This window comes from Micromonospora sp. S-DT3-3-22 (assembly GCF_015354745.1).
GTDB classification, from domain to species: Bacteria; Actinomycetota; Actinomycetes; order Mycobacteriales; family Micromonosporaceae; genus Micromonospora; species Micromonospora wenchangensis.
Window position 1 is genome coordinate 1 of sequence record NZ_JACGMO010000030.1, and the last position, 55,739, is coordinate 55,739.

The 55,739-nt window shown below is 73.5% G+C and carries 53 protein-coding genes and 1 pseudogene (1 of these 54 running past the window's edge); 28 read left to right on the forward strand and 26 right to left on the reverse strand.

From position 1 onward, the window contains the following. Together H1A17_RS11515 and H1A17_RS11520 are read left to right on the forward strand one after the other, a co-directional pair. Positions 1 to 371, forward strand: a pseudogene (locus H1A17_RS11515) (DUF3071 domain-containing protein); the annotation flags it as partial. 60 nt (positions 372 to 431) lie between these two features. Next, a complete protein-coding gene (locus tag H1A17_RS11520) occupies positions 432 to 1,418 on the forward strand; it encodes an aldo/keto reductase (protein ID WP_194821842.1) in 987 nt (328 codons plus the stop codon). A gap of 169 nt (positions 1,419 to 1,587) precedes the next feature. Here H1A17_RS11520 and thpR read toward each other — a convergent pair whose 3' ends face one another. From thpR to H1A17_RS11545, 5 genes are all read right to left on the reverse strand, one after another. Next, complete coding sequence (gene thpR, locus H1A17_RS11525; RefSeq protein WP_145917619.1) at positions 1,588 to 2,160, reverse strand: RNA 2',3'-cyclic phosphodiesterase; 573 nt, start codon at positions 2,158 to 2,160, stop codon at positions 1,588 to 1,590. Continuing rightward, positions 2,157 to 2,672 (reverse strand): hypothetical protein, encoded by a 516-nt coding sequence (locus tag H1A17_RS11530; RefSeq protein ID WP_375372809.1) that lies wholly within the window; start codon positions 2,670 to 2,672, stop codon positions 2,157 to 2,159. The genes thpR and H1A17_RS11530 overlap by 4 nt, the downstream gene beginning before the upstream one ends. A gap of 92 nt (positions 2,673 to 2,764) precedes the next feature. Beyond that, positions 2,765 to 4,069, reverse strand: a complete 1,305-nt coding sequence (locus H1A17_RS11535) for an MFS transporter (protein WP_194821843.1) — start codon at positions 4,067 to 4,069, stop codon at positions 2,765 to 2,767. Positions 4,070 to 4,135: 66 nt separating this feature from the next. Beyond that, positions 4,136 to 4,585: a MarR family winged helix-turn-helix transcriptional regulator gene (locus H1A17_RS11540; protein WP_194821844.1), complete on the reverse strand. Its 450-nt coding sequence runs from the start codon at positions 4,583 to 4,585 to the stop codon at positions 4,136 to 4,138. Positions 4,586 to 4,711: 126 nt separating this feature from the next. Continuing rightward, complete coding sequence (locus tag H1A17_RS11545) at positions 4,712 to 6,190, reverse strand: NCS2 family permease (RefSeq protein WP_145917617.1); 1,479 nt, start codon at positions 6,188 to 6,190, stop codon at positions 4,712 to 4,714. Positions 6,191 to 6,279: 89 nt separating this feature from the next. On the opposite strand from H1A17_RS11545, the gene H1A17_RS11550 reads away from it, so the two are divergent. Beyond that, complete coding sequence (locus H1A17_RS11550) at positions 6,280 to 6,537, forward strand: DUF2530 domain-containing protein (RefSeq protein WP_145917616.1); 258 nt, start codon at positions 6,280 to 6,282, stop codon at positions 6,535 to 6,537. Positions 6,538 to 6,548: 11 nt separating this feature from the next. On the opposite strand, the gene H1A17_RS11555 is transcribed toward H1A17_RS11550, so the two are convergent. Continuing rightward, a complete protein-coding gene (locus H1A17_RS11555) occupies positions 6,549 to 7,382 on the reverse strand; it encodes a DUF3027 domain-containing protein (protein ID WP_194821845.1) in 834 nt (277 codons plus the stop codon). A gap of 86 nt (positions 7,383 to 7,468) precedes the next feature. Here H1A17_RS11555 and H1A17_RS11560 point away from each other — a divergent pair, with 86 nt between their 5' ends. Together H1A17_RS11560 and H1A17_RS11565 are read left to right on the forward strand one after the other, a co-directional pair. Beyond that, entirely contained in the window at positions 7,469 to 9,157 is a 1,689-nt protein-coding gene (locus tag H1A17_RS11560) for an MFS transporter (protein WP_194821846.1), read from the forward strand. Next, positions 9,154 to 9,804 carry a futalosine hydrolase gene (locus H1A17_RS11565; RefSeq protein ID WP_194821847.1) on the forward strand — a complete coding sequence of 217 codons (651 nt, stop codon included), beginning with the start codon at positions 9,154 to 9,156 and terminating at the stop codon, positions 9,802 to 9,804. The genes H1A17_RS11560 and H1A17_RS11565 overlap by 4 nt, the downstream gene beginning before the upstream one ends. Positions 9,805 to 9,907: 103 nt before the next feature. Here the strand turns inward: H1A17_RS11565 and H1A17_RS11570 are convergent, their stop codons facing one another. Further along, the gene (locus H1A17_RS11570; protein WP_194821848.1) at positions 9,908 to 10,822 is read right to left on the reverse strand and encodes a GNAT family N-acetyltransferase; all 915 of its coding nucleotides are present in this window, start codon (positions 10,820 to 10,822) and stop codon (positions 9,908 to 9,910) included. A gap of 807 nt (positions 10,823 to 11,629) precedes the next feature. Here H1A17_RS11570 and H1A17_RS11575 point away from each other — a divergent pair. After that, positions 11,630 to 12,466, forward strand: a complete 837-nt coding sequence (locus H1A17_RS11575) for a 1,4-dihydroxy-6-naphthoate synthase (protein ID WP_194821849.1) — start codon at positions 11,630 to 11,632, stop codon at positions 12,464 to 12,466. Here H1A17_RS11575 and H1A17_RS11580 read toward each other — a convergent pair. Beyond that, on the reverse strand, positions 12,427 to 12,813 hold the full coding sequence (locus tag H1A17_RS11580; protein WP_088643517.1) for a cold-shock protein: 387 nt from the start codon (positions 12,811 to 12,813) through the stop codon (positions 12,427 to 12,429). The genes H1A17_RS11575 and H1A17_RS11580 overlap by 40 nt on opposite strands. A gap of 32 nt (positions 12,814 to 12,845) precedes the next feature. Then, entirely contained in the window at positions 12,846 to 13,466 is a 621-nt protein-coding gene (locus H1A17_RS11585; RefSeq protein ID WP_194821850.1) for an HAD family hydrolase, read from the reverse strand. An 83-nt stretch (positions 13,467 to 13,549) separates the two neighbouring features. On the opposite strand from H1A17_RS11585, the gene H1A17_RS11590 reads away from it, so the two are divergent. Further along, on the forward strand, positions 13,550 to 16,015 hold the full coding sequence (locus H1A17_RS11590; protein ID WP_194821851.1) for a helicase-associated domain-containing protein: 2,466 nt from the start codon (positions 13,550 to 13,552) through the stop codon (positions 16,013 to 16,015). Positions 16,016 to 16,056: 41 nt separating this feature from the next. On the opposite strand, the gene H1A17_RS11595 is transcribed toward H1A17_RS11590, so the two are convergent. Continuing rightward, entirely contained in the window at positions 16,057 to 16,308 is a 252-nt protein-coding gene (locus H1A17_RS11595; RefSeq protein WP_145917608.1) for a hypothetical protein, read from the reverse strand. Between the two features lie 142 nt (positions 16,309 to 16,450). Further along, a complete protein-coding gene (locus H1A17_RS11600) occupies positions 16,451 to 17,338 on the reverse strand; it encodes a L,D-transpeptidase family protein (RefSeq protein WP_194821852.1) in 888 nt (295 codons plus the stop codon). Positions 17,339 to 17,509: 171 nt separating this feature from the next. Between H1A17_RS11600 and H1A17_RS11605 the strand changes: the two genes are divergently transcribed. Together H1A17_RS11605 and H1A17_RS11610 are read left to right on the forward strand one after the other, a co-directional pair. Continuing rightward, positions 17,510 to 19,189 (forward strand): DNA repair helicase XPB, encoded by a 1,680-nt coding sequence (locus tag H1A17_RS11605; protein WP_145917606.1) that lies wholly within the window; start codon positions 17,510 to 17,512, stop codon positions 19,187 to 19,189. A gap of 339 nt (positions 19,190 to 19,528) precedes the next feature. Beyond that, complete coding sequence (locus tag H1A17_RS11610; RefSeq protein WP_145917605.1) at positions 19,529 to 19,825, forward strand: hypothetical protein; 297 nt, start codon at positions 19,529 to 19,531, stop codon at positions 19,823 to 19,825. A 254-nt stretch (positions 19,826 to 20,079) separates the two neighbouring features. Here H1A17_RS11610 and H1A17_RS11615 read toward each other — a convergent pair whose 3' ends face one another. Next, positions 20,080 to 20,835, reverse strand: coding sequence for a TIGR03089 family protein (locus H1A17_RS11615; RefSeq protein ID WP_194821853.1), 756 nt, complete (start codon positions 20,833 to 20,835; stop codon positions 20,080 to 20,082). A gap of 100 nt (positions 20,836 to 20,935) precedes the next feature. Here H1A17_RS11615 and H1A17_RS11620 point away from each other — a divergent pair, with 100 nt between their 5' ends. Both H1A17_RS11620 and H1A17_RS11625 read left to right on the forward strand, forming a co-directional pair. After that, on the forward strand, positions 20,936 to 21,217 hold the full coding sequence (locus H1A17_RS11620; protein WP_194821854.1) for an SCO0607 family lipoprotein: 282 nt from the start codon (positions 20,936 to 20,938) through the stop codon (positions 21,215 to 21,217). A gap of 168 nt (positions 21,218 to 21,385) precedes the next feature. Continuing rightward, positions 21,386 to 23,767 (forward strand): esterase-like activity of phytase family protein, encoded by a 2,382-nt coding sequence (locus H1A17_RS11625; RefSeq protein ID WP_309236757.1) that lies wholly within the window; start codon positions 21,386 to 21,388, stop codon positions 23,765 to 23,767. Between the two features lie 55 nt (positions 23,768 to 23,822). Here H1A17_RS11625 and ligD (H1A17_RS11630) read toward each other — a convergent pair whose 3' ends face one another. After that, positions 23,823 to 24,731 carry a non-homologous end-joining DNA ligase gene (ligD, locus tag H1A17_RS11630; RefSeq protein WP_145917602.1) on the reverse strand — a complete coding sequence of 303 codons (909 nt, stop codon included), beginning with the start codon at positions 24,729 to 24,731 and terminating at the stop codon, positions 23,823 to 23,825. Further along, positions 24,724 to 25,662 carry a non-homologous end-joining DNA ligase gene (ligD, locus tag H1A17_RS11635; RefSeq protein WP_194821855.1) on the reverse strand — a complete coding sequence of 313 codons (939 nt, stop codon included), beginning with the start codon at positions 25,660 to 25,662 and terminating at the stop codon, positions 24,724 to 24,726. The genes ligD (H1A17_RS11630) and ligD (H1A17_RS11635) overlap by 8 nt, the downstream gene beginning before the upstream one ends. Positions 25,663 to 25,748: 86 nt before the next feature. Between ligD (H1A17_RS11635) and H1A17_RS11640 the strand changes: the two genes are divergently transcribed. Further along, positions 25,749 to 26,789 carry a Ku protein gene (locus H1A17_RS11640; RefSeq protein ID WP_145917600.1) on the forward strand — a complete coding sequence of 347 codons (1,041 nt, stop codon included), beginning with the start codon at positions 25,749 to 25,751 and terminating at the stop codon, positions 26,787 to 26,789. Between the two features lie 62 nt (positions 26,790 to 26,851). On the opposite strand, the gene H1A17_RS11645 is transcribed toward H1A17_RS11640, so the two are convergent. After that, positions 26,852 to 27,244 carry a PPOX class F420-dependent oxidoreductase gene (locus H1A17_RS11645; protein WP_145917599.1) on the reverse strand — a complete coding sequence of 131 codons (393 nt, stop codon included), beginning with the start codon at positions 27,242 to 27,244 and terminating at the stop codon, positions 26,852 to 26,854. Between the two features lie 189 nt (positions 27,245 to 27,433). Between H1A17_RS11645 and H1A17_RS11650 the strand changes: the two genes are divergently transcribed. The 7 genes from H1A17_RS11650 to H1A17_RS11680 all read left to right on the forward strand — a co-directional run bounded on the left by H1A17_RS11650 (position 27,434) and on the right by H1A17_RS11680 (position 39,292). After that, positions 27,434 to 28,081: an FKBP-type peptidyl-prolyl cis-trans isomerase gene (locus tag H1A17_RS11650; protein WP_145917598.1), complete on the forward strand. Its 648-nt coding sequence runs from the start codon at positions 27,434 to 27,436 to the stop codon at positions 28,079 to 28,081. 140 nt (positions 28,082 to 28,221) lie between these two features. Next, on the forward strand, positions 28,222 to 29,046 hold the full coding sequence (locus H1A17_RS11655; protein WP_145922532.1) for a hypothetical protein: 825 nt from the start codon (positions 28,222 to 28,224) through the stop codon (positions 29,044 to 29,046). Positions 29,047 to 29,358: 312 nt separating this feature from the next. Further along, entirely contained in the window at positions 29,359 to 31,146 is a 1,788-nt protein-coding gene (locus H1A17_RS11660; RefSeq protein ID WP_194821856.1) for a hypothetical protein, read from the forward strand. Further along, on the forward strand, positions 31,143 to 34,619 hold the full coding sequence (locus H1A17_RS11665; RefSeq protein ID WP_194821857.1) for an AMP-binding protein: 3,477 nt from the start codon (positions 31,143 to 31,145) through the stop codon (positions 34,617 to 34,619). Before H1A17_RS11660 ends, H1A17_RS11665 begins: the two co-directional genes overlap by 4 nt. Beyond that, complete coding sequence (locus H1A17_RS11670; RefSeq protein ID WP_145917595.1) at positions 34,616 to 35,590, forward strand: sulfotransferase family protein; 975 nt, start codon at positions 34,616 to 34,618, stop codon at positions 35,588 to 35,590. The genes H1A17_RS11665 and H1A17_RS11670 overlap by 4 nt, the downstream gene beginning before the upstream one ends. 5 nt (positions 35,591 to 35,595) lie before the next feature. Beyond that, positions 35,596 to 37,500, forward strand: coding sequence for an ABC transporter ATP-binding protein (locus H1A17_RS11675; RefSeq protein WP_194821858.1), 1,905 nt, complete (start codon positions 35,596 to 35,598; stop codon positions 37,498 to 37,500). A 4-nt stretch (positions 37,501 to 37,504) separates the two neighbouring features. After that, positions 37,505 to 39,292 (forward strand): ABC transporter ATP-binding protein, encoded by a 1,788-nt coding sequence (locus H1A17_RS11680; RefSeq protein WP_194821859.1) that lies wholly within the window; start codon positions 37,505 to 37,507, stop codon positions 39,290 to 39,292. A 2-nt stretch (positions 39,293 to 39,294) separates the two neighbouring features. Here the strand turns inward: H1A17_RS11680 and H1A17_RS11685 are convergent, their stop codons facing one another. Then, positions 39,295 to 39,567, reverse strand: a complete 273-nt coding sequence (locus tag H1A17_RS11685; protein ID WP_194821860.1) for a hypothetical protein — start codon at positions 39,565 to 39,567, stop codon at positions 39,295 to 39,297. A 421-nt stretch (positions 39,568 to 39,988) separates the two neighbouring features. Between H1A17_RS11685 and H1A17_RS11690 the strand changes: the two genes are divergently transcribed. Then, entirely contained in the window at positions 39,989 to 40,180 is a 192-nt protein-coding gene (locus tag H1A17_RS11690; RefSeq protein WP_145917591.1) for a hypothetical protein, read from the forward strand. Between the two features lie 71 nt (positions 40,181 to 40,251). Here the strand turns inward: H1A17_RS11690 and H1A17_RS11695 are convergent, their stop codons facing one another. Continuing rightward, a complete protein-coding gene (locus H1A17_RS11695) occupies positions 40,252 to 40,422 on the reverse strand; it encodes a hypothetical protein (RefSeq protein WP_194821861.1) in 171 nt (56 codons plus the stop codon). A gap of 174 nt (positions 40,423 to 40,596) precedes the next feature. On the opposite strand from H1A17_RS11695, the gene H1A17_RS11700 reads away from it, so the two are divergent. The 4 genes from H1A17_RS11700 to H1A17_RS11715 all read left to right on the forward strand — a co-directional run bounded on the left by H1A17_RS11700 (position 40,597) and on the right by H1A17_RS11715 (position 43,741). Continuing rightward, positions 40,597 to 40,815: an AlpA family transcriptional regulator gene (locus tag H1A17_RS11700; protein WP_228543353.1), complete on the forward strand. Its 219-nt coding sequence runs from the start codon at positions 40,597 to 40,599 to the stop codon at positions 40,813 to 40,815. Between the two features lie 68 nt (positions 40,816 to 40,883). Then, positions 40,884 to 41,540, forward strand: coding sequence for an HAD family phosphatase (locus H1A17_RS11705; protein WP_194821862.1), 657 nt, complete (start codon positions 40,884 to 40,886; stop codon positions 41,538 to 41,540). A gap of 41 nt (positions 41,541 to 41,581) precedes the next feature. Next, positions 41,582 to 42,718 (forward strand): glutathione-independent formaldehyde dehydrogenase, encoded by a 1,137-nt coding sequence (locus H1A17_RS11710; RefSeq protein WP_145917588.1) that lies wholly within the window; start codon positions 41,582 to 41,584, stop codon positions 42,716 to 42,718. Between the two features lie 9 nt (positions 42,719 to 42,727). Next, positions 42,728 to 43,741 (forward strand): NADPH:quinone reductase, encoded by a 1,014-nt coding sequence (locus H1A17_RS11715; protein ID WP_194821863.1) that lies wholly within the window; start codon positions 42,728 to 42,730, stop codon positions 43,739 to 43,741. Between the two features lie 180 nt (positions 43,742 to 43,921). Here the strand turns inward: H1A17_RS11715 and H1A17_RS11720 are convergent, their stop codons facing one another. Further along, a complete protein-coding gene (locus H1A17_RS11720; RefSeq protein ID WP_194821875.1) occupies positions 43,922 to 45,556 on the reverse strand; it encodes a fatty acid--CoA ligase in 1,635 nt (544 codons plus the stop codon). A 99-nt stretch (positions 45,557 to 45,655) separates the two neighbouring features. Between H1A17_RS11720 and H1A17_RS11725 the strand changes: the two genes are divergently transcribed. After that, the gene (locus H1A17_RS11725) at positions 45,656 to 46,147 is read left to right on the forward strand and encodes an NUDIX domain-containing protein (RefSeq protein WP_145917586.1); all 492 of its coding nucleotides are present in this window, start codon (positions 45,656 to 45,658) and stop codon (positions 46,145 to 46,147) included. A gap of 230 nt (positions 46,148 to 46,377) precedes the next feature. On the opposite strand, the gene H1A17_RS11730 is transcribed toward H1A17_RS11725, so the two are convergent. Next, a complete protein-coding gene (locus H1A17_RS11730) occupies positions 46,378 to 48,051 on the reverse strand; it encodes an MDR family MFS transporter (RefSeq protein WP_194821864.1) in 1,674 nt (557 codons plus the stop codon). A 122-nt stretch (positions 48,052 to 48,173) separates the two neighbouring features. Further along, entirely contained in the window at positions 48,174 to 48,722 is a 549-nt protein-coding gene (locus tag H1A17_RS11735; protein WP_145917584.1) for a type 1 glutamine amidotransferase domain-containing protein, read from the reverse strand. Positions 48,723 to 48,846: 124 nt separating this feature from the next. Between H1A17_RS11735 and rfaE2 the strand changes: the two genes are divergently transcribed. Together rfaE2 and H1A17_RS11745 are read left to right on the forward strand one after the other, a co-directional pair. Continuing rightward, complete coding sequence (gene rfaE2, locus H1A17_RS11740) at positions 48,847 to 50,730, forward strand: D-glycero-beta-D-manno-heptose 1-phosphate adenylyltransferase (protein WP_194821865.1); 1,884 nt, start codon at positions 48,847 to 48,849, stop codon at positions 50,728 to 50,730. After that, positions 50,727 to 51,599 (forward strand): glycosyltransferase family 2 protein, encoded by an 873-nt coding sequence (locus H1A17_RS11745; RefSeq protein ID WP_194821866.1) that lies wholly within the window; start codon positions 50,727 to 50,729, stop codon positions 51,597 to 51,599. Before rfaE2 ends, H1A17_RS11745 begins: the two co-directional genes overlap by 4 nt. Positions 51,600 to 51,715: 116 nt before the next feature. On the opposite strand, the gene H1A17_RS11750 is transcribed toward H1A17_RS11745, so the two are convergent. The 3 genes from H1A17_RS11750 to H1A17_RS11760 are packed head-to-tail and all read right to left on the reverse strand — an operon-like array spanning position 51,716 to position 53,894. Continuing rightward, positions 51,716 to 52,843 carry a glycosyltransferase family 9 protein gene (locus H1A17_RS11750; protein WP_194821867.1) on the reverse strand — a complete coding sequence of 376 codons (1,128 nt, stop codon included), beginning with the start codon at positions 52,841 to 52,843 and terminating at the stop codon, positions 51,716 to 51,718. Between the two features lie 8 nt (positions 52,844 to 52,851). Then, on the reverse strand, positions 52,852 to 53,337 hold the full coding sequence (locus H1A17_RS11755; RefSeq protein WP_194821876.1) for an Hsp20/alpha crystallin family protein: 486 nt from the start codon (positions 53,335 to 53,337) through the stop codon (positions 52,852 to 52,854). Between the two features lie 50 nt (positions 53,338 to 53,387). Continuing rightward, entirely contained in the window at positions 53,388 to 53,894 is a 507-nt protein-coding gene (locus H1A17_RS11760) for a DUF2231 domain-containing protein (RefSeq protein ID WP_194821868.1), read from the reverse strand. 149 nt (positions 53,895 to 54,043) lie between these two features. Here H1A17_RS11760 and H1A17_RS11765 point away from each other — a divergent pair, with 149 nt between their 5' ends. Beyond that, positions 54,044 to 54,664 (forward strand): pyridoxamine 5'-phosphate oxidase family protein, encoded by a 621-nt coding sequence (locus H1A17_RS11765; RefSeq protein ID WP_145917580.1) that lies wholly within the window; start codon positions 54,044 to 54,046, stop codon positions 54,662 to 54,664. A 22-nt stretch (positions 54,665 to 54,686) separates the two neighbouring features. Here the strand turns inward: H1A17_RS11765 and H1A17_RS11770 are convergent, their stop codons facing one another. The 3 genes from H1A17_RS11770 to H1A17_RS11780 form a co-directional block, all read right to left on the reverse strand. Next, positions 54,687 to 55,274 carry an HAD family phosphatase gene (locus H1A17_RS11770; protein WP_309236758.1) on the reverse strand — a complete coding sequence of 196 codons (588 nt, stop codon included), beginning with the start codon at positions 55,272 to 55,274 and terminating at the stop codon, positions 54,687 to 54,689. Between the two features lie 73 nt (positions 55,275 to 55,347). Further along, positions 55,348 to 55,500, reverse strand: a complete 153-nt coding sequence (locus tag H1A17_RS11775; protein ID WP_168222372.1) for a hypothetical protein — start codon at positions 55,498 to 55,500, stop codon at positions 55,348 to 55,350. A 125-nt stretch (positions 55,501 to 55,625) separates the two neighbouring features. Continuing rightward, a protein-coding gene (locus tag H1A17_RS11780; RefSeq protein WP_194821869.1) for a TetR/AcrR family transcriptional regulator crosses the window boundary here: on the reverse strand, positions 55,626 to 55,739 show its final stretch. 531 nt of this gene lie beyond the right edge of the window; the window shows 114 of its 645 coding nt (coding positions 532–645); its start codon lies beyond the right edge, outside the window; its stop codon occupies positions 55,626 to 55,628.

Here is a 55,739-nt window from a genome sequence, read left to right on the forward strand (position 1 = left end):
CGATCCGGGCCGGTCGGGACGCCCTGCTCGCCTCGCTGGACCGGCCGCTCGGCGGCACCTCGGGGCGGGGTCTCGACCCGCGTTCCCCGGCTGCCCTGGCCGGCTCCGACGCCCCCCGTCAGCGGGCCGTGGGCGGTGGGGCCGCCGCGCTGCTCGGCGGTGGGCAGGGTTCCGCCTTCGACGACGACTCGGACGCGCCGAAGGAGGTCCCGGCCGTACCGTCGCTGGCGGTGCTCCGGCCGCGTCGCACCGGCGCGGCGGCGGCTGCCGCCGGCGAGTCGACGGACGCCTCGGGCAAGCCGCGTAAGCGCCTCCCAAGCTGGGACGACGTCCTGTTCGGCAGTGGCCCGGCGGCCCGCGAGTCCTCCTGACCCGGGGCTCCACCCGGGCAGTGCACGGCGGCGTTCCGCCGCGCGTGTCAGGGTGGGGTCATGGAGTACACGAATCTGGGACGCACCGGCCTGTCGGTGAGCCGGCTCTGCCTCGGCACGATGAATTTCGGGCCGCAGACCTCCGAGCCGGACAGCTTCGCCATCATGGACCGGGCGCTCGAACACGGCATCAACTTCTTCGACACCGCCAACGTGTACGGCTGGCAGACCGGTGAGGGGATCACCGAGCAGATCATCGGCCGCTGGTTCGCCCAGGGCGGGGGCCGGCGGGACAAGGTCGTCCTGGCCACCAAGGTCTACGGCAAGATGGGCGAGTGGCCCAACGACCAGGGCCTCAGTGCCCGGCACATCGTCCGGGCCTGCGAGGACTCGCTGCGTCGGCTCCAGACCGACGTGATCGACCTCTACCAGATGCACCACGTCTCCCGGAGCACCCCGTGGGAGGAGATCTGGCAGGCGATGGAGACCCTGGTCGCGCAGGGCAAGGTGATCTACGTCGGGTCGTCCAACTTCGCCGGTTGGCACATCGCCCAGGCCCAGGCCGCCGCCGGGAAACGCAACTTCCTCGGCCTGGTCGCCGAGCAGTCCATCTACAACCTGCTCACCCGGCACGTCGAGTTGGAGGTGATCCCCGCCGCGCAGCACTACGGGCTGGGGGTCATCCCGTGGTCGCCGCTGCACGGCGGGCTGCTCTCCGGGGTGCTGCGCAAGATGGCCGAGGGCGGTGCCGCGCGGGGTACCGCCGGTCGCGCCGCCGACGGGCTCGCCGCGCACCGGCCGGCCATCGAGGCGTACGAGAAGTTCTGCGCGGAGCTGGGTCGGGACCCGGCCGACGTGGCGTTGGCGTGGCTGCTCTCCCGGCCCGGGGTGACCGCCCCGATCATCGGCCCGCGTACGGTGGCGCAACTCGACAACACCCTGGGTGCGCTCTCGGTGGAGATCGACGAGGCGACGGAGCAGCGGCTCGACGAGTTGTTCCCGCCGGTCGGCAACGGCGGCCCCGGCCCGGAGGCCTGGGCCTGGTGACCCGGACGCCGCCCTGACCGGGCTGTTCGATCGCGCCGGGCCGACGCTCCCGCCGGGTGCCCCCGGCTCGTGATGATCAACTCAACGGGGGCGATGTGGCGGTGTCCGAGCGCCAGGTCACCGCTATGTCGCCCCCGTCGCGCCGGGGCAGCGCGTCCAGGCGGCGCGGTCACAGGGGCCAGGTGGTCAGGTGGGTGTGGTGGGGGCCGGGGCGGCTGTGGACCAGCACCAGGCCGGTGGCCGGCCACGGGGGGCCGAGGTAATCGTCGAGGGCGAGCCGGTCCGCCTCCACCTCGGACGGGGCGAGCCGGTCACCGGGGCGGGCCACCGTCAGGTGCGGGCGAAACGGCTTCCCGTCGTACGGCAGGCCGGCCCGGTCCAGCTCGGCGCGGATCAGCCGGGCCAGGGTACGCAGCGCCGGCACCTCCCCCAGCACGTCCACCCAGAGCACCGTGGAGCGTCCCTGCCCGAAGCAGCCCCCGCCGCCCAGCCGCAGCCGGGGCGGACCGGTCCACCCGGCGCGGGCGGTCCCGGCCGCCGCCGCGAGGGCACCCTGGACCTCGGGCAGTCGACCGGGTGCCACCTCGCCGAGGAAGGCCAGCGTGACGTGCAGGTGCGCCGGCTGCGCCAGGCGTACGTCGAGGCCGGCGGCGGTGGCCGCACCCACCCGCAGCCGGGACACCCGGGCGGTGAGGTCGGCGACGGCGGACGGTGGCGGGTAGACCGCGACGAAGAGTCTCACGCCCGCCGGTCACGGGGGCGGCGGTCGGCGCGGGTGGCCGGCAGCACGAGCCCCGCCCGGGCGAGCAGGCCCTCGACCCGGACCCGTTCGATCTCCCGGTCGACCCCGGTCAGCTCGGCCAGGTGCTCGGGGATCCCCAGCGCCCGGCAGGCCGCGCGGAGCCGGTCGTCGTACGCCTCGATCACCGAACTGTGCCAGACCACCGAACGGCCGCCGGCGGCGAGCCGGTGCCGGCCGAGTCGGCGCAGGTCGGCGGCGAGGAGTTCGAGGGGGCGACGGTCGGCCCGGTCCAGCTCGGTCAGGTCGAGGTCGCGGGTGACCGGGTCGGTGGCGAGGGCCCGGTCGAGCCGGGCGATGGTACGGCGTTCCCCGCGGCGTTCCCGCCACTCGGCCCAGCCGCAGGCCACCCGGTCGAGGATCTCGTCGAAGCAGAAGACCAGGGCGAACGCCAACGGCACGCACGCCATGGCGAGGAACGCCAGTACCAGCGTCAGCGCGCTCCCGCCTGCCACACCTCGACGCTAAGGCCCGGCGGGGCCGCGCGCCACCGCTTTGTTGCTATCTGAACGCTGTGCGTGTCCGCCCCCGGGCGGCACGGCACCGCTCACCGCCCGCTGGGGGTGAGCAGCCGGGGGCGGGACACCACGTAGAAGCGGGGCAGCGGCAGCACCCGGAAGCGCAGCCGGGCACCGGAGCGGCGGAGCTGCCAGGTGAGCGCGAGCAGGGCGGTGGCCAGGGAGATGAGCCCACCCATCCAGATGCTCGCCCCGGCGCCGAAGGTCTCGGCGACCCAGCCGATGATCGGCGCGCCGACCGGGTTGGTGCCGAGGAACACCAGCACCCACAGGGCCATCACCCGACCCCGGAAAGCGGCGTCGGTGCCGAGCTGCACCCGCTGGTTGGCGGCCTGGGCGAAGAAGACCATGAAGAAGCCGGTCGGCAGGAGCAGGGTCACCACCAGCCAGTACGCCGGGGCGAGGCCGACCAGGGTGCCGAAGACCGCGCAGCCGACGGCCGCGCCGAGCACCAGCCAGACCGAGGGGCGGCTGCGCCGGCCGGTGCCGGCGAGCGCCCCGACCAGCGCGCCGACCGCCAGCGCCGTGCTGAACAGGCCGAACGAGGCGGCCCCGGTGTGGAAGACCGTCTTGGCCAGCGCGGCGAGGGTGAGCTGGAAGTTGAACAGCGACATCCCGATCACCGACATGACCACCATCGGCAGCAGCAGGTCGGGGCGGCTGCGGACGTAGCGCAGCCCGTCGACGACCTTCGCCGAGTCCCGCTCGCCGAGCGGGGGGAGTTCCTTGCGGTACAGCTCGGCCGGGCGCATCCGGACCACGTTGGCCAGCGGGGCGATGGAGCTGACGGCGGTGAACAGGAAGACCGGGCCGACGTCGAACGCGGCGATGGCCAGGCCGGCGACGGCGGGGCCGATGATCCGGGCCGAGTTGAACACGGCCGCGTTGAGCGAGAGCGCGTTGGGCAGCAGGGTGGTGCCGACGAGTTCGCTGACGAACGCCTGTCGGACCGGGGTCTCCACCGCGTTGGCGGTGCCGAGCAGCGCGGCGAACGCGAAGACGTGCCACAGCTCGACCAGGCCGGTGAGCACCAGCAGGCTCATCCCCAGCGCCAGCACCGTCCAGAAGGCGTTGGCGACGAAGAGCAGCATCCGCTTGTCGTACCGGTCGGCGAGGCGGCCGGAGAGCAGGGTGAGCAGCAGCACCGGGGTGAACTGCAGGGCCGTCACCACGCCGAGCGCGGTGGCGGAGTTGTCCGAAAGCTCAAGGACGAGCCAGTCCTGGGCGATGAACATCATCCAGACGCCGATCAGTTTGATCAGCTGTCCGGTGGCGAAGAGTCGGTAGTTGCGGACTCGTAGGGACTGGAACATCGTGCTCAGCTTCGCCTGCACTCTTGGTGCGCCTCCTCGGGCCGGGTACGCGTCATCGACGGCGGACGGCGCGGACCCGGTGGGGCGTCAGGCGCGGGCGAGCTGCTGGAGGATGTCGGCGGCCCGCCGTAGCGTGTCGCGTTCGTCCTCCGTGAGCGCGGCCAGCCGGCTGGCCAGCCACTCGTTGCGGGCCCGCTCGAACTGGTCGAGCACGGCCCGGCCTCCCTCGGTGGCCGCCAGGATGACCTGCCGGCCGTCGGTCGGGTGGGGGGTGCGCTGCACCAGGCCGCGCTCCTCCAGCTTCGCGACGATCTTGGTCATCGTCGGTGGCTGGACCCGTTCGACGTCGGCCAGTTCCCGGGGCGTCAGCGCACCCGCCAGCCGGAGGCTGGTGAGCGCGGAGAGCTGGGTGACCGTCAGGTCGCCGACCGGGCGGGCCTGCCGGACCCGCCGGTTGAGTCGGGTGATCGCATCACGCAGCTGGGGTGCCAGCTGCGCCGGTGGCACGCGTTTCGCCGTCACCGTCCGCTCCGTCACAGTCGTTAGCTTAACTAATGAGCCTGGCTAACGACATGCGATATGACCATGCTCACGAGGGGGAATGCCGCCGCCCCGGGCCGGGCAACCCCGACGGGTCACCCGGCCCGGAGGCCGACGGGTGGACTACAGCACCGCGGACTCGATCGGCCCACGCAGGAAGTACAGCACGAACAGCACCGCCACCGCGTAGAGCAGCGGATGGATCTCCCGCCCCTTGCCCTTGGCCAGCTTGAGCACCACGTAGCTGATGATGCCCGCGCCGATGCCGTTGGAGATCGAGTAGGTGAACGGCATCAGGGTGATGGTGAGGAACGCCGGGATCGCGATCTCGTAGTCGGTCCAGTCGATGGTCCGCACCGCGGTCATCATCAGGAAGCCCACCACCACCAGCGCCGTCGAGGCCGCCTCGAACGGCACCACCGTCGCCAGCGGCGACAGGAACATCGCCAGCAGGAACAGCGCGCCGGTGACCAGGTTGGCCACCCCGGTCCGGGCACCCTCCGCGACCCCCGAGGCACTCTCGATGTACGACGTGTTGCTGGAGACGCTCGCCGCGCCACCCGCCGCCGCGGCGATCGAGTCGACCAGCAGGATCTCCTTCGCCCGGGGCGGGGTGCCCTGCTCGTCGAGCATGCCCCCCTCCTGGCCGATCGCGACCATCGTGCCCATCGTGTCGAAGAAGTCCGTGATCAACAGGGTGAAGATGAACATCAGCGGGATCAGCCAGCCCGCCCGGCTCCACGAGCCCAGCACGTTGAAGTTGCCGAGCAGCGACAGGTCGGGGATGTCGACGATCCGTTCGGGCAGTTTCGGCACGTTCAACGACCAGCCGTGCGGGTTCGGCTTGTCGTCGACGAAGGACGGCCCCACCTTGGCGACCGCCTCCACGATGATCGCCAACACGGTCGAGGCCAGGATGCCGATCAGGATGGCGCCCCGGACCCGGCGTACCACCAGCACCAACGTCACCAGCAGGCCGACCACGAAGACCAGCATCGGCCAACTGACGATCTTGCCGTTGATGCCGAGGCCCACCGGCACGGTGCTGTTCGCCGCGTCCGGCACCCGCCTGACGAAACCGGCGTCGACCAGCCCGATGATGGTCAGGAACAACCCGATGCCCACCCCGATCGCGGTCTTGAGCTGCGTCGGGACCGAACGGAACACCGCCGTACGCAGGCCGGTGAGCACGAGGATCGCGATGAGCACACCCTCGATCACCACCAGCCCCATCGCGTCCGCCCAGGTCATCTGCGGGGCGATCTCGAACGCGACCAGCGCGTTCACGCCCAGACCGGCGGCCAGCGCCATCGGGAACCGCCCGACGACCCCCATCAGGATCGTCATCAGGCCGGCCACCAGCGCGGTCGCGGCGGCCAGCGCGGGAATGGAGAGCTTCTGGTCGTCACCGTCGGCGGCACCGCCCAGGATCAGCGGGTTCAGCACCACGATGTACGCCATCGTGAAGAAGGTCGCCAGGCCACCCCGTACCTCGCGGCTCATCGTCGAGCCACGGGCGGAGATCTCGAAGAACCGGTCGAAACCGTTCCGCGGGTGGGCGGGATCAGGGGGAATGCCGTTGTCCGGCGGCGCAATGGCCATCAGGTCCTCGCAGGTGATCTACCGTTGTCGCGCGCATCGTCCCAGATCAGCGGCGGGCCGGGAAGGTGCTTCGCGGTACGCTTCTGCCCGTGCCGCAGGAGCAACCACCCCGACCCGAGCCACTCGACCCGCCGATGGTCCCGTTCGCGGTGGCCGGGCTGATCGCCTGGGCGGTGGCCGGCCTGTTCCTGCTGGTCTTCTTCCGTGACTGGCTCACCGAACACGGCCACCAGGACTGGCTCTGGACCTGCCTGGCCGGTTTCCTGTGGGGCTTTCCCGGTCTGGCCACGATGATGCGGCACGACGCCCACCGCCGCCGCCGTCGGGAATCCGCCCCCCGGGGCTGACCGGTCGGTGGTCAGGCGGGGTCGGTCGACTCCACCGCGGGCTCGTCGGCTGCGGACGCGCCGTCCACCGTCATCGACTCGACCGCGCTGTCGTCGTACACCGTCGGAAGCTCGTCGATCGCCGGCTCGGGGGTCTCCACCAGGGTCTCCGAGTGCGCGCCGCAGCCGTGGTCGGCGCTGACCACCCGACCATCGTCGGGGGCGTAGAAGTTGCCGCAGGCCCCGAACGCCAGCCGGAGCGCGCCGGCCAGCGGCAGGTAGAAGCCGCAGGTGCCGCAGCGGGCCGACGCGGGGGCGGCGGTGGAGATCGCCGCCGACGGGCCGTGGTCACCGTCGTACCAGCGTTGGGCCGCCTCGGCGCGACCCTCCCGGGACAGCACCCGTGGGCGGCCCAGGCCCAACTCCCAGGAGGTCTCCTCGACCGCCGGGTCGTCGGAGAGCAGGTAGCCGGGGGCGAGCCGGTCGTCGTCCGACGGGGTGGGCAGCAGGTCACCGGGGCCGAGGTCACCCGGCTGGAGACGTTCCTGCCAGGGCAGCCAGCCCGGCGCGAGCAGCGCGTCCGAGCCGGGCAGCAGCACCGTCTCACAGACGGTGACCTGCCGGCTGCGCGGCACCCGGGTGACCGTCACCGCCCAGCGCCAGCCCCGGTAGCCACCGAGCAGACATTCGAAGTAGTGGGTGACGACCCGGTCGCCCTCGGCGACGGCCCGCAGGTGGTCGCCGATGTCGGAGGGCTCCACCTCGGTGATGGCGTCGCGGGCCACCTCGACGGCGGCGGCGCAGACCTGGTCGAGGCGGGCGGCACGGGCGGGAGCGGGCCTGGTCACCCGACCATTGTTCCCCATGCGCGCCGCGCACCGACAGGCACTCCCCGAGTGAGTCTTCCCCCGTGGTGCGGCGTACCTGGAGCAGATGGGCAAGGATGGTGCACATGCCGCTGTTCTCCCGCTCCGGGTCGTCCGTACTGGGACGGACCGTCGGCACCGGCATCCGCGCCACCCGCCTGCTGCTGCGCGGCTCGGTCAACGGCGGGCGCTGGGTGACCCGCCGCGCCGGCTCGGCCCGCGCGCGGGGGGCCGGCGGCGAAGCTGGCATGGTCCGCCTGTTCGACCTGCACGCCGTCTCCTGCGCCGGCGACACGTTGATCGCCATCGGGTTGGCGGGGACCATCTTCTTCGACGTCCCGCTCGGCGAGGCCCGCAGCAAGGTCGCGCTCTACCTGCTGGTCACGATGGTGCCGTTCGCGATGCTGGCCCCCGTGGTCGGCCCGCTGCTCGACCATTTCCGGCACGGCCGCCGGTACGCGCTCGCCACCACCATGCTCGGCCGGGCCTTCCTCGCCTGGCTGATCTCCGACTACCTCGGCAGCCTCGGGCTCTATCCGGCCGCGTTCGGCGTGCTGGCACTCTCCCGGGCGTACGGCGTGGCCCGGTCCGCCGCCGTGCCCCGGTTGCTGCCGGAGGGGCTCGGGTTGTCCCAGGTGGGGGCGCGGGCCAGCGTCTACGGCACGGTGGCCGGGGCGCTGGTGGCACCGCTGGGGCTGGCGGCGTTCTGGTTCGGGCCGCAGTGGCCGCTGCGGGTCGCCTCGGTCATCTTCCTGGTCGGCATGGTGATCGCGCTGCGGCTGCCGCCCCGGGCGGACTCCGAGCCGCCCGAGCGGGTGCCCCGACCACTGCGGGCGCTGCGCCGCAAGGGCGACCGTCCGCTGGGTCGGGGGCGACCGGCGGGCCGGCTGGTGATCGCCACCCTGATCGGGGCGGCGGGGCTCCGCGCGCTCTACGGGTTCCTCCTGCTCTTCCTGGCGTTCGCGCTGAAGAAGGGGGACCTGACCAACGACCTGTTCGGCCGGGAACTCAACGACCAGGCGGCGCTGGGCATGATCGGCGGGGCGCTGGCGGTCGGTGGTTTCCTGGCCACCGCAGTCGGCACCCGGCTGCGCATCCACCGGCCGGCGGCGATCCAGTCCAGCACGATGATCATCGTGGCCGGGGTGGGCATCCTGACCGTGTTGAAGTTCTCGCTGCCGATGGTGGCGCTGTTCTGCCTGGTCGCCGCCCTGTCCAGCGGGATCGCCAAACTCGCCGTCGACGCCTCGATCCAGGAACGGATTCCCGAACGGCTGCGGGCCAGCTCCTTCGCCCACTCGGAAACCGTCCTGATGCTCGCCTTCGTCGCCGGGGGTGGGCTCGGCCTCGTCCCGTTCGAGGGTCGGATCGGCATCGCGGTCGCCGCCGGGGTGGGTGTCCTCGCCGCCGTCCGGGGAGTCGTCGTCGCCGGTCGGCTCCGCGCCCAGCGGCTGCTCGGCCGGCCGCTCACCGACGAGGAACTGGCCGCCCAGGACCAGGCCGACGCCGCCGACGCCGCGGCCCGTCGCGCCCGCCGCGACCCCGCCGACCCGACCGACGGTACGGGCGGGGCCGCCGATGACGCGGCGGCCGAGGCGGCGGCCCGCGCCGCACCGACCTCACCGGCACCGAGCGGGGCGGGCGACTCCGGGCGTTCCGACGACGGGCTGGCCCCACCCGGCTACCACATCTACCGGCCGTCCTCGGCCGTCCCGGGCAGCGGCAGCGGTGCCGACGACGACCAGCGACGGCAGTCGCCGGGGTCGGTGTCGTGACGGGCCTGCTGGTGCTGACCGCCGTACCGGCCGAGGCGGAGGCCGTCCGGGCGGGGCTGACCGATCCGACGGTGACCGTCCGGGCGATCGGCGTGGGCCCGGCCGTGGCCGGTGCCACCACGGCCCGGATGCTGGCCCTGGCCGAGGCCGCCGGCCGCCCGTACCGGGCGGTGGTCAGCGCCGGGATCGCCGGCGGTTTCGCCGGCCGCGCCCCGGTCGGCGCTACGGTGCTCGCCTCCCGCAGCGTCGCCGCGGACCTCGGCGCCGAGTCCCCGGCGGGCTTCATCCCCGTCGACGAACTGGGCATGCCCCCGGAACTGCTCGGTGGCGGCCCCACCATCGACGTCGACCCGGCGCTGCTGGGCGCGCTGCGCGCCGCCCTCCCGCAGGCGGTCGTCGGGGCGGTGCTGACGGTCAGCACGGTCACCGGCACAGCCGCGAGCACCACCGCCCTGGCCGACCGGCACCCTGACGCGGTGGCCGAGGCCATGGAGGGGTACGCGGTGGCGGTCGCCGCCGCCCAGGCCGGCATCCCCTTCGCCGAGCTGCGTACCGTCTCGAACCCGGTCGGCCCCCGGGACCGCGACGGCTGGCGGATGCGGGAGGCGTTCGCCGCCCTGACCGAGGCGGCCCACGCGCTGTCCTGAGAGGCACCCGACAGCCCCGTGCCAGCGGACGCACAGCGGGTTGGCCGCCACGGTTTGCGCCGGTCGACGGCCGGGCGCTTACTCCGGTAGGGCGGCCGGGCGGCTACGGCGGTCGGGGTGGCCGGGGCGCAGGGCCGGCCGGGCGTTTCAGGGTCATAGCGAGGGGACGAGCGGACGCGACCCGGAAACCGCAGGCCGACAGGAAGCGGATGGCGATGTGCTCCTCGACCACCGTGCGGACCAGGCCGATGCCCCTGTCGTCCATCCGCTGAGCCATGGCCGCCACCAACCGGTCACCGATGCCGATCCGGCGGTGCCCGGCCGCGACCAGCACCCCGTCGAGTACGAGTTCACGCGGCCAGTCCCAGTCGTCCCCATAAACCAGGTGCAGGTCACGCTCGTGGGCGCGCAACTCCCCCAAAAGGGTGCCGTCAGGCAGCTCGGCCACGAACCGCCAGGCCGTCGCAGGCCGCCCGTCACCCTCCACCCACCGGACCCTGACGTCCCGACGGACCCGATCCGCCGCCCGCCGCCGGTCCCGGTGGCCCCGATTCCGTTCGTACGCCGCCGGCGGCAACCGCAGCGGCCACAGCGGGGGCGGCAGGTTGTACCAGTCCGCCCACCAGGCACCCGGCCAGTCCTTCGGCTCCCGCACCGGCCAGACGTCGAGGTGGGCCGGATAGCGCCGCCCGGCGGTGTCCCGCAGTTCGTCGTGCGGGACCGGCGGCAGCGCACAGGTCACCTCGGCGGCCGACACCGCGGTCGGAGCTGTGGCCGGGGCCACCGACGACGCAGGCCCGGCCGGCAGTGCGACCGTCAGAGTCCCACCGACCGCCCGCACCAGGCGCTCGACCGTGTGGAACCGTGGGTCGGTCGCCCTGCCGGACTCGATCCGGGCAATGGTCGCCTGGGGCACCCCGGAACGCCGGGCCAGCTCCCGCTGGCTCAGGTCGGCCTCACGGCGCAGCGCCCGGACCGTCCGGCCGAGGTCGGCCAGCGGGGGATCCTCCGTCGTCACCCCGCCATGCTCCCGTTGCGTAAGCGCGGTTTCAACAGCCCCACCCCGGGCTGTGGATAACCCTGTGGAAACCCGCCGGAGCTGGGGACAGGGTACCGAGGTCACATCCTTTCGAGCTGATGACCTCACCGAATCACCCGGGCCACCAGGCCACCCGACCACCGGGCCACCAGGCCACCGAGCCACCGAGCCACCGAGCCACCGGGCCACCAGGCCACCGAGCCACCGAGCCACCGAGCCACCGGGCCACCAGGCCACCGAGCCACCGAGCCACCAGGCCACCGAGCCACCGAGCCACCGGGCCACCAGGCCACCAGGCCACCGAGCCACCGAGCCACCGGGCCACCAGGCCACCGGGCCACCGAGCCACCGGGCCACCAGGCCACCGAGCCACCGGGCCACCGGGCCACCGGGCCACCGGGCCACCGGGCCACCGGGCCACCGGGCCACCGGGCCACCGGGCCACCGGGAAGCCAACCACCCGGCGGGTCGGATGCCCAGACTCGGGAGCCGGTTCCTGAATCGCTGCTGCCGTCAGATCGAAAGGACGCGTAGGAGTACTCCCCACCCCGCCCGGGCCTGCCCGGAACTCGACCCCGACCTACCCTGCGGAACGGCCGGGAGCATGCGGCCAGCGGCCCCGCCCACGCCGGGTCGGGCTACGTCACGCCGGGCCGGGCCGGGCCGGGGCACAGCAGCCCCGGCCACAGCCGGCCGTCGACGGGACGAATGTCGTCGGCAGGGGGCGGGGTCACATCGGGGCGGGCGCGGCGGGAGGACGGTCGGGAGCGGGGCTACCGTGGAGGCGTGGCGCTCTCCCTGGCGATCTCGCCCTGCCCCAACGACACGTTCGTCTTCGACGCGCTGGTGCACGGCCGGGTGCCGGGTGCGCCGCCGGTCGAGGTGACCTTCGCCGACGTCGACGTCACCAACACCGCTGCCGAACGGGGTGCCTTCGATCTGGTGAAGGTCAGCTACGCCGCCCTCCCCTGGCTGCTCGACGACTACCACCTGCTGCCCTGCGGCGGTGCGCTCGGCCGTGGCTGCGGCCCGCTCGTGCTCACCCGTGGGGAGGCCGACCGGGTCGACCTGAGCGGGGCCACGGTGGCGGTGCCCGGCGACCGGACCACGGCGTACCTGCTGTTCCGGCTCTGGTCGGTCGGACGGCCGCCGGCCCGGATCGAGATCGTCCCGTTCCACGAGATCATGCCGGGCGTCGCGGCCGGCCGGTACGACGCGGGGCTGGTGATCCACGAGGCCCGGTTCACCTACCACCGGCACGGGCTGACCGCGCTGGTGGACCTGGGCGAATGGTGGGAGGCCGACACCGGCCTGCCCATCCCGCTCGGGGCGATCCTGGCCCGCAAGGGCGCGGTCGACCCGGTGGCCGCCACCGGCTGGGTCCGCGAGTCGGTACGCCAGGCGTGGGCCGACCCGTCGGCCAGCCGGGAGTACGTGCTCGCGCACGCGCAGGAGATGGAGCCCGACGTGGTGGACCGGCACATCGACCTCTATGTCAACGAGTTCACCGCCGACCTGGGGGACGCGGGGTTCGCCGCCGTGGAGGCGCTGCTGGGCCGGGCCGCCGACGCCGGGCTGGTGCCTCAGACCTCCAGCTCGCGGGCCACCGCGTGGACCAGCTGAGCGATCTTCTGCGCGGTCTTCTTGTCGGGGAACCGGCCCCGGCGCAGATCCGGCTGGACCTTCGCCTCCAGCACCTTGATCATGTCCTCGACCAGGCCGTGCAGTTCCTCGGCCGGCCGACGGCGCAGCTCGGCCATCGACGGCGGCGCGTCCAGCAGCTTGACCCCCATCGCCTGGGCGCCGCGCCGGCTGTCCACCACGCTGAAGTCGACCCGTTGCCCACCCTTGAGGTCGGTGACACCCGCCGGCAGCGCGCCCTTCGGCAGGAACACGTCGCCACCCTCGTCGCTGGTGACGAACCCGTATCCCTTGGCCGCGTCATACCACTTCACTCGCCCCGTCGGCACCTTGGAGACCCCTGCTTCACTCGATACGTCTACTACTCCAAGGCTAGCCCGATGATCCGGTCGAGCGCCGCCGGGAATCCGGTGAGGTCGTCGAGCACCACCTGTGCGCCGGCCGCGCGCAGGTCGTCCGCCGGGCAGGGGCCGGTGGCCACGCCCAAGCCCGGGATGCCGGCCGCTCCGGCCGCCACCATGTCCGCCACGTGGTCACCGACGTAGAGCGCGGCACCGTGCTCCCGCAACGAGGTCGCCTTCTGCTCGGCGAAGAGGTCGCCGGCCAACTCGTCGACCGCCAGCCCGAGGTGGTCCAGGTGCAGCCGGGCCAACCGGCCGATCTTGGAGGTGACGACCATCACCCGTCCGCCGTGCGCGTGCACCGCGTCGACCGCCTCCCGGGCCCCGGGCATCGGCACCGTCGGGGTGATCGCGTACGCCGGGTACAGCTCCCGGTAGAGCGTCACCGCCTCCTCGACCTGCTCGGCCGGGAACCAGTGGGCGAGTTCGGTGCGCAGCGGCGGGCCGAGCCGGGAGACCGCCAGCTCGGCGTCGACCGGCACGCCCGTACGGGCGGTGAGCGCGCGGTAGGCGGCGGCGATGCCGGGACGGGAGTCGATCAGGGTCATGTCGAGGTCGAACCCGACCATCAGCGCGGACATCCTGCGAAGGTACCCGGACAGGTCGCCCGAGCCGGACGTCCGGGCGGCGCGATCGGGCGGCAGCGGGCTAGCGTGGAACGACGATGACCACCTCACTCGCCGACCAGCTGCGCGCGCTGCCCGACGAGGCGCTCGCCGCACTGCTCCAACTGCGGCCCGACCTCGTCGTGCCGGTGCCGGCCGACGTCTCCGCGCTCGCTCTGCGGGCCGAGTCGCGGGTGTCGGTCGCCCGCGCGCTCGACGGGCTGGACCAGTTCACCCTCCAGATCCTCGACGCCGCCCGGCTGACCCGGCACGCCCCGGACGGCACCACCTCCACCGAGGCGGTCCTCGCCCTGGCCACCGCCGGGCCGCACCCGCCCGCCCCGGCCACGGTCCGTGGCGCACTCGACCGGCTCCGCGCCCGGTTCCTGCTGTACGGCCCGGAGCAGGCGCTCCGGGTCACCGGCAGCGTGGACGAGCTGGCGCCGTACCCGGCGGGGTTGGGTCGGCCGGCGGAGGAGCTGGACCTGCGGGCGGCGGCGCTCTGCGCGGATGCCGCGAAACTGCGCCGGACGCTGCTCGCCGCGCCCCCGTCGGCGCGGGCGATCCTGGACCGGCTCGCCGCCGGTCCACCGGTCGGCAGCGTGCCGCCCGGTTCGCTTCAGGCGCCGGCGCTCGGCGCGGAGGGCGACGTGCCACCCGACCCGACCAACGGTGGCGCCCCGACCGGATCGCCGGTGCGCTGGCTGGTCGAGGCCCGACTGCTGGTGGCGGTCTCCGCCGGAACGGTCGAGCTGCCCCGCGAGGTGGGGCTGCTGCTGCGCCGGGACACCGGCCCGCTCGGACCGCTGCGGATCGACCCGCCGCCGGTCGCCGCCCCGCCCCGGGAACCCAAGGCCGTCGACTCCGCCGGGGTCGGGCAGACCATGGAGGTGGTACGGCACACCGAGGCGTTGCTGGAGGCGCTGACCGCCGAGCCTGCGCCGGTGCTGCGGTCCGGCGGGATCGGGGTACGCGACCTGCGCCGGCTGGCCCGTACGGTGGCCCTGGACGAGTCGACGACCGCGCTGCTGGTCGAGGTGGCGTACGCGGCCGGTCTCCTCGGTGAGCTGGACCTCCCCGCCGCCGCGAGCCGGTACGGCGGCGAACAGCAGGTGCTGCCCACCGGCGCGTACGAGGTGTGGCGGGCGGTGTCGCTGGCCCACCGCTGGGAGCAGCTGGCCCGCGCCTGGTTGACGATGAGCCGGCAGGCCGGTCTGGTGGGGCAGCGCGACGACCGGGACCGGCCGGTCAGTGTGCTCTCCGCCGAGGCGGAGCGGGCCGGTGCGCCGGCCGCCCGCCGGGCGGTGCTCGGGGTGCTGGCCGAGCTGGAGCCGGCCACCGCCCCCACCGCCGAGGAGGTGCTGGCGCTGCTCGACTGGCGGGCGCCCCGGCGCAGCCGGGGTCGGGAGGCCGCGCATCGGGAGGTGCTGACCGAGGCGGCCCGGCTCGGGGTGACCGGCCTCGGCGCGCTCACCTCGTACGGGCGGCTGCTGCTCGCCGACGTGACGGACACCGACGAGCGGGGTGGGGACGACCCGCTCGGGTTGCGCGCCGACGCCGACGGCGGTGACTCGTCGGGTACGGTCCGGGCGCTGGACGCCCTGCTCCCCGCCCCGGTCGACCACTTCCTGGTGCAGGCCGACCTGAGCGTGGTGGTGCCCGGCCCACCCGATCCGACGCTGGCCGCCGAGCTGGAGACGGTGACCGAGCCGGAGTCGGCGGGTGGGGCCAGCGTGCACCGGGTCACCACGGCCAGCGTCCGGCGTGCCCTGGACTCCGGCTACACGGCCGATGACCTGCACGACCTGTTCCGGCGGCGGTCGCATACCCCGATTCCGCAGGGGTTGACATACCTGGTGGACGACGTGGCCCGTCAGCACGGTGGGCTGCGGGTCGGCTCCGCCGGCGGGTACGTGCGCAGCGACGACGAGGCGCTGCTCGCGGAGGTGCTGGCCGACCGGCGGCTGACGGCGTTGGCGTTCCGCCGGCTGGCTCCGACGGTGCTGTGCACCCCGTACCAGGTGGGGCGGATGCTGACCGCGCTGCGCGACGCCGGGTATTCCCCGGTGCCGGAGGACGCCAGCGGCACGACGGTGCTGGCCCGGCCCCGGGTCCGGCGGGCCCCGACCCGGGTGCCGTTGACCGGGCGGGCGGTGGACCCGCTGGCCACGCCCCGGTTGGCGCTGCCCCGGCTGCTGGGTGTGGTGGAGCAGATCCGGCGGGGCGAGGCGGCGGCGCGGGCGGCCCGACGGGCCCCGGCGGTGGTCCGTGGCGGTGCGGCCCGTGCGGCGGCCGGCCCGATGCCCGCGCACGGTCACGCCGAGGCTCTGGCGGTGCTCCAGCAGGCGGTCCGGGACAAGGCGCTGGTCTGGGTCGGCTACGTCGACGCGCACGGGGCGACGCTGTCCCGGCTGCTGCGGCCGGTGTCGATCGGTGCCGGCTACCTGCGCGCCGAGGACGAACGGACCGAGATGCTGCACACTTTCGCCCTGCACCGGATCACCGCAGCCGTCCGGGAGAACTGACCGCCCGGCGGAACCGTCTGCCGCTGCTGCTGCCGCTCAGCTCAGCGGCGGCTGCGGCGTACGGTGCCGATGACGGAGACGATGAGCAGCAGGGCGAAGCCCGTGCCGGCGGCCTCACCGACCGAGTCGACGAAGCCCTGTCGTTGCACCAGCCACCCGAAGAGGAACCAGCCGACGACGGCGATCCCGGCGACGGCGTACCCGACCATGGTGGCCGTGGACACCTCGTCGGTCGGTGTCGCCTGCTCGCCGTTCGCCGCGTCCTCGGCGATCATCTCGTGGTCGACGGTCATCCCAGCCCTCCCACCCCGTCCGGCCCCCGGCTTCCAGGGTGGCACCCGGTCGCCAGGACGGACAGGGGGAAATACCCCCGATCCGGCCCCTATTGACAACTACCGACGGGCCGGACCGAGACGGGCAGGGCGGACGGGCGGGTCAGGTGCCGGGGCGGCGGCCGACCAGGACCACCCGGGAGCCGACCTTGCCCAACTCCCACCAGCGCACCGCGTCGGTGTGCAGCAGGTTGACGCAGCCGTGCGAGCCGATGCCCGCGTTGTGCAGGTAGGTGGTGGTCTCGTGGAAGCCGATCCCGCCGTTGAAGCGCTGCCAGTAGGGCAGCCACACCTCGTACGGGTTGGACCACTCCTTCAGGTTGCGGAAGTTCACCCTGTACGTGCCGGCGGGGGTGGCGTATCCGGCCATTCCGGTGCGGGTGACGGTGGGCTTGGCGACCACCTTGCCGTCGCGCATCACCCAGGTGGTCTGCCGGGTCAGGTCGATGCAGAAGGTGGTGCCGGAGCCGGCGGAGCAGCGCTTGACGTCGGTGGTGGCCAGTCGCTTCGCCACGTCGTACGTCAGTGGGCCGGCGCGACCCTCGGCGGGGCGGATGTCGTACCGCTGCTGGAACTTCTTGATCGCGGCGCAGTCGGCGTCGGTCTGCCGGCCGTCCACGGTGACGGTGCCGAACCCGCCCAGCCGGGCCAGGTACGTCTCCACCTCACGCTGGTGCTCGCCCTGCTGGCAGCGGGTCAGGTTGGCCTTCTGCGGGACGCGCGGGCGACGTCCGGTCGACGCCTTCGGGGTCTTGGTGGCGCGGACCTTCGGCTGCGGCTTCTCCCGGGGCCGGGGCTTCGTGTCGGACCCGGTCAGCTGGTCGGGCAGGGAGGAGGCACCCGCCCCCGTTACCTGTTCCGCACTGCCGACCGGGGCGAGCCCTCCTCCTGTGCCACCCGGGTCGGCCTGCGGCACGGACGCACACCCACCGGCGCCGACCAGCATGACCATGGCCAGGGCGACGACCCGGGCTCTGTGGCGGACCTGCATCGTGTGCCTCCCCGGGTCGGTCGTCCCACTGGTAGACGCGTGCGCTCTGGGAAACGTTGCACCCATTGCGAAGATTTTCTGGCAGTCTCCCACCCCCGTGCAACACTGGATGGTCGACCTGCGGCGGGATTCGTCGCCGATCGGGGAATCCGGCCGAGGAGAGGACCTGGCGTGAGCGGTGGGCCACTGATCGTGCAGTCCGACAAGACGCTGCTGCTGGAGATCGACCACCCGGACGCCCAGTCCTGCCGGATGGCGATCGCGCCCTTCGCCGAGCTGGAGCGTTCCCCGGAGCACGTGCACACCTACCGGCTCACCCCGCTGGGGCTGTGGAACGCCCGCGCCGCCGGACACGACGCCGAGGCCGTGGTCGACGCGTTGCTGAAGTTCTCCCGCTACCCGGTGCCGCACGCCCTGCTGGTGGACGTGGCCGACACGATGGACCGGTACGGCCGGCTCCAGCTCGCCAACGACCCGGCGCACGGCCTGGTGCTGCGGGGGCTGGACCGGATGGTGCTGATCGAGGTCGCCAAGAGCAAGAAGCTCGCCGGGATGCTCGGTGACAAGATCGACGACGACACGATCCGGGTGCACCCGTCCGAGCGGGGTCGCCTCAAGCAGGCGCTGCTCAAGCTCGGCTGGCCGGCGGAGGACCTGGCGGGCTACGTCGACGGTGAGGCGCACCCGATCGAGCTGACCGAGGCCGGCAAGGACGGCGGTAGACCGTGGACGCTGCGGTCGTACCAGCGGGAGGCGGCGGAGGCGTTCTGGGCCGGCGGGTCCGGGGTGGTGGTGCTGCCCTGCGGGGCGGGCAAGACCATGGTCGGCGCGGCGGCGATGGCCGAGGCGAAGGCGACCACGCTGATCCTGGTCACCAACACGGTCGCCGGCCGGCAGTGGAAGCGGGAGCTGATCGCCCGCACCTCGCTCACCGAGGACGAGATCGGGGAGTACTCGGGCGAGCGCAAGGAGATCCGTCCGGTCACCATCGCCACGTACCAGGTGCTCACCTCGCGGCGCGGCGGCGCGTTCACCCACCTGGACCTGTTCGGTGCCCGCGACTGGGGTCTGGTCGTCTACGACGAGGTGCACCTGCTGCCCGCGCCGATCTTCCGGTTCACCGCGGACCTCCAGGCCCGCCGCCGGCTGGGCCTGACCGCCACCCTGGTCCGCGAGGACGGCCGGGAGGGTGACGTGTTCAGCCTGATCGGCCCCAAGCGGTACGACGCGCCGTGGAAGGACATCGAGTCGCAGGGCTGGATCGCCCCGGCCGAGTGCACCGAGGTCAGGGTCACCCTGACCGACGCGGAGCGGATGTCGTACGCGACGGCGGAGGCCGAGGAGCGCTACCGGATGGCGGCGACCGCCCGCACCAAGCTGCCGGTGGTTCGCGCCCTCGTGCAGCGGCACCCCGACGACCAGGTACTGGTGATCGGGGCGTACATCGACCAGTTGCACCAGCTCGGGGAGTACCTCGACGCGCCGATCATCCAGGGTTCCACCACCAACAAGGAGCGCGAGCGGCTGTTCGACGCGTTCCGCTCGGGTGAACTGCGCACGCTGGTCATCTCGAAGGTCGGCAACTTCTCCATCGATCTGCCCGAGGCGGCGGTGGCGATCCAGGTGTCCGGCACGTTCGGCTCCCGGCAGGAGGAGGCGCAGCGGCTGGGTCGGGTGCTCCGCCCGAAGGCCGACGGCCGGCAGGCGCACTTCTACACGGTGGTCTCCCGGGACACCATCGACACCGAGTACGCGGCCCACCGGCAGCGCTTCCTCGCCGAGCAGGGGTACGCGTACACGATCGTGGACGCCGACGACGTCCTCGGCCCGAAGCTGCCCACGGTCGACTGACCGGCGCGGCGGGGTGCGGGTAGCCGACAGGCCGTCTTGATCAACGCGCCGGGCGGCTGCGCCCAGGCGCGGGTGTTCTGCGCCCCTCACCGCCGCCCTCTGCGCTGCGTGCGGCGGGTGTGGGTTGTCCCTCGCGCGTCCTTTCGAGCTGATGACGTCAACGATTCAGCCAGCCGCTGCCTCCCCGGCCGCGCCCGGCCCGGGGAGGCAGCCCAGCCCGGCAGGCAACCGTTCCGGCTGGCCGGCAGACTCTCGTCTCGCCCGACCGGCGTCCGCGTCGCCCGAGGGGTACGGTGTCCACAGTAGACAGTTGACACCGTCACGTCGAAGGGAATCCGAGTGAAGCGCCGACTCCTGCACGCACTGGCGATCACGATCGTCGTCATCCCGGGCACCGCCGTGGCCGCCTCGCCGGCCTCGGCGAGCGACGCACCCGGCTACCTGTGCAACCTCACCCAGAACACCTGGCTGCGCACGGCTCCGCACGGCCAGGTGCTGCGCACCCTGACCGCCGGGCGCGGGTTCCGCTGGCACGGCCAGGGCTGGTCCGAGGACAACGACACCTGGATCTACGGCCACGGCGCGGAGGACCCGTCCCTGGACGGCTGGGTCCCCGCCGGCAACACCACCTGCTGACCCCCTGGCCGACACGCACACCATGATCCGCTCAGGGGAGTCGACGTAGCGCTGTCCGACTCATCCCGACACCACTACATCGACTCCCCCGAGTTGATCACAACCCAACGCCCCACACGCCGCCCCGGACCCCGCCACACCCGCCGCCCCAGCCCCGGTGATCAAGAGGTTTGCGTCAACTTGAAGATCAAGACTGACGCAAACCTCTTGATCACCGGGAGCACCCCCCAGCGTGCGAGGCAGGGCGGGGTGGGTCAGAGGGTGTGGGTGGGCTGTTCGGTGGCGATCCGGGTGGGCAGGGTGGCGGGGTCGAGGTTGGCGCAGATGACCACGGAGGCGCCGACGGCCAGCGGGGCCAACAGCCACTTCACCGGTTGTTCGTGTTCGGCGGCGTCGACCAGCAGCCGGTCGCCGGGGCGCAGGTCGAGCCGGTCGGCGACCTCCCGGGCGAGGCGTCCCCAGGCACCGTAGCTCGTGCCGTCGGGGGTGGCCGGGGCAGCCGGGTGGACGGCGGCGTAGTCGGGCGGGGTGTCGGTGTGCCGGGCCACCTCGGCGGACCAGTCGAGCCAGCCCACCGGCACGTCGGCCAGTGGTCCGGGGGCGGTGCCGACGAGGTAGCGGTGCACCCCCTCCGGCACGTCCTCCAGCCAGTCGTCCAGGCGTTCCGGGGTCACGAAGACCGCGTCGTACGGTCGCTCGCCGCCCGGTTCGAGGACCGGCAACCCGGCGGTGGCGCGCGGCCGGAACGACACCGCCATCCCCACCGACCAGGCCCCGAGCAATACCGCAGCGGTACGCCAGTGCGGCGGCAACAGCACCGCGACCCGGCTGCCCGGCCCCAGCCCGCACCCGTCGCGCAGCAGCCCGGCGGTACGCGCCGCCCAGTCACCGAGCCCGCTCGCGGTCAGCTCCGTCCGCTCCCCGGTCGCGTCGTCGCAGTAGGTCAGCAGGGGCCGGTCGGCCTGCTCAGGCGCATCGGTCGACGGGGTCACGGCGAGCGGGGCAACCATCGGTCCTCCTGTCCGGACGGAAGGCCCCACCCTACCGAGCCGGGAAGAGGTGAGTACGCGTGCGCATGACAGCGCCGTCCGCCGCGACCAGACTCGACCCATGCGAACGAGGATCATGATCGCCCTTGCCGGAGTGGGTCTGAGTGCACTGATGCTGACCAGCGGCTGCGGCTACCGGGAGGACATCTGTAACGATGGCGAGTACCCGGCGATCGCCGTGGGCGGGCAGGGCGGCAGCGCCTGCTTCCCCGAGGGTCAGGAGCCCACCGCGCCCTACGTCCGCTACCCGGAGGGCAAGGTTCCCCAGCACGTCGACGACGAGTGGGACGTCTACTGGCGCGACCACGGCATCGACGCGAACGGCGTCATCATCGACGGGTGACCGGAGCGGCCCCGCCCGGCCACCGCTTCGACCAGGGAAGACCAGCCGAAACGACGAGGCCGGCGAGCCAGCTCACCGCCGGCCCGTCGCCGGCCGTTAACCCGCTGGTCGACCTGCGCTCGGTCACGCCTGCCAGCCTCCGTCCGAATCGAAACGTTCGGAGGAGCAGTGACAGCGAGAAGAGTGTTCGCCTCGACGGTGGTGGCCGGCCTGGCGCTGGCCACCCTGACCGCCCCGGGCAGTGCGGTCGCCGCCCCGGATCACCCCGCCCCGGGTGGCACGGTCGCCGCCCAGGGGCGCACCGGCACGGGCAGCGCGGACGCCACCCAGGGTTACCCGGACCGGAAGCTCACCTTCGACCGCACCGCCACCTACCCGGTGTTCCAGAACCGGCCCGAAGGTGAGGACCCGGGCACCGCGACGGTGGCCGAGATCTCCGCGGTCAGCCCGAACGGCCGTACCCTGGTCTACACGGACGCGGCGGCCCGGCGGATCGGCTTCCTCGACATCGGCAGGCCGGATCAGCCGCGCGGCCTCGGCACCCTCTCCCTGGCGCAGCTCGGCGACGCCGAGGACGAGCCGACCTCGGTGGCGGTCGTCGGCCGCTACGTGCTGGTCGTGGTGAACACCAGCGCCGGCTACACCACCCCGTCCGGTCGGCTGGACGTGATCGAACTGGCCACCCGGCAGCGGGTACGCAGCATCGACCTCGGTGGGCAACCCGACTCCATCGCGATCAGCCACGACGAGCGGTACGCGGCGATCGCCATCGAGAACGAGCGGGACGAGGACGCCACCCCGCCCGGTCGTAAGAAGGGTGACCTGCCGCAGGCCCCCGCCGGTTTCGTCCAGCTGATCGACCTCGACGGGAAGGCGACGCCGCAGCGGTGGAAGCTGCGTACCGTCGCACTGACCGCGCCCGACGGTCGGGCGCTGCCGGTGCTGGCCGCCGCCGGGATCACCGAGCCCACCGACCCGGAACCCGAGTACGTCTCGATCAACGGGCGTAACCAGCTCGCGGTGACCCTCCAGGAGAACAACGGGGTCGTGCTGGTGGACCTGCCGACCGGCCGGATCACCCGGGCGTTCATCGCCGGTACCGCCTCGGTCAGCGGCATCGACACGGTCAAGGACGGCCGGATCGACCTGACCGGGTCGATCACCGACGTCCCCCGGGAGCCCGACGCGGTGGCCTGGATCAACGACCGCTACCTGGCCACCGCCAACGAGGGTGACTGGCGGGGCGGCACCCGGGGCTGGTCCGTCTTCGACAGCCGGACCGGTCAGGTGGTCTGGGACGCCGGCAACACGTTCGAGCGGCTCGCCGTCCGCTACGGGCTGCACAACAACGACCGGGCCGCGAAGAAGGGCACCGAGCCGGAGGGCGTGGCGATCGCCGAGTACCACGGCGTGCGGTACGCGTTCGTCGGTTCGGAGCGGAGCAACTTCGTCGCCGTTTACGACCTCACCCGGCCCACCGCCCCGGTGCTGCGCCAGGTGCTGCCCACCACCAACGGCCCGGAGGGGCTGCTGCCCATCCCCTCCCGTGACCTGCTCGCGGTCTCCAGCGAGACCGACGACGCCTCGGTGGGTGTCCGCGCCTCGGTGTCGCTCTACCGGTTGGGTGCGGACAAGCCGGGCTTCCCGAGCATCGTCTCGGCCGACGACGCCTCGGGCGCGCCGATCGGCTGGGGGGCGCTGGGCGCGCTGTCCGCCGTACCGGGCCGGCCGCAGCAGCTCTACACCGTCACCGACGCCGCGTACACGCCGACCCGGATTCTGACCGTCGACACCCGACGCTCGCCGGCCGTGATCACCGACGCGACCACCGTGACCGACGCCGCCGGCACCCCCGTCGGGTACGACGCGGAGGGGATCTTCGCCCGGCCGCAGGGCGGGTTCTGGCTGGCCGTCGAGGGGGCGAAGGGCAGCGAGAACAGGCTGGTCCGGTTGAACGGCGACGGGCGTACCGAGCAGACCGTGCCGCTGCCGGCCCAGGTCGCCGCCGGGCTGGGCAAGCAGGGCTTCGAGGGGGTCACCGCGAGCACCGACCGGCACGGCCGGGAGATCGTCTGGGCGGTGCTCCAGCGGGAGGTCGCCACCGACCCGACCGGCATCGTCCGGATCGGCCGGTACGACGTGACCGCCGACAGTTGGAGCTGGTTCGGCTACCGGCTGGAGGGCACCTCCGTCCCCGGTGACTGGATCGGGCTCTCCGAGGTCACCGTGGTCGGTGACCGGCTCGCCGTGATCGAACGGGACAAGCTCAACGGCCCGGCCGCCGCCGTCAAGCGGATCTACACGGTGCCGCTGCCGACCGGCCCGGCCGCCGCCGGCCCGCTGACGGTGCTGCCCAAGACGCTCGCCGTGGACGTGCTGCCGGCGCTGCGGGCCACCGACGGGTGGACCCAGGAGAAGCTGGAGGGGCTGACCGTCGGCGGCGACGGCCAGGTGTACGCGGTCACCGACAACGACGGCGTCCTGGACGCCACCGGCGAGACCGTCCTGCTGCGGCTCGGCACGTACCGGAAGGTCTTCGGGGGCCGCTGAGCCGACGGCCCGGCCGACCCGCCGTAGCTGTGGGTCGGCCGGGCCGTCGCGCAGCTCACGCCGGCAGCACCGGGCCGCCGTCGAGCAGCGGGGCGAGCAGATCTCCCTGCTTCTCCACCCGCCGCAGCACCTCCCCCGCCGGGTACGGCTTCGCCGAAGGCCGCTTCCCGGCCGCCCCCGCCTCGACCTCGTCCCAGGTCAGCGGCGTGGACACCGCCGGCACCGCCTGTGCCCGCAGCGAGTACGGCGCGACCGTCGTCTTCGCCGCGTTGTTCTGGCTCCAGTCGATGAAGACCTTGCCGGGCCGCAGGTTCTTCGCCATCCGCGACACGACCAGCTTCGGGTGTTCGCGTTCCAGCTCCTGGGCGATCCGCTTCGCGTAGTCGGAGACGAGATCGGCGTCCTGGGTGGCGCTGATCGGGCAGCAGAGCTGCATGCCCTTCTTGCCGGAGGTCTTCGGGTACGCCGTCACCCCGTCGCGGGCGAGCCGGTCGCGCAGCAGGACGGCCACCTGGCAGCAGTGGCGCAGGGTGGCCGGCGGGCCCGGGTCGAGGTCGACCACCATCAGGTCCGGGTGGGTGCCGATCCGCCACTGCGGGGTGTGCAGTTCGAGGGCGGCCAGGTTGGCCAGCCAGACCAGGGTGGGCAGGTCGTCGGCGACCACGTAGTCGATGGTCTCCCGGCCCCTGCTCGACCCGGGCACAGGCAGCGTCTCGGTGCGTACCCAGGCGGGGGTGGCGGCGGGGGCGTTCTTCTCGAAGAACGAGCCACCGGTGACGCCGTTGGGGAACCGGATCCGGGTCAGCGCCCGGTCGGCCAGGTGCGGCAGCAGCACCGGGGCGATCCGGGTGTAGTAGTCGATCACCTCGCCCTTGGTGAAACCGGCCTCCGGGTAGAGCACCTTGTCCAGGTTGGACAGCTCCAACGCCCGGCCGTCGACCTCCACCTTCACCCGCTCAGGCATCCTCGACCTCCCCGGGCGGCTTGTCGGGGCGCAGCCGCAGCACCCGGGGGAAGCGCAGCCGCCCGTCCGGGGTGCGCTGGCCGTACCTGACCTCCACCACGATCCGGGGGATTACCCACATCGCGCCCCGGGCATCCTCGCGCGGCACGTCCCCGGCGAACGGCGACCCGTCGGTGCGCAGCGGTTCGAGTTCGCGCAGCAGTTCCCGTTCCAGGGCCGCACCGATCCCGCCGCCGACCCGGCCCCGGTAGGTGAGCCGCCCGTCGGGGCCGGGCACCCCGACCAGCAGCCCACCGATCTTCCGCGCGCCGGGCCGCCAGCCGCCGACCACGAAGTCGCCGGTCACCTCCAGCTTGACCTTCACCCAGTCGGGTGAGCGCACCCCGGGCCGGTAGACCGAGTCGGCCCGCTTGGCCAGCACCCCCTCCAGACCGTGCTCCCCGGCCGCCTGGTAGGTCGCCGCGCCGTCGGTGAAGGAGGGTGGCACCGCCCACCGGGCCGCGCCGAGCCCCAGGCCGTCGAGCGCCGCCCGCCGTTCGTGGTACGGCCACCCGGTGAGGTCCTCGCCCCGCAGCCGCAACAGGTCGAAGATCATGTACGTGACCGGGATGGTCGCCGACAGCCGGGCCGCCTTCGCCCGGTCCCGGACGTGCATCCGCTCGGCGAGGGCGGTGAACGAGGGCTGCCCGGCCGGGTCGAAGAGGACCACCTCGCCGTCGAGCAGCGCGTCGTCGACCTGCTCGGCCAGGGTCACCAGCTCCGGGTACGCGGCGGTGATCTCCACGCCGGAACGGGCGAACAGGTGCGGGTGGCCGCCGGTCAGGTCGGCGAGCGCGCGGACCCCGTCCCACTTGAACTCGTACGCCCAGCCGGCACCCACCGGGAGCGGCCCGGTCATCGCGAGCATCGGCTTCAACGGCGCGCCGGGCACCTGTCCGACTGTAGTTGCGCACGGAAGCACGTGCGGGGGCTTCGATCGTTTGCGATCCTGGTCAGGTCGGGGAGAGGAGCATCGGGATGCGGGCGATCTGGAAGGGAGCCGTGTCGTTCGGGCTGGTCTCGATCGGGGTGAAGCTCTACTCGGCCACCGAGGAGAAGGACATCCGGTTCCACCAGGTGCACCGCGACGACGGCGGCCGGATCCGCTACAAGCGCACCTGCTCGGTCTGCGGCGAGGAGGTCAGCTACGACGACATCGCCAAGGGCTACGACCTGGGCGGCGGCGAGCTGGTGATCCTCACCGACGCCGACTTCGCCGACCTGCCGCTGACCAGTTCCCGGGCGATCGACGTGCTGGAGTTCGTCCCCGCCGAGCAGGTCGACCCGATCCTCTACAACAAGGCGTACTTCCTGGAGCCGGAGGGGACCGCGACCAAGCCGTACGTGCTGCTGCGCGACGCGCTGGCCGACTCGGAGCGGGTGGCGATCGTCAAGGTGGCGCTGCGCCAGCGGGAGCAGTTGGCCACCCTGCGGGTCCGCGACGGGGTGCTGCTGCTCAACACGATGCTCTGGCCCGACGAGGTACGTACCCCCGACTTCGGCTTCCTGGACGAGGACCTGAAGGTCCGCCCGCCGGAGTTGGCGATGGCCGCCTCGCTGATCGACTCGATGGCCGGCGAGTTCCAGCCGGACGCCTTCACCGACGACTACCGGGCGGCCTTACAGGAGGTCATCGACGCCAAGGTCGAGGGGCGCGAGGTGGTCCAGCCGGCGGAGGAGGAGGCCGCGCCGGCCGCAGCGGTGGACCTGATGGCGGCGCTGAAGGCGTCCGTGGAGCGGGCCCGGGTGGCCCGGGGCGAGACGCCGTCCGGCGGGGCCGGCGAGCCGACGCCGATCTCGTCGGCCCGGTCGGCCAAGCAGGCGGCGAAGGCACCGGGGGCGAAGGCCGAACCGGCGAAGAAGACCACCGCCCGCAGGACCACCGCGAAGAAGACCCCGGCCAAGCAGGCGGAGCCGGCCAAGAAGACCGCCGCGAAGAAGACCACGGAGAAGAAGGCCACCAAGGCCGCCGCGAAGAAGACCGCCGAGAAGAAGGCCACCCCGCGCCGCAGCGCCTGAGCGGCGGACCCGCCCGACGCCCCGGCGCGACGGTGGGCCGTCCGCCGGGGGTCGTGCGTCGGTCAGCCCCGGCCGAGCTTCTCGGTGGGGGTGATCCGGACGATCACCCGCTCCTCGTCGGGCCGCCGGAACGGGTAGGTGTCCTGCCCGAGGTACTTCTTGGCCAGCCGGTCGATGTGCGCGTCGGCGCCCTCGGTGACGAACTCGGCGGTGCCCTTCACCCAGAGGGTGCGGAAGTCGTCGGCCCGGTCGACCACGGAGACCGCGACCACCGGGTTGCGGGCGATGTTGTGGTACTTCTGCCGCCCCTTGGCGGTGTTGAACAGGATGTGCTCGCCGTCGACGTCCACCCAGACCGGGGTGACGTGCGGCGTGCCGTCCGCCTCGATGGTCGCCACGTGGGCGAGTTGCGGCTCGGCGAGCAGGGTCTTGTCTTCGTCGGTGAGGATCGCCATGGTCGAGAACCTACCGCCGGACGGCTCCCGGCACCCGGAAAGAGCGGCACGTAACGGCACGCCCCGGCCCGTTCGGGGGCACGACGGGCGGGCGACGGCCCACCCTCGGCATCGATCCGGGTACCGTGTGCGCTGGCCACGGAACCGGGTCGCCGGGCCGGCCACCCACATCAGCAGGGAGTCGAGGACGTGAGCGAGCGTACGGAGAACCGTTCGGCGGGCCAGGGTCAGGCCCCGGAGACGAAGGCACAGCGGCGACTCGCCGCCCAGTTGGCGGCGCAGAAGGCCGCCGAGGCGCGCAAGCGCCGGCAGGCGTGGCTGGGCGCCGTTGCCGGCGTGGCCGTCATCGCGGTGATCGTCGGGGTGTTCGTGGTGGTCCGCAACGGCGAGAAGGACGACCCGAAGCCGGCGGCGGCGCCGGCCGGCTGCGCGGGTGACTTCCCCAAGCTGCCCGACGGGGCCGACCAGGCGCTGTGCACCAAGCCGCAGGCCACCAAGGGCGAGGGCGAGCTGACCGGGCTCAAGGCCACCCCGCTGATCCGGGGCACCGGCCCGGCCGCCCAGGCCGGCCAGCAGATCACCGTCAACTACGTGGGTGTGTCGTACAAGACCGGTGAGGAGTTCGACGCCTCCTGGAAGCGGTCCGAGCCGTTCACCTTCGGCCTCGGCCAGGGCAACGTCATTCCCGGCTGGGACCAGGGCATGCAGGGTCAGACCGTGGGCAGCCGGGTCCAGCTCGACATCCCCGCCGACCTGGCGTACGGCGACAAGCCGCAGCGTCCCGGCGCGCCCGCCGGCCCGCTGCGGTTCATCGTCGACGTGCTGGCGGTGCAGTAGACCACACGGGTCTTCCGGCCGGCACCTACCGGCAGTAGGTTCGGGGTCACCGTGGGCGGCCGGTCCGCGCCACGGTGACCCTCACCGACCCGGAGGTGCGCGTGCCGCCGCTGGACGACCCCGGGCGGACCGCCCGGCTGATGTGGACGCACGTCGAACCTCTGCACGCGATCACCTACTTCCACCCCCGGGCCCGCGCCGCCCACGAGGCGATCGGGCTGCGCGGCTACTGGCGGGGTTACTTCGCGGGCCGGGCCGCCCCGCTGGGGCCGGTCGACGCCGCCCCGGTGACCGCCGTCTTCTTCACCTTCGCCCCGCCGATGGTGAGCCGGGCGCTGCCGGCGGTGTGGCAGCTCGCCGCCCCGCAGGAGGCGTTGCGCGCCCGGCTCACCGGGGCCGTGCAGGCGCTCGCCGAGCTCACCTACGAACTCCCCGAGGCGCACCTGGCCGAGGCGGCCACGCTGCTGGAGGCCGCGGCCGTCGGGGCGGACACCGCCGGCCGGGTGCTCGGCGCGGCCAACGCCGCCCTGCCGCGCGGCGACTACCCGCTGGCCCGGCTCTGGCAGGCGGCCACCACGCTGCGCGAGCACCGCGGCGACGGGCACGTGGCCGCCCTGGTCGCCGCCGGTCTCGACCCGGTCGAGACGTTGGCGTTCCGGGTCGCCCTGGACCGGCCGGAGGAGCATCTGCTCGGCCGGGGCTGGACCCGGGACGAGTGGGCGCAGGCGCGGGCCCGGCTGGTCGACCGGGGGTGGCTGACCGACGGGGGCGCCCCCACCGAGGCGGGGCGCGCCGGCCTGCGGGCGGTGGAGGACGCGACCGACCGGGCCGCCGCCCGTCCCTGGCTGGCCCTCGGCCCGGACGGCACGGAACGGCTCCGTGAGCTGCTGGTCCCGGTCGCCCGCGCCTGCCACACGGTCATCCCCCCGGACAGCCCGATCGGGCTTCCCGCGCTCTCCTCCTGACCACCGCGGCCCGTCGCCCGAGTCGGACCATCGGTGTCGTACCGGGCAGACACGTCGTAGCAGGTCGTCGGCGGCCGACACACGTTGTTGACACATGTTTCATCGTCGGCGAGACTTCGTGATCGGGAGCGCTCCCACACCGGGGTGGAGTGTCGTCTCCTTCTCGCCGTGGCACTGCCACGCGAGCCCTCCACCCTCCAGGTCGGCTGCCGGCCGCCGTATGCCCTGTCGTCACCGCGCGGCGGTGGCCGTCGTCGTACGAGCCGCATCGTGCGAACGCCGCAGCCTGCCCCGGTCGAGAAAGGCGGGACCGTGCGACGTACGAAGTTCGACCAGTGGAGCCAGGAACTGCGCGACGTGCGTGACCCCGTCGAACTGTTCGGCGGCAGCGCCCAGACGGCCGTGCTGCGACTGCTCACCATGGCCGGCAAGGTGCCCTTCCGGTCCGCTCTCGACGGCCTGACCCTGCGTGAGCAGGCGATCGTCCGGCACCTGCTCGGCCGGCAGCAACTCCGGCTGACCGCGCCGGGTGCCGACGCCGCCCCCGCCCGGTTCGTGCTGGCCCACTCGGCGCTGGGCAGGCTGACCATCCACGAACCGGCGCGCGGCGACCTACCGGTCGAGGAGGTGGTGGCCGAACTCGCCCTGCCCGGGTGGATGATCGAGATGATCGACGAGGAGTGGCTGCCGGCCCAGGCCGAGGAGGAGTACCAGCGCCGCGAGCTCGACCGGATGCTGCACACCTGGCACGCCGACGGCAGCCTGGCCGAGCGGCTGGAGGAGGTCATCGACTGGGTCGAACGGGTCGAGACCGTCCTGATCTTCATCGAACGTCGGGTGTTCTCCCGCTCCGACTCCGGCTCCAGCACCCTCATCCGCGACGGCGTGCTGCCCGCGTTGCGGGAACGTCCACCGGCCGACTGGAGCCCGGAGGAGCGGCTCTTCGTCGCGTCCATCCAGTTGCTGTTCCGCACCGGCCGGGCGGTCCGGTTCGAGGAGTTCAACGGCCGCCAGCTCAGCGCGGTCAGCCTCCGGAAGGTGCTGACCACCCGCTGTGCGGCGTACCTGCGCGCGCTCGGCGAGCAGGCCACCGGGGAGCTGAGCACCGCCACCCTGGCCGAGTTGGCCACGCTCGCCGGTGAGCTGGTCGAGCACGTCGACGGTAGCGGTCACATCCGCTACCGGCGGATCAACGGGCTGACCTACGCCAAGGACGAGTACCTGCTGCCCTGGGAGGAGGAGCAGCGCAGTCAGGTCGAGCTACCGCCGACCCTGCGCACGCTGACCGGCACCCGGCCCGGGCCGGTCGACGGCGAGGACGCCGCCGCCTGGGTGCGACGTGCCACCACGGCCGCCCTGCGCGGCGTACACGCGGGCGGCGACGAGCGCGAGCTGACCGGCATCCTGGAGGGCATCGTGCTGGGCGCGGTCGTCGACAGCCGCGCCGACTACGGCATGTCCAGCGGCATCCGGGACCTGTCCCGCCTCGACGGTCCGGTCGGGCGGTACGACGAGGAGGTGGCGGGGCTGAAGAAACCCGACTTCTTCTGCTGCGTGCTGCCCAGCCCCGAGATGGCCGCCGACCTGCCCGCCCCCACCGTCACCGACATCCTGTGGCAGGTCGCGCAGCGGATGATGTACAACCGCTGGCACTTCGTGCCCGGCAACTTCGACCGGGTCGAGGTGCCCCGGCAGCGGCACTACTTCTTCCCGCCGCTGGTGCCCGACATCGCCGAGTGGGGCGACCTGCGCCACGGTGGGCACAGCACCTCCCGCGTCCGCTACACCCTGCGGGCCCCCGGCGCGGCGATGTGGAAGCAGCCGTTCACGGTCGGCGGCCGGCAGTACCGGGGCGCGTTCGACATCCGGCTGGTCCGCATGGACGGGCCGCCGTTCACCCTGGCCGACCTGCGGACCGCCTGCCGGTACTCGGCGCTGGTGGACGTGTTCTGGCGCGAGATCGCCGGCTACGCCGACGCGCACGACGGCTGGACCCCGACGATCACCGCGTTCGGCGGCGACTGGTACACCAAGGAGTCCTGGCGGGACCCCGTCGAGCGGCTCGACGCGGCACAGCAGACTGTCGGAGGGCTCGCGTGAGCGTCGACCCGCACCAGGTCGTCGTCAACGGCGAGGACCAGTACTCCCTGTGGCCGGCGGACCGGCCGCTGCCGGGCGGCTGGACGACGGTGTTCACCGGGCCGGTCGAGGCGTGCCTGGGGCACGTCGCGGCACACTGGACCGACCTGCGGCCCGCCTCGCTGCGTACCACCGGGGGTGCCGGCGCCGGCCCCGCCGTCCGGCCGGAGCCGGCCACGGTGGACGCCGCGTCGTCGGTCGCCACCGGCCCGCGCCGCCCGTTCGGTGACACCCCGCTGCACGTCCTCGTCGACCGGGCGCTGGCGGCCGATCCGGAGCGCGTCGCGGTGCGCTGTGCCGGGGTCGCGGCCACCGCCGGGGAACTGCGGGCCCGGGTTCGGCACGCCGCCCGGGTGCTGCGGGGCCACGGCGCCGGACCGGAGACCCCCGTCGCGGTGCTGCTCCCCCGCTCGGTGGACGCGGTGGTGGCGATCCTCGCGGTGTTGGCGGCCGGGTCGGCGTACCTGCCGCTGTCGGTGCACGACCCGGCGGAGCGGCGGGCCCGGATCCTGGCCGACGCGGGCGATCCGGTGCTGCTGACCGGCCCGGAACACCGGGGCCTCGTGGATGCCGGTTACCCGTCGACCGTGCTCGACGTGACCGACCTGCCGGAGCCGGCCGGCGACGACGGTGACGGCGGCTGCCGGGTGGAGAACCTGGCGTTCATCATGTACACCTCCGGCACCAGCGGCGCTCCCAAGGGGGTGCTCGGCACCCATCGGCAGCTCGTCAACTATGTGCACTGGTGCGCCGAGGAGTTCGCGTTCCAGCCCGGGGAGCGGGCGGTGCTGCACGCCCCGCTGTACTTCGTCGGGTCGGTGATGACGCTGTTCACGGCGCTGGTCGCGGACTGGGAGCTGGAGGTCGCGCCCGAGCCGGTCGCGTTCGACGACCTGATCGCGTTGACCGCCGCCGCCCCGTGCGGGTTCCTGAAGCTCACCCCGTCACACGTACGGGCGATGACCGCCCTGGGTGGTGTCGACGACGTCGCCCGCCAGGTCATGATCGGCAGCGAGCCGCTGTACCTGACCCCCGAGTTCGACGCGTGGATCAGCGGCAGCCCCAAGTCGGGCTTCGGCAACCACTACGGCATGAGCGAGACCGTCGGCGCGACCTGGTACTGGATCGGCGCGGACCGTACGGTCGGGCGGCGGCTGCCGGTCGGTGCCCCCATCCCCAACGCCGAGGTGCACATCCTCGACGAGCAGGGCCGGCCCGCGCCGCCGGGGCAGACCGGCGAGATCTGCCTGGGCGGGGCGGTGATCGGCCGGGGCTACCACGGCCAGCCGGTGTTGACCGCCCAGCGGTGGATCCCGCACCCCGGTGGCGACGGGAGGCGGCTGCTGCGCACCGGCGACCTGGGCCGGCTGGGCCCGGACGGGGTGCTGGACGTGCTCGGCCGCGCCGACCGGCAGGTGAAGATCCGGGGTCAGCGCGTCGAGCCGCCCGCCGTCGAGGACGCGCTGCGCCGCTGCCCCGGCGTCGCCGAGGCGGTGGTGATCGCCGAACCCGACGGCCACGACCTGCACCTGGTCGCCTACCTGCGGTCCGAGGAGGAGCCCCGGCCGACCGAGGCGCAGCTGCGCGCCCACGCCGCCGGTCTGCTGCCGGAGGCGTCCGTCCCGAGCCGGTTCCTGTACGTGGCGCAGTACCCGCTCACCCCGAACGGCAAGGTCGACACCCGTCGGCTGCCCGGCACGCCGACGGTACGGCCCGCGCTGAGCACCGCGTACGTCGCGCCCTCCGGTGAGTTGGAGACGGCGGTGGCCGGGGTGGTCGGCGCGGTGCTGCGGGTGGACCGGCTCGGTGTCGACGACGACTTCTTCGAACTCGGCGGCGACTCCATGCAGGTGGTCGAGGTCGTTACCCGGCTGGACGAGGAGTTGGGCCTGCCGGTGGGCATCGCCGACCTGTTCGACCGCCGTACGGTGCGCGCCCTGGCCGCCGGGCTGCCCGACCACCGGCCGCCGGGCCCCGTGACCCCGACGCCCGCCGGGGAGCACCCGGACCGGTCCCGGCGGGCGGACACCGGCCAGCCGGCGGTCGGGGACGCGGCGGTGCAGGCCCGGTTCTCCGGAGCGTCCGCCGGTTCCGCGCCACTGACCTGGGGGCAGATGGCCATGTACCGGCCGATGCAGTGGTTCGGCGAGGCCAGCCGGGACTTCAACATCCGGCGGGTGCTGCGGCTGACCGCCCCGGTCACCACCGAGCGGGTCACCACGGCCTGGTCGGAGCTGGTGCTACGGCACCAGGTGCTGCGCACCCTGATGACCGAGGACGCCGACGGACCCCGCCAGCACCTGCTGGCCGACGGGTCGTACGCGCCACTGGTGCGGGACACCACCGCCGCCGAACTGCCGGCGGTGGCGGACACCACCGCCGCCGAACTGGCCGGCACCGCGTTCCGGCTGGACCGGGACTGGCCGGTGCGGTGGGCGCTGCTGCGCGTCGACGGCCAGGTCGAGGCCGTGGCCGTGGCCGCCTCGCACGTGTCGCTGGACGGCTGGTCGCTGGAGCTGCTGCTGGCGGAGCTGCGCACCCTGATCGAGGGCGAACGGACCCTGCCCGCACCGGGTTGGCAGCCACTGGACCAGGCCGGCTACGAGGCGTCACCGGCCGGGCAGCGTCGGGCCGACCGGTCCCTGGCGTACTGGCGGGAGCGGCTGCCCCTGGTGCCGCAGCGGATCTTCGACGGGCCGGAGCAGGACGCCGGCCCACTGCCGGTCGTCACCTGGCGGATGGAGTCCACCGCCGTGGCCGCTGCCGCCGGCACGCTGGCCGAGCGGACGGGCGCGTCGTCGTCCACCGTGGTGCTGACCGCCGCGCTGCTGGTCCAGGCGGCGTTGACCGGCCGGGACCGGGCCGTGGTGAAGCTGATCGCCGGCAACCGGAACACCCCCCGCCAGCGGCAACTGGCCACCGGCATCGCCCAGAACGCGCTGCTGGTCTTCGAGATCGGCGACGGTGACGTCGACGACGCCGTGCGGCGCTGCTACCGCGACTCGACGGAGTCCTACTTCCACGCCACCTACCCGCCGGAGGCTCTGGACGCGCTGGTCGCGGCCGAGGGCGCGCAGGCCGACCTGTCGGTGTACTTCAACGACGCCCGCCTGGGCCGCGACTTCGACGTCCCGGCGCAACCGCCCGACCGGGCCACGCTGACCGCCCTGGCGGCGCACACCACCGTGCGGCAGGTCACCGCCGTGGCCCGGCACGACATGACCTTCTTCCTGGCCATGCCCTACCTGGCCGGTGGCTGCGCGCTGCAACTGCTGGCCGACACCCGGCGGGTGCCCGGCTCCGTCTGCGAGCGGGCGCTGCGGGGCATCGAGACGCTGCTGTGCGAGGCCGCGTCGCGCCCGGTGGCCCTGCGGGACGTCGCCGCGCTGCTCGACCTCGGCACCCGCCCCTCCGACCACCGGGAGTCCCGATGACCGACCCCTATCCGCTGCTGCACCGGCTGGCCGCCGCCGACGACGACGCGCTCACCACCGTCGCGCTGCCGCCCGACGGCCGCTACCAGGTCGTCACCACCACCGTCGACGAGGTCACCGCCCAGATCGTGCGTACCCTGCGCGACGGGTTCGCCGGTCGTGGCCCGGACGACTTCCCGCTGCTGGTGCTCGGCTGGGGACGCTGCCGGGTCGGCTCGACCGCCGTGACCAACCTGTTCGGCATGGCACGGGCGGCGGCCTACTACCAGCCGGTCAAGACCATCGGCCGGTTCGCGCTCACCGGCGGCGAGGGTTCGCCGTGGAAGCTGCCCGACGGCGAGCCGGTGCTGTTCGCCAAGGAGATGGCCGGGCCGTACGTGCCGTTCGAGGCGCTGTTCAACCCGGCCCGCTGCCTCGTCGAGGCGGGCTGGCCGGTCGACCGGCTGCGCCTGCTGGTGCTGGACCGGCAGCCGCGCGCCTCGCTCGACTCGTGGATGGCCAAGTGGGAGGGCAGGATCGGGCGCGAGCGGGTGGTGGAGAACTTCGTGCTCAGCACGCTCAACTACGCGCGGATGCGCGCCTGGGCCGGGGCCGAGGGGCTGGCGGTGACGCACTTCCCGTACGAGTGCAGCCGCGCGCCGCAGGAGACCGTGTCCCGGTTGTTCGACCGCCTCGGCATCGGCCACCTGTACCGGCCGGAGATGCTCACCGGCTGGGGTGCGGCCGGCGACCTCAACTCCGACCAGTCGAAGATCCACAACCCGGTGGAGCCGGAGCCCTACGTCGTGCCCGGTCTGCACGGCAACGCCGACGAGTACCGCTTCCGGCCCCGGTCGGTGACGGTCCTGACCGACGCGGAACTGGCCGTGGCCGACAGCGCCGAGGTGGTCGGGTCCTACGAGGTCTCGGTGCGGTCCTGCGCGCAGGAGCTGGCCCTGCCCGCGCCCCTGCGGGACGAGATCTTCGGCTGACCGCGATGGCCGCCTCCCCCTCCGGCGTCGGGCAGTGGCGTGAGGCCGCCGCCGCCCGGCTGCGCATCGCCCGGCAGTGGCCCGCCGCCGGAGCCGGTTGGAGTGCCGTCGCGCTGGCGCTCAGCGTGTCCCGGGGGGTGCTGCCGGTCGTCTTCGCGATCGCCGTCAGCACCACCGTCGGCCGGATCGGCCCGGTGCTGCACGGCACGGCCGGACCGGCCGGGGTGTGGTGGCCGCTGGCCGTCGCGGGCGCGGCGCTGATCGCGGCGCAGTTGGCGGAGGCGGCGCAGAAGGCCGTCGCCGAGCAGCTCAGCCGCCGCGTCGACGGGCACATGTACCGGCGGCTCATCCAGGCGTCGCTGTCGACCCGGGAGATCACCCCGCTGGAGGACCCGGCGGTGCTGGACGAGCTGGGCGAGGCCGGGCACGAGCTGCGGTTCGCGTTCCGCACCCCGGGTGCGGCCTACGCCGGGCTGATCGCCCTCGTCGGGCCGTACACCCAGGTCGCCGGGTTCACGGTGGTGGTCGCGGTGGTGCTGGGGCCGTGGGCGGCGCTGGTCATGCTGGCGGTGGTGCTGCTGTTCCGGCACGGCCAGCGCGGCGGGCTGCGCCGCTACGCCCGGGTCATCCGGGACGTGGCGGCCCTGCGCCGGGAGAGCCGCTACCTGCGGGGGCTGGCGATGGGCCCGGCCGCCGCCAAGGAGCTGCGGGTCTTCGGGCTCACCGGCTGGCTGACCGAACGCTACCGGCAGGTCTACCGCCGGGCCCTGGCCCCGGTGTGGGCCGAGCGCCGCCGGATCTACCTGCGGCCCTACCTGGCGTACACGGCGGTGGGGCTGGTCGGCGTGGCGGCGGTGCTGGCGCTGGCCGGGGTCCGCGCCGCCGACGGGGCGTACGACCTGGCCGCGCTGGCGCTGGTGTTGCAGGCGGTGCTGGCCCTGATCCGGCTGGGCGAGTTCTACCCGGACTCCGACACCCAGACCCAGTACGGCATGAACGCCGAGACCGCCATCACCGCGTTCGAGCAGGCGATGGCCCGCTACCCGGAACCCGCCGACCGGGGCGGTGCCGGGCCACCCGCCACCACCGCCCCGGCCATCGACTTCGCCGGGGTGCGCTTCGGCTACCCGGGTGGGGCCACGCCGGTGGTGGACGGCCTGGACCTGCACATCCCCGCCGGACGCTGCACCGCCCTGGTCGGGGTGAACGGCGCGGGCAAGACGACCCTGGTGAAACTGCTGGCCCGGCTCTACTCGCCGGATGCCGGTGCGGTGCGCGCCGACGGTGTCGACCTCGCCGACCTGCCGGCCCGGGACTGGCAGCGGCGGATCGCCGTGGTGTTCCAGGACTTCGTCCGCTACGAACTGTCGGTGGCGGCCAACATCGGGTTCGGCGCGGTGGAACATCTCGACGACCGGGCCGGGATCCGCCGCGCGGCGGAGGCGGCGGGGCTGCTCGACACCCTCGACGCGCTGCCGGACGGCATGGACACGCTGCTGTCGCGAGCGTACGACGGCGGGGTGGACCTGTCCGGCGGGCAGTGGCAGCGCATCGCCATCGCCCGTGCCCTGTTCGCGCTCTACCACGGCAGCAGCGTGCTGGTGTTGGACGAGCCCACGGCGGCGCTGGACGTGCGGGCCGAGGCCGAGTTCTTCGCCCGGTTCGCCGAGCTGACCCGGGGCCGCACGACGGTGCTCATCTCGCACCGGCTGTCCAGCGTCCGGCTGGCCGACCGGATCGTCCTGCTCGACGGGGGGCGGGTCGTCGAGCAGGGCAGCCACGACGAGCTCATGGCGGCGGGCGGCCGGTACGCGGCGATGTTCACCCTCCAGGCGGAGCGGTTCGCCGACGACGGGGCCGACCGGGACACCGACGAGGGCGCCGGGCCGCTGGCGCAGCGGGTGGGCTGAGGCGATGATGCGGGCGATCACCGGGCTGTTGCGGCTGTCGTGGCGGCAGGACCGGCGCAAGATGGCCGTGGCGCTGGCGTTGATGGTGGGCAACGCGGTGGCGGTGCCGGCGAGCGCGGTGGCGCTCAAACACCTCACGAACGCGGCGGCGGCCGGTCGGGCCGGGGCGGCGGCCTGGGCGGGGCTGGCCGTCGCGGTGGCCGCGATCGCCGCTCTGACCTGCGCGCACTTCGCGCACATCGGGTACTTCGAGGTGTCCGAGCTCAACGTGCTCAGCACCGACGAGCAGCTCATCGCGATCAGCAACGGCACGCCGTACCTGGACCACCACGAGCGGCCCGAGCACGCCGACCGGATGGCGTTGGCCCAGGACGAGCTGCAACGCATCGGCGAGGGCCTCCAGGCGCTGCTGACCGGGGGGTCGCTGGCGGTCGGCCTGCTGCTGACCACCGTGCTGCTCACGCTGACCCATCCGGCGCTGGTGGTGCTGCCGCTGCTGGCCGCGCTGCCGGTGCTGGCCGGTCGCCGGGCGCAGGCCGCCGCCGACCGGGCCCGCGCGGACAGCGTCGTCGACACCCGGCAGGCCCGACACCTGTTCGAGCTGACCACCACCGCGGCCTCGGCCAAGGAGCTGCGCCTGTTGGGCCTGGTGGGGCATCTCCAGCAGCGTTACGCCACGCACTGGCAGCGCGCCACCGCCCGGCTCTGGCGCGGCGAGCTGGCCGCCGGGTTGTGGCGGGCCGCCGGGCAGGCCGTGTTCGCCCTCGGGTACGTCGCCGCCCTGGTCCTGGTCGTCCGCGACGCCGTACGCGGCCGGGCGGACGTCGGCGACGTGGTGTTGGCGATCATGCTCGCCTCGCAGCTCAACCAGCAGGTCGCTGCCGCCGTGACGATCACGCAGCAGTTGGCGCGCAGTGGCCGTTCCCTGCAACGCCTGGACGAGGTGCGTGAGCTGGTGCCGCAGCCGGTCACCCCGCCCGACGCGCCCGCCACGCCGCTGCGCCCGCCCGCGCGCCTGCTGGAGGGCATCCGGCTGCGGCAGGTGACCTTCACCTACCCGGGCGCGGCGGAACCGGTGCTGTGCGACGTCGACCTGCTGCTGCCCGCCGGCAGCACCGTGGCGGTCGTGGGCGAGAACGGCGCGGGCAAGACCACCCTGGTCAAGCTGCTCAACCGGTTCTACGAACCCGACCGGGGCGCGATCCTGGTCGACGGGGTCGACCTGCGGCACCTCGACCTGGCCGCCTGGCGGGCGCGGACCACCGCCGCGTTCCAGGACTACGCGCGGCCGGAGCTGACCGCCCGGCTGGCGGTCGGCATCGGGGACCTGCCCCGGGCCACCGACGACGACGCGGTCCGCACCGGTCTGGCCCGCGCGCACAGCGAGGTCGCCGACAAGCTGCCGTACGGGCTGGACACCCGGCTGGGGCGCAGCCACGCCGACGGCGGGGTGGACGCCTCCGGCGGGCAGTGGCAGCAGTTGGCGCTCGGCCGGGCGATGATGCGCGACGCCCCGCTGCTGATGGTGCTGGACGAGCCGGCGTCGGCGCTGGACGCCGAGGCCGAACACCGGTTGTTCGCCAGGTACGCCGACGGGGCGGCCCGGGTCGCCGCCGACAGCGGTGGGGTGACGGTGTTCGTGTCGCACCGGTTCTCGACGGTCCGCACCGCAGACCTGATCATCGTGATCGGCGACGGCGGGGTACGCGAGGTGGGCACCCACGACGAGTTGATCCGCCTCGGCGGCGTGTACGCCACCCTCTACGGCACCCAGGCCGCAGCCTACCGCTGAGTTCATGGCCGTACCTTCGAGCTGGGCCGCCGCTGTTGCCCGACCGGTACGGTGGCGGTCCGTCGGTGGACGACCAACCCCGCCGGCCGTACGAAGATCGACCGTCGGGCCACCGCGTCACCCTTGTCGTCCAGTTGGTAGACGTCGAGCCAGCACCACCCGTCGTAGGTGATCCAGTCCAGCACCCGGATGACCCGGCACCGGATGGGCTTGACGAACTGCACGCTGGCGGCCCGGCCCACCTGAACCAGGTCACCTGCGCGGAGTGTGGTCATCGCAGGTCCCTTAGCTGCCCGGTCACGACTCACGGCCCGCCCAGGTAGAGGGCGAGGGACACCGGAGGGCGGTCGCAACACCGTTGCGCTAACGCCGTGGGCGGCTGGTCAACCAGGGACAGGAAGTGCCCGATCGGGGAGCGGGGTGGGCCCGCTTGGCGATCATGGAGTTGTGGTGCCGATTTTGGGGGTTTTACGGGCGTTTTGTTACCCACCACAACTCCATGATCGGCGAGGCAGCGCTGGTTGACGAACAGCGGCCAGGGCGATTCACACCCGGCACACGTCCAGGCAGGCAGAACGGGTCCGTGGTTCGTCATCGGTCCACCACAGCAGAAGGAGTTGTACGAGGGCAACCCCTCAGAAGGTTGCCTGTCCCACTATTGCCTTGTGCAAGTCCTTCAGACCATACCGTCAGATCGTGGAGTTGCTTGGGCTGGATGAGATCCGCGACCTGCTCGGCGGGATCAGCAAGCAGCGCGCCACGATCATCGTGGGCCGCAAGGGATTCCCCGATCCCCTCGTCACCTTGAAAATGGGCCGGGTCTGGGATGGCAAGACCGTCCGGGCCTGGATCGCCACGAACCGCCCCAGCCCCGCCGCCGAGGACTGACCCCGCCGGGGTTACCACGCTCTCCGTACGAACCTGGCAAGGCTGGCGAGCCGCAGGCAGTAGCGCCCCCATCAGCACCAACCGAACACACTGCGGTACCTGCGCCACGCCCTGATCCGAGTGCGGGCGGCCTCCAGCGCCGGGCAGAAGCCGCTGTCGGTGCACTTCTCGCACCGTTCGTAGCGGTGGCACTCCAGGCAGCACCACGCCAGCTCCACCAGCAACGGCACCTCGCGCGTCACGGTCGCCTCCCAGGGCTCGGGTCACTGCGGCACCCCGCCCCGCCGAGCCCAGCTCCACCAGGGCGGGGGTCCCGCGTCACCGATTCCACACCGTCAGACACGGGGGTGTCAAATAGGAGAGCCCCTATTGGGGATCCCCGTTCGGGGAGATGAGACCGTGCATACGTTCGGGACATGGACCGAGGGCCGGGCGACCTGATGGGGCCCTATGAGATCGCCCAACGCCTGGGCGTCTCCCGGTCGCGGTTTCAGCAGATCGCGAACCGGCGCACCTTCCCGAGGCCGTACCGGGAGCTGCGTGGCATGAAGGTGTGGTTGACCGAGGACGTCGAAGAGTGGATCAGGGAACACCGCCGCCCCACGCCGCCAGCGGACGAGGACGACCAGAACTGACTCAGACGGGGCCACCACACGCCGACACCGGGCGACCGGGGTCGGGCGGGGTCGGGGAGGATGGCGGGGTGACGGTGGATGCGGTGGTGTTCGACCTGGACGGCGTGATCGTGGACTCGGAGCCGGTCTGGGAGGAGGTGCGCCGGGCGTACGTGGCGGCGCGGGGCGGCACTTGGCAGCCCGACACCCAGCGGCGGCTGATGGGGATGAGCACCGGCGAGTGGGCCGAGTACCTGAGCGGTGAGCTGGGCGTCGACCGCAGCGCCGAGCAGGTCGCCGTCGACGTGGTCGAGGAGATGGCCCGGCGGTACGCGGTGCGCGTACCGCTGATCGACGACGCCGACCTGGTGGTGCGCCGGCTGGCCTCGCGGTGGCCGCTGGGGTTGGCCAGTTCCTCGCCGACCCGGCTGATCGCGGCGGCGCTGACCGCCGCGGACCTCGCCGCCGAGTTCCGGGTGACCCTGTCGACCGAGCGGACCGCCCGGGGCAAGCCCGCGCCCGACGTGTACCTGGCCGTCGCCGAGCGGCTCGGGGTCGACCCGGCCCGGTGCGCCGCCGTGGAGGACTCCTCCAACGGGGTCCGCTCGGCCGCCGCCGCCGGGATGCGGGTGGTCGCGGTGCCGCACGGGTCGTACCCGCTGGACCCGGACGCGGCGGAGCTGGCCGCGACGGTGCTCTCCTCGGTGCACGACCTCACCCCGGAGGTGGTGGACCGGCTCGGCTGAACCGCCTCCGCGACCCGGCCGGGCCGCCTAGCGTCGGACCCATGAGAGCTGTGGTTTACCAGGGGCCGCACGAGGTGACGGTCGACCAGGTCGAGGACCCGCGCATCGAGCACCCCGACGACGTCGTCGTGCAGATCACCACGACCGCGATCTGCGGCTCGGACCTGCACATGTACGAGGGGCGCACGCTCGCCGAGCCGGGCATCGTCTTCGGCCACGAGAACATGGGCACCGTCGTCGAGGCCGGCACGGGGGTACGGCGGATCAAGGTCGGCGACCGGGTGTCGATGCCGTTCAACGTGGCGTGCGGGTTCTGCCGCAACTGCCGGGAGCAGAAGACCGGCTTCTGTCTCACCGTCAACCCCGGCTTCGCCGGTGGCGCGTACGGCTACGTGGCGATGGGGCCGTACCGGGGCGGGCAGGCCGAGTACCTACGGGTGCCGTACGCCGACTTCAACTGCCTGCAACTGCCGCCCGGCACCGAGCACGAGAACGACTACGCGATGCTCGCCGACATCTTCCCCACCGGCTACCACGGGGTGGCGATGACCGGGTTGCGGCCGGGCGAGAACATCACCGTGATGGGTGGTGGGCCGGTCGGGCTGATGGCCGCGTACTCGGCGCTCCTGATGGGCGCCGCCGAGGTGTTCCTGGTGGACCGGGTGCCGGACCGGCTGCGGTTGGCCGGGTCGATCGGGGCGACCCCGATCGACCTCTCGGCCGGGGACCCGGTCGCCCAGATCCTCGACCGGACCGACGGGGTGGGCACCGACCACGGAGTGGACGCGGTCGGCTACCAGGCCACCGGGGAGGGTGGCGCGGAGCAGCCGGCGGCGGTGCTGAACAGCCTGGTCGAGGTGGTCCGGGCCACCGGCGCGATCGGCGTGGTCGGCCTCTATCTGGCCAACGACCCGGGTGCGCCGGACGAGCACTCCGGCAAGGGTGAGCTGCTGTTCAAGGTGGGCAAGCTGTTCGAGAAGGGTCTGCGGATGGGCACCGGGCAGGCCAACGTGAAGACCTACAACGAGTACCTGCGGAACCTGATCACGGCGGGGCGGGCCACGCCGAGCTTCGTGGTGAGCAAGGAGTTGCCGTTGGACGCGGCGCCGGACGCGTACCAGCGTTTCGACCGCCGCGAGGCGGGCTACTCGAAGGTGGTGCTCAAACCGGCGGCCTGAGGAGACGGCATGCAGACGATCGTGTACGAACGCACCGGTGACCCGTCGGTGCTCCGGTTGGTCGACCGGCCGGTGCCCGAGCCGGGCCCGGGGGAGGTGCTGGTCCGGCTGGCGGTGTCCGGGGTGAACCCGACGGACTGGAAGAGCCGGCGGCAGCAGCCGTTGCCGGTCGGCTGGCAGACCCCGGGGCAGGACGGGGCGGGCGTGGTGGAGGCGGTCGGCGCGGGGGTCGACCGGGGTCTGACCGGGGAACGGGTGTGGGTCTGGGAGGCCGCCTGGCAGCGCCCGTGGGGTACGGCCGCCGAGTACACGGTGGTGCCGGTCCGGCAGGTGGTGCCGCTGGGGGACGCCTCCTTCGAGCTGGGCGCCTGCCTGGGCATCCCGTTCCTCACCGCGCACCGCTGCCTGACCGTCGGGGAGTACATGCCGGACGCCCTGCACGCCGGGGCGCTCAGCGACCATGTGGTGCTGGTGCAGGGTGGGGCGGGCGCGGTGGGCAACGCGGCGATCCAGTTGGCCCGCTGGGGAGACGCCTGTGTGATCGCGACGGTGAGCAGCCCGGAGAAGGCGCAACTGGCGGCGGCGGCCGGGGCGTCCTTCGTGGTCGACTACCGGGAGCAGGACGTGGTCGAGGAGGTCCGCAAGATCTCGCCCGACGGGGTGCACACCGTCGTGGAGGTCTCCGCGGCCCGCAACGCGGCCACCGACGTGCAGTTGCTGCGTCCCGGTGGGGCGGTCTGCGTCTACGCCGACGACGGGGGCGGCGAGGTGACCCTGCCGATCCGGCCGTTGATGGCCCCGAACGCCCGTTGGCAGTTCGTGCTGGTCTACACCGCGCCGAAGGCGGCCAAGGCGCAGGCGGTGACCGACGTGGCGGCGGCGGTCGCCCAGGGGGCGGTACGGGTGGGCGGCGAGGCCGGCCTGCCGCTGCACCGTTTCCCGTTGGCACAGGCCGCCGACGCGCACCGGGCGGTGGAGGACGCGGTGGTGGGGAAGGTGCTGATCGACACCGCCGGGCAGTAGTTCCGAGGACATTTCGCAATCGCCCGGACAGACGCGAGCAATTCTCGCAACAATGACATGGCGGGTCACCCGCGAGGAAGGGCGGCCCCGGCGCGGTGCGAACGCCGGGGCCGCCCCGTGGGGAGGGATGTTTCAGGAGTGACGTCCCTACCCCTATCGGCGACGGAGCGCCGAAAAGTGTTACGGCCCCGCCAGCTCCCGTACCTCCAGGTCGCCGTCGGCGTACCGCGAACGCACCACCTTCTTGTCGAACTTGCCCACGCTGGTCTTGGGCACCGCGTCGATGACCGCCCAGCGCTCCGGCAGCTGCCAGTGTGCCACCGAACCGGCGAGGAACGCACGGAGCTGCTCCACACTGGTCGACGCGCCCTCCCGCACCACCACGGTGGCCAGTGGACGCTCACCCCACCGCTGGTCGGGCACCCCCACCACGCAGGCCTCCTGCACGTCCGGGTGGGCCATCAACGCGTTCTCCAGCTCCACCGAGGAGATCCACTCCCCACCGGATTTGATCACGTCCTTGGCCCGGTCGGTGAGGGTGATGAACCCGTCCGGCGAGAGCGTGCCCACGTCACCGGTACGCAGCCAGCCGTCGCGGAACTTCTCCGGGGCGGGGGCGTCGTCGCCGACGTACCGGGCGGTCACCCACGGGCCACGTACCTCCAACTCCCCCACGGACGCCCCGTCGGCGGGCAGCGGCTCGCCCAGCGGGCCGACGATCCGGGCGGCCACCCCGGCCGGCACCCGCCCCTGCGTGTAGCGGTACCGCCAGGCGTCGTCGCCGGTCGCCCCGGCCGGAGCGCGGGACACCGACCCCAGCGGGGACATCTCGGTCATCCCCCAGGCGTGGATCACCTCGATGCCGTGCCGCTCGGCGAACGCGTGCATCAACGCGGGCGGGCAGGCCGAACCGCCGACGATCACCTCCTTGAGCGACGAGGTGTCCACCTCGTGGGCGTCCAGGTGGGCCAGCAGGTCGTTCCAGATGGTCGGCACCGCACCGGCCAGGGTGGGCCGCTCGGCGGCGATCATCTCGGCGATCGGCGCGGCCTGGAGGAACCGGTCCGGCATGATCAGCGACGCGCCGGAGAGGAACGCCGCGTACGGCAGCCCCCAGGACATCGCGTGGAACATCGGCACGATGGCCAGCTCCCGGTCACCCGGCCCGAGCCCGAAGCCCTCCGGCAGGCACACCTGCAACGAGTGCAGGTAGATCGACCGGTGCGAGTAGGCGACGCCCTTGGGGTGGCCGGTGGTGCCGGAGGTGTAGCAGAGCGCGGCGGCGTCCCGCTCGTCGACCTCGGGCCAGTCGTAGTGCTCGGGCCGGCCGGCCAGCAGGTCGTCCCAGTGGTGGAAGGTGACCCGGTCACCGGCGACCGCCCGCAGCGGCCCGGGGTCGCCCCCGCCGACCACCACCACGTGCCGCACCGTGGTCAGCTCGCCGAGCACCCGGGCCAGCAGCGGGATCAACGTCGAGTCGACCAGCACCACCCGGTCCTGCGCGTGGTTGGCGATGTAGGCGACCTGGTCGGGAAAGAGCCGGATGTTCAGGGTGTGCAGCACCGCGCCCATGCTCGGCACCGCGAAGTACGCCACCAGGTGCTCGGTGTTGTTCCACATGAAGGTGGCGACCCGCTCGTCGCCGGTCACCCCGCACTCGTCGCGCAGCGCGTGGGCCAGCCGGGCCGCCACCCGCCCCACCTCGGCGTACGACAACCGGCGCGGCTCGGCCCCGGTCCAGGTGACCACCTCGGCCGTGCCGTGCACGGTGACACCGTGTTCGAGGATCCGGGCGACCTGGAGCGGGGCGTCCATCATCGTGCTACGCATGGGTGACAAGCTAGTGTCGCCGGTCACACGTTGGGAACCCCCGGAACGCCGGACCATCCTCGGACCGGTGCGTAGATTGTCCGGGTGAGTATCTCCTGGGCCGACTCGTACGTGGGACAGCTACGCGCCCTGGCCGGTGACCGGACGCTGATGTTCGTCGGCGCCCGGGCCGTGGTGCGCGACGACGACGGGCGGGTGCTGCTGATCCGCCGCTCGGACAACGGCCAGTGGGCACTCCCGGCGGGCGCGATGGAACTCGGCGAGTCGATCGCCGACTGCGCGGTGCGCGAGGTACGCGAGGAAACCGGGCTGCGCGCCCTGCGGGTCAGCGCCTTCGCCCTCTACACCGGCCCCGACCGCACCCACACCAACATGTACGGCCACACCTACCAGATCTTCACCACCGCGTTCCGGGTCGACGAGTGGGACGGCGAGCTGGCCCGGGTCACCGACGAGACGACCGACGCAGCGTTCCTGCACCCGCACGAGTTCCCCGCCCCGCTCTCCCTCTCGGTCCCGGAAACCCTCGCCGACCTCGACGTCTTCACCCAGACCAACCGCCTCATCCTCAAGTAGCCCCGACCCCCGCCGGTTTCTCCGCTGAGGCCCCATCTCGCCTCGCCCCGACGATGCCCGTTTCGCCCAGTCGATGCCCATTCTCGCCCCGGTGATCAAGAGGTTCACGTCAGCCTCCGCGCGATTTCTGACGCAAACTTCTTGATCACCGGGGCGGGGCGGGACCGGGCGGGGCGCGGCGGGACCCGGGCGGGGCGGGCCACGCGGGGCGGGGCCGGGTGGGGCGCGGGTCAGAGCATGGTTTGGGATTTGGCGTTGAGGTCGGCGGCGGCTTCCTCCTTGGACTCCCTGGTCAGGGGCTTGCCGCCGGGGGCGGGGGCCGGGCCGCCGAGCGGGTCGGTGCCGCCGGTCGCGCCCTGCGGGCCGGCACCCCGGAGCTGGTCGTTCGGCAGGGCCAGGGTGACCAGCACGGCGAGCAGCGCGATCAGGCCGGTGGTCAGGAACACCAGGTGCAGCGACTCGACGAAGGACGCCTGGATGGCCGCCCGGACCGGACCGGGCAGGGCCAGGATCGTCGCCGGGTCGTTGATCGAGATGTTCGTGCCGCCGCCCGCCACCGCCGCCCGCTGGTCGGGCGGGAGCTGGGCGATCGCACCGGGAAGCCGGTCGGCGAGCCCGCCGGCGAGCCGGGTGGAGAGCACCGCACCCAGGATGGCCACCCCGAACGAGCCGCCCAGCGACCGGAAGAACGTCGCCGAGGAGGTCGCCGCGCCCAGGTTCCGCACGTCCACCGCGTTCTGCACGCCGAGGATGAGCGACTGCATGCACAGGCCCAGCCCGACGCCGATGACCACCATGTAGCCGAACGCCGCCCAGAGCGAGCTGTCCACCTGGAGCCGGGTGAACAGCAGCATGCCGGCGACCAGCACCACCGAACCGGCCACCGGGAACCACTTGTACCGGCCGATCCGGCTCATCGCCCGGCCGGTCACGATCGAGGTGACGATGATGCCGGCCATCATCGGCAGCATCAGCAGACCGCTGCGGGTGGGTGAGGCGCCCTTGACGATCTGGAGGTAGAGCGGGATGAAGATGATCGACCCGAACATCACCAGACCGAGCACGAAACCGGCCGAGTTGGCCAGCGCGAACGTCGCCGAGCGGAACAGCCCCAGCGGCAGGATCGGCTCGCCGACCCGGGCCTCCTGGAGCACGAACGCCACCCCGAGCACCGCGCCCGCCACGAACAGCCCGATGATCGTCGCCGAACCCCAGGCGTACGAGTTGCCGCCCCAGCTCAGCGCCAGCAGCAGCGCGCTCACCCCGGCGACCAGCAGCGCCGCGCCCAGCCAGTCGACGGTGTGCTCCCGCCGCTCGAACGGGATCAACCGCAGCACGTGGTAGCAGACCACGATCGCCAGCAGCGCCAGCGGCACGTTCAAATAGAAGATCCACCGCCAGTTGGTCTCGGCGAAGTAGCCGCCGACCAGCGGCCCGGCCACCGAGGAGACGCCGAAGACCGCCCCGAACAGCCCCTGGTAGCGACCACGCTCCCGGGGCGACACCACGTCCGAGATGATGGTGAACGCCAACGTCATCAGGCCACCCGCGCCGATGCCCTGCACGCCCCGGGTGACGATCAGCTGGGTCATGTCCCGCGACAGCCCGGCCAGGAGCGAGCCGAGCAGGAACGTGCCGATCGAGAAGAGGAAGACCGGGCGGCGGCCGTACAGGTCGGCCATCTTGCCGTAGAGCGGGGTGGAGGCGGTCGAGGCGAGCAGGTAGGCGGTCACCACCCACGAGTAGTGGTCGATCCCGCCCAGCTCGCCGACGATGGTGGGCAACGCCGTACCGACGATGGTCTGGTCCAGCGCGGCCAGCAGCATGCCGGTCATCAGGCCGAACATCAACAGGCGGAGCTGGCGGGCCTGGAGCACCGGCTGGCCGTGGGTCTGGGCGGTCATCCCGCCTTCTTTCCCGCTCCCCCGCGAACATGCCTGCCCACCGGGGAAACCTGCCCGCGGACCCGCCCGGCACCGACGGGCACGCGGGCCACCAGGGACCCATATGCCCGTCGGGGTACGGCTCAGTCGCCGTCGGCGAACCGGTCGACGATCGCCGCGCAGAACGCCGGCAGGTCGTCGGGCTTGCGGCTGCTGACCAGGTTGCCGTCGGTCACCACCCGCTCGTCGACCCAGCTCGCGCCGGCGTTGGTCAGGTCGGTACGCAGGCTCGGCCAGCTGGTGATCCGGCGGCCCGCCACCACACCCGCCTCGACCAGGGTCCACGGGCCGTGGCAGATCACCCCGACCGGCTTGCCGGCGGTGAAGAACGCCTTCACGAACCGGACCGCGTCCGGGTCGGTACGCAGGAAGTCCGGGTTGGCCACCCCACCGGGCAGCACCAGCGCGTCGTAGCCGTCGGCGTCCGCGTCGGCCGCCGTCACCGCCACGTCGTACGTCCTGCCCTGGTCCAGGTGGTTGAAGGCCTGGATGGTGCCGGGCTTGAGCGACACCAGCTCGGCGGTCGCGCCCGCCTTCTCGACCGCCTCACGCGGCTGCACGTACTCGACCTCCTCCACGCCGTCGGTGGCGAGGAACGCGATCCGCTTGCCCTGCAATGTCGTGGCTGCCATGTCGGTTTTCCCCTCTCCGGATACCTCTGGTCGGTTCCCGGGGCACAGGCCCCGAAACACCGACCCCGGCCACGGGTAGACGGCGGCGGGTTTGGCCAGGTCAGGCCGGGGGACCCCGGTGGGCATGGCAGGAGCAGCAGCGGAACAGCGCCGGCTCGCCACCGTCGTGGAGAGCTGGCGGGAACGCGCCGTCCTCGTCGTCGGCGACGCCATGCTCGACGAGTGGCGCTTCGCCGAGTCGGAGCGGCTGTGCCGGGAGGCCCCCGCGCCGATCCTCACCCTGCGCCGACGGATCACCGCCGCCGGTGGGGCCGCGAACACGGCGGTCAACATCGCCACCCTCGGCGGGCGGGCCCTGCTCGTCGCCCCGGTCGGCGCGGACGTGGCCGGCGACGAGCTGCACGACTGCCTGGACCGGGCCGGCGTCTGGGACCGTACGGTCAGCGAACCGCACCGGCCGACGCCGGTGAAACGCCGGATGCTCGCCGGCAACCAGATCCTGCTCCGCGAGGACTCCGGCGACCCGGACGACCCGCTCGACGACGACGGGGTCGGCCGGCTGCTCACCGCCCTGAGCTGCGCCACCGAGGAGCTGCGGGCGGTGGCCGGCGGGGTCGCGCCCACGCTGGTGGTCTGCGACTACGGCCTCGGCGCGCTGCCCGCCCCGGTACGCGCCTGGCTGGTCGCCCACCGCTACCGGTACGCCACCGTCGCCCTGGACGCCCACGACCTCGCCGACTGGCGGGGGCTGAACCCGACGGTGGTCACCCCCAGTTTCGCCGAGGCGACCCGGCTGCTGGCCCGCGCCGCCGCCGGCTTCGGCGCGCCGCCCGCCCCGACCCGTACCGGCGGCACCGGCCTGCACCTGGACCACCCGCCGAACGACCCGGCGGACGGGCCGTCGGAGCTGGTCGTGGGCACCGCCCCGGGCGGGGTCGGCCGGGCGCCGACCGGCCCGACCGGGGAACCGACCCCGGGTGAGGGGCGGGTCGCGATGACCGGGGACGGGTTGAGCGTGACCGGGGCCGGGGTGACCGTCAACGCCACCGTCGGCGAGGGGGTCGACCGGGCCGGGCTGGCCCAGGCGCGGCTGGCCGAGCTGCGGGCGCACACCGGCGCGGACGTGGTCGCGGTGACCCTGGACACCGAGGGCGCCATCGTCGGCGGCCCGGACGGCGCGCCCCGGCGCAGCCACAGCACCCCCGTCCCGGCCAGTCACGCCGTGGGCGCGGGCGACGCGTACCTGGCGGCGATGACCCTCGCGCTGGCCGCCGGGGCGCCGCTGCCCACCGCCGCCCAGCTGGCCCAGCTCGCCGCCACCATCACCGTCTCCGACACCGGCACCTGCGTGTGCCGCCGGGAGGACCTGCTCGACGCGCTCGGCGGCGCAGCCGGCGGCGGCACCCATCCGACGCTCGTCGGCACCGGCGAGCTGGACGCGATCGTCGCCGACCACCGGCGGGCCGGCCGGTCCGTGGTGTTCACCAACGGCTGCTTCGACGTGCTGCACCCGGGTCACGTGCGCTACCTGGAGCAGGCCCGCGCGCTCGGCGACCTGCTGGTGGTGGCGGTCAACTCCGACTCCAGCGTCCGCCGGCTCAAGGGCCCCGACCGGCCGGTCAACCCCGTGGAGGACCGGACCGCCCTGCTCGCCGCGCTGTCCTGCGTGGACCACGTGGTGGTCTTCGAGGAGGACTCGCCGGCCGACCTGATCGAGGCCGTCCGCCCCGACGTGTATGTCAAGGGCGGCGACTACCCGCCGGAGATGGTCCCGGAGGCGCCCCTGGTGCGCCGGCTCGGCGGTCAGGTGCGCACCCTCGGCTACGTGCCGGACCGGTCCACCTCGGCGATCATCGACCGGATCCGCGCCCAGGCCGCCATCGGCCCGGCCACCGCCGTCGACGCGCCGGCCGATCCGGTACGACCCGACGCCGGTCCGCCGACGGCACCCGACCCGGACCCCACCCCGGCCGCCCCGACCCCCGAACACCTGGGCAGGACCACGTGAACCGACCGCTCGACCTCGGCTCGGCCGGGGAGTTCCGCCGACCCCGTCGGCTCGACGTGCTGATCCCCACCCGCAACCGGCCGGCCGAACTGGCGGTCACCCTGGCCGGGCTGGCCGCCCAGGTCGAGGTCCCCGACTTCGGGGTGGTCGTCAGCGACCAGTCCGACCACGACCCGGCGTACGCGCACCCGGCGGCGGCCACCATGGTCCGGGCGTTGCGCCACCGGGGGCACCCGGTGCTGCTCACCCGCCGGCTGCCCCGGCGTGGGCTGGCCGAACACCGGGCGTACCTGCTGGACCGGTCGGTGGCCCGGTACGTGCTCTGCCTCGACGACGACGTCTGGCTCGAACCGGGCACCCTGGACCGGCTGGTCACCGCGATCGGGGAGCTGGGCTGCGGGTTCGTCGGCAACGCCGTGCACGGCCTGTCGTACGCCGACGACGTCCGCCCCGAGACGCACGGGCACTACGAGGAGTGGGACGGTCCGGTGGTGCCGGAACGGGTCCGCCCCGACACCCCGCAGTGGCAGCGGGCCGCCATCCACCCGGCCGCGAACCTGCTGCACGTCCAGCAGAAGCTGGGCCTGCCGGCGGGGGCGTGGCGGGCGTACAAGGTCTCCTGGATCGGCGGTTGCGTGCTCTACGACCGGGCGGCGCTTGTCGACGCGGGCGGCTTCGAGTTCTGGCGGCGGGTGCCGGAGAACCACCAGGGCGAGGACGTCGCCGCCCAGCTCGCGGTGCTGGCCCGGTACGGCGGCGCGGGCGTGCTGCCCAGCGGCGCGTACCACCTGGAGTCACCGACCACGGTCACCGACCGTGACGTCGAGGCGTGGCAGGTCGTCTCCGCCGACACCCCTCAGCCGGCCTGATCCGTGCCCGGCGGTGCCGCAGACGACGGCCATCCGCACGGCCGGCTCCGGCCGCCGGCCGCGCCAGGGTCGCCCCGGCCGGGGCCGTCGACCGGGGGCACTGCCCGGCCGGGCCGTCAGCCGGCGGCGCTGCCCGGTTCGGGGCGGAGCAGGTCGGCGGCGGCTTCGAGCACCTCGGCCACCGGCACGTCGGCGACGAACGAATCCCGGTGCGGGCAGTTGCCGTCGCCGGGCCGGTGCGGATAGATCCCGGGCGTGCAGTCGACCCCGCAGACCGGGCAGCGCGTCGTCCAGGCGGCGATCGGGCGGTGCCGGGCGCGCAACGGCGTCGCCCCGTTGATCATGTTGCCGACCCAGTAGACGCCCACCGTCGGGGCCCCCACCGCGCCGGCCAGGTGCAACGGGCCGGTGTCGTTGGAGACCACCAGAGCGCAGCCGGCGTACGCGGCGGCCAACCCGCCGAGGCTGAGCGTGCCGACCTGGGGACGGACCGGCACCCCGGCCGCCGCGACCACCTCGTCCACCACCGCCCGCTCGGTGGGGGTGCCGGTGACCAGCACCTCGTACCCGTCGTCGTGCAGCGCCCGGGCCACCTCGGCGAACCGTCGCGCCGGCCAGCGCCGCCGGGTGTCGGTCGCCCCGGGGTGCAGCGCCACCCGGGGCCGGTCCGGTTCGCCCAGCACCGCCCGCGCCTGTGCCCGGTCCGCGTCGGTCACCGCGAGCTTCGGTACGACGGTGACCGCGTCCGCCCCGACCAGGCCCACCACCTCCAGGTAGCGGGTCACCTCGGGCTGGTAGTAGACGTAGCGGAGCCAGCGGTCCAGCGGTGGGGCGTCCTCGGCGCGCAACCCGGCGGTGACCCGGGCACCCAGCCGGCTCATGATCGGGTTGGAGTTGGCCCCGCCGCCGTGCACCTGCAACGCCAGGTCGTAGCCCTCCCGGGCGGCGGCGGCCAGGAAGTCGTCGAGCGACCCGGGCCGCTCGTCGGGGCCGGGCTCGCGGATGCCGGGGGCCGGCGGGACGACCAGCACCCGGTCGACCGGGCCGGGCCGGTCCCGCCAGAACGCCGCGTGCCACGGCGCGCCGAGCAGCACGATCTCTGCCGCCGGGTACGCCGCCCGCAGCGAGTCCAGGGCGGGCAGCAGGAAGACGAGGTCGCCGAGCGCGTTGGCCCGCAGCACGGCGATCCGGGCCACGTCGGGCACCCGCTCCCCCAGCGGGCCACCCAGGGCGGGGCTGTCCACCGGGGTCCCTACGGCCGGTCGAGCGGGTCGGCGGCGGTGCCCGGACGGTGCAGTTCCCGGTCCGCCGCCGGGTCCACGCCGGTGGGCGTACCGCTGCGGGTGGGGCCGGGCGGGTAGCCGGTACGGCCGACGGTGATGGTGCGCGGCGCGGGCCGGGCCGCCCGGGGAAGGTGCACCCGGAGCAGGCCGTGGTCCATCACCGCGTCGATGGCGTCGGGGTCGACCCGGGACGGCAGGTCCACCCGGTACTCGAAACCCCGGGTCTCGAACCCGCCGGGAATGCCCTGGTCGGCGTTGACCTCGGCTTCGGACCGGGCCCGGACGCAGAGTTCCCGGTCGTCCAGCTCGACGGCGACCTCCTCCGGCGCCACCCCGGGCAGCCGGACGACCACCTGCCAGCCGTCGGCGACCTCGGTCAGCTCGACGTCGGGCGACGCGCCCCGGCCGCCGACCAGCCGGCTCAGCTCGGCACGCAGCGCCTGGAGTTCACCCATCGGGTCCCAGCCCTGCTGGCGGTCGCGCCGGCCCCGGCCCGGCTGCTCGCTCACCGCACCTCTCCCATCGGCCGGCGGGCGGCGGTGGGCCGCAGCGAGCTGGGGGCGTCCAGGCCGGCGTCCGAGTCGACCCCGACCCCCAGCCGGTCGACCAGTTCCCCGCCGAGCCAGGCGCTGACCCCGAGAATGGCCAGGCCGACCACCTCGATGGCGATCAGCGCGCCGCCGGCCGCCCGGGAGTCGGCGTTCAACCGGACCGCCCAGACGGCCGCGAAGAGCAGGATCACCGCGACGTTCGCCGCCGCGTGGGTGAGCGCCACCCGCTTGGCCCGGGTGCCGGCCGGGATGGCCAGCAGGTCGAACGCGCCGGCCCCCGCGGCCAGCAGGCCACCGACCAGGCCGACGGTGATGTTCCAGTACGCCACCTCGGCGAGGAAGTCGGGCCCGCCGACCGTGTCCACGATGTCGAAGAGGGTGCCGGTGACCAGCAACGCCACCGGGAACATCACCAGCATCGGGTGCACCGGGTGCCCGAGCACCTTCAGTCGGCTCTCCATGGCGGCCCTCCACTGCGTCGTCGGGGGCGGGACGAGCCGGTACCCGCCGTCGTCGGGGGCAGACCCGCTCGCCACGCCCGCCTAGGCTGACGTACGGCGGCCGGTGTGCCACCGCCCGCCACCGGGACCAACGGACGGGGGAGGCGGACGTGACGGCGGAGATCACCTCGCACGAGGAGCTACGCGCGCTGCTGGGGGCACCGATGCCCCGGGCGGCGGCCAAGGAACGCACCGTGCTGCACGAGCGGGACCGGCAGTGGCTGGCCGCCTCGCCGTTCTGCCTGGTCGCCACGGCCGGCGCGGACGGTAGCTGCGACGTCTCGCCCAAGGGTGACCCGGCCGGCTTCGCGCTGGTGCTCGACGACCGGACGATCGCCGTTCCGGAGCGGCCGGGCAACCGGCGCGCCGACGGCTACCGCAACATCCTCGACAACCCGCACGTCGGGCTGATCTTCCTGATCCCGGGCCGGACGGACACCCTGCGGATCAACGGCCGGGCGAAGCTGGTGCGCGACGCGCCCTACTTCGACGACATGCTGGTCCAGGGGCACCGGCCGGTGCTCGCCGTCGAGGTGGCCGTCGAGCAGATCTTCTACCACTGCGGGAAGGCGTTCATGCGGTCCGCGCTGTGGCAGCCGGAAACCTGGCAGCCGGACGCGCTGCCGTCGCGGGCCCGGCTGGCCAAGGAGGTGGAGACGCTGACCGAGAGCCTGGCCGACCTGGAGCACTACTACGGCCCGACGTACGCGGAGAAGCTCTACCGGGGGTGACGGCCCCCGGCCCGGCGGCGGTTCAGCGTTGCCAGGGCGGCGGGACCCGGACCGAGGCCATGCCCGCCGCCGTCGCCGCCGCGACCCCCAGGTCGGTGTCCTCGAACACCAGGCACCGCTCCGGCGGTACGTCGAGCAGCCGGGCCGCCAGCAGGTAGCACTCCGGGTCCGGCTTGGCCCGTGCGTAGTCCTCCGCGCAGACCAGCACGTCGAACCGGTCGAACAGGTCGAGCGCGGTCAGCGAGGCGGTCACCGATTCCCGGGTGCTGCCGGAGACCACGGCGAACGGCACCTGCCGGTGTGCCCGTTCGATGTGTGCCAGCACCCCCGGCACGGCGGTGAGCTGCGGCAGGAAGCTCTGGTAGGCGTCCTCCCGGCACCGGGCCACGACGTCGACCGGCATGGCCAGCCCGTGCCGCGCGTTGAGGTCGACGACGATGTCGGCCACCGGCCGGCCGCCCCAGGCGTAGAAGAGGTCCTCCGGCAGGTCGCAGCCCCACTCGTCGAGCGCCGCCCGCCAGGCCAGGTGGTGCACCGGCATGGAGTCGACGATGGTGCCGTCGCAGTCGAACAGGTAGGCCCGGAAGTCGCCGGGCGGCAGGGGCAGCACGGGCCCAGGATAGCCACGGCGGGACCGTGCCCCTTCGCCCGTGCCGGCTCCCGCCGGACGGCGTGGTGGCCGGTCAGCGGTCCGGGTCGGTGCGGGTCAGGTCGCGCAGCGCGTCCTGCGGGGCGGCGCGGCGTAGGTAGTCGCGGCGCATCCGGCGGCGGTCACGCCGGCACCGGCCGCACGCCCAGGGCAACGGCCACCACCGGCCACAGAAGGCACATCTCATCGAGGGGTCCCATCCTCGTATGCGTACGGTAGCCGACTGCTGACCTTAGCCGTACCGGACAACGGGCATCGACCGGTGCCGTCGCGGTGGCGGGAGGGGGCCGGCGGCGCGTCCCGACCCGGCGCTCAGCGGCCGAGGAGGTCGTCGATCTCGTCGTCGAACAGCAGCGCCGGGTCGAACCCCATGCCGGCGAAGTGGCCGGCGAGTTCGAGCGACAGGACGCCGTGCACCCGGGTCCA

What these genes read in the sequence shown, in the direction of transcription:
- H1A17_RS11520 (WP_194821842.1), top strand. Translation starts at nt 432, where the DNA reads ATGGAGTACACGAATCTGGGACGCACCGGCCTGTCGGTGAGCCGGCTC.
- H1A17_RS11545 (WP_145917617.1), bottom strand. Translation starts at nt 6,190, where the DNA reads ATGGCCATTGCGCCGCCGGACAACGGCATTCCCCCTGATCCCGCCCAC.
- H1A17_RS11555 (WP_194821845.1), bottom strand. Translation starts at nt 7,382, where the DNA reads ATGGGGAACAATGGTCGGGTGACCAGGCCCGCTCCCGCCCGTGCCGCC.
- H1A17_RS11560 (WP_194821846.1), top strand. Translation starts at nt 7,469, where the DNA reads ATGCCGCTGTTCTCCCGCTCCGGGTCGTCCGTACTGGGACGGACCGTC.
- H1A17_RS11585 (WP_194821850.1), bottom strand. Translation starts at nt 13,466, where the DNA reads ATGTCCGCGCTGATGGTCGGGTTCGACCTCGACATGACCCTGATCGAC.
- H1A17_RS11590 (WP_194821851.1), top strand. Translation starts at nt 13,550, where the DNA reads ATGACCACCTCACTCGCCGACCAGCTGCGCGCGCTGCCCGACGAGGCG.
- H1A17_RS11595 (WP_145917608.1), bottom strand. Translation starts at nt 16,308, where the DNA reads ATGACCGTCGACCACGAGATGATCGCCGAGGACGCGGCGAACGGCGAG.
- H1A17_RS11600 (WP_194821852.1), bottom strand. Translation starts at nt 17,338, where the DNA reads ATGCAGGTCCGCCACAGAGCCCGGGTCGTCGCCCTGGCCATGGTCATG.
- H1A17_RS11615 (WP_194821853.1), bottom strand. Translation starts at nt 20,835, where the DNA reads ATGGTTGCCCCGCTCGCCGTGACCCCGTCGACCGATGCGCCTGAGCAG.
- H1A17_RS11620 (WP_194821854.1), top strand. Translation starts at nt 20,936, where the DNA reads ATGCGAACGAGGATCATGATCGCCCTTGCCGGAGTGGGTCTGAGTGCA.
- ligD (WP_145917602.1), bottom strand. Translation starts at nt 24,731, where the DNA reads ATGCCTGAGCGGGTGAAGGTGGAGGTCGACGGCCGGGCGTTGGAGCTG.
- H1A17_RS11640 (WP_145917600.1), top strand. Translation starts at nt 25,749, where the DNA reads ATGCGGGCGATCTGGAAGGGAGCCGTGTCGTTCGGGCTGGTCTCGATC.
- H1A17_RS11645 (WP_145917599.1), bottom strand. Translation starts at nt 27,244, where the DNA reads ATGGCGATCCTCACCGACGAAGACAAGACCCTGCTCGCCGAGCCGCAA.
- H1A17_RS11655 (WP_145922532.1), top strand. Translation starts at nt 28,222, where the DNA reads ATGTGGACGCACGTCGAACCTCTGCACGCGATCACCTACTTCCACCCC.
- H1A17_RS11670 (WP_145917595.1), top strand. Translation starts at nt 34,616, where the DNA reads ATGACCGACCCCTATCCGCTGCTGCACCGGCTGGCCGCCGCCGACGAC.
- H1A17_RS11675 (WP_194821858.1), top strand. Translation starts at nt 35,596, where the DNA reads ATGGCCGCCTCCCCCTCCGGCGTCGGGCAGTGGCGTGAGGCCGCCGCC.
- H1A17_RS11680 (WP_194821859.1), top strand. Translation starts at nt 37,505, where the DNA reads ATGATGCGGGCGATCACCGGGCTGTTGCGGCTGTCGTGGCGGCAGGAC.
- H1A17_RS11685 (WP_194821860.1), bottom strand. Translation starts at nt 39,567, where the DNA reads ATGACCACACTCCGCGCAGGTGACCTGGTTCAGGTGGGCCGGGCCGCC.
- H1A17_RS11700 (WP_228543353.1), top strand. Translation starts at nt 40,597, where the DNA reads ATGGACCGAGGGCCGGGCGACCTGATGGGGCCCTATGAGATCGCCCAA.
- H1A17_RS11710 (WP_145917588.1), top strand. Translation starts at nt 41,582, where the DNA reads ATGAGAGCTGTGGTTTACCAGGGGCCGCACGAGGTGACGGTCGACCAG.
- H1A17_RS11715 (WP_194821863.1), top strand. Translation starts at nt 42,728, where the DNA reads ATGCAGACGATCGTGTACGAACGCACCGGTGACCCGTCGGTGCTCCGG.
- H1A17_RS11720 (WP_194821875.1), bottom strand. Translation starts at nt 45,556, where the DNA reads ATGGACGCCCCGCTCCAGGTCGCCCGGATCCTCGAACACGGTGTCACC.
- H1A17_RS11730 (WP_194821864.1), bottom strand. Translation starts at nt 48,051, where the DNA reads ATGACCGCCCAGACCCACGGCCAGCCGGTGCTCCAGGCCCGCCAGCTC.
- H1A17_RS11735 (WP_145917584.1), bottom strand. Translation starts at nt 48,722, where the DNA reads ATGGCAGCCACGACATTGCAGGGCAAGCGGATCGCGTTCCTCGCCACC.
- rfaE2 (WP_194821865.1), top strand. Translation starts at nt 48,847, where the DNA reads ATGGCAGGAGCAGCAGCGGAACAGCGCCGGCTCGCCACCGTCGTGGAG.
- H1A17_RS11755 (WP_194821876.1), bottom strand. Translation starts at nt 53,337, where the DNA reads ATGGGTGAACTCCAGGCGCTGCGTGCCGAGCTGAGCCGGCTGGTCGGC.
- H1A17_RS11760 (WP_194821868.1), bottom strand. Translation starts at nt 53,894, where the DNA reads ATGGAGAGCCGACTGAAGGTGCTCGGGCACCCGGTGCACCCGATGCTG.
- H1A17_RS11775 (WP_168222372.1), bottom strand. Translation starts at nt 55,500, where the DNA reads ATGAGATGTGCCTTCTGTGGCCGGTGGTGGCCGTTGCCCTGGGCGTGC.